Below are 51,953 nucleotides of genomic sequence, written 5' to 3'. Positions count from 1 at the left end.
GCCTTTTCATTGCCTTTTGGGCAAGGGCGCAGCGCTTGCGTGATTATAACTATGACAAAATCGATTACTTTTAAACAAATCGCACAATATGAAGAAGATTTAGCCAATACGCCAGCTTCCAAGGCTCTGTCTAAAATCGTGCAAAACGTGGGCCCGAATGCGGCCAGTCACGGTCAATTGGAAGATAAAACCGTCAAGCCAGCATTTTCCATCGAACTGGATACTGATGCAGTGACCAATCAACTGCACTCTGGCCGCTGCTGGTTATTTGCCCAACTCAACACCATGCGCCACTTCGCTGCCAAGCAGGCGAACTTGCCTGATTTGGAATTCTCCCAAAGCTATCTCGCGTTTTTTGATCGGTTGGAAAAAAGCAATCATTTCTTGAATCAAATGATCGACACTGCGGATAAGCCGTTGACTGATCGCGAAGTCAGCTTCTTATTGGCCGCACCGAATGGGGATGGTGGGCAATATGACAATGCAGCCGCCTTGGTTGAAAAATATGGCTTAGTGCCAAAGTCAGCGATGCCTGAAACCTTTACCTCTAGCAACACGGCAGATTTCAATAAGTTGTTGAACAAGAAACTGCGCCAAACTGCCCACGCCTTGCGCAACGCCGAAGCTTCCAAGCGCGAAGCTTTGAAGCAAGCCGCATTATCTGACATTTACCGCATGTTGAGTTACGCCTATGGCAGCGTGCCGACGACGTTTGATTTTGAATATCGCGACAAAGATAAACAATATCATCGCGATGCAGACCTCACGCCACAAAGCTTCTATCAAAAATATGTCGGCTGGGCGCTGGATGATTACGTGACCATCGCCAGCACCACTGAGAAACCTTATTGGCAAAGTTACGCCTTACCCGCCCAAGACTATGTGGAAAACGGTCGCCCGATCCGCTTCGTCAATGTGCCACAACAAACCATGGAACAACTGGCAGTGGCCCAACTCAAAGCAGGCGAAGCCGTGTGGTTTGGCAATGATGTGTTAGCGGATATGGATCGTGATTCCGGTACGTTGCGCGGTGGGCTTTATGCCTTATCCGATTTGTTTGATATGGATCTGCACATGAGCCAAGCAGATCGTTTTGCGACTGGCGAAGCGGTGGTGTCACATGCGATGACCTTGACTGGCGTTGATTTGGTGGATGATCAGGCGCGCAGTTGGAAAGTCGAGAACTCATGGGGTAAAGACCGCGGGCATGACGGGTACTTCGTTGCCGATGGGGCGTGGTTTAAAGCGTACAGTTATGAATGTGTGATCCGGCGTGACTTATTGCCAGAAAACGTCTTAGCAGCAGAAGCCACCAAGCCAGTGGTATTGCCAGCTTGGGACAGCTTACGTTAAAATTTCAGGCCATCAAAAAGGCGTCACCGAGAATTTTCGGTGACGCTTTTCTTCTATATAAAGAACTTATTTGAGGTAAGCACCTTTGAAGTCATATGGCACGCCTGATGGGTTGAAGTTGATGCCTTTGACGTTAGACTTGACCAATTGCAAGGTGTTGGCTTGATACAACGGGATCGTGCCTTGATCGTTCATTAAGATCTTTTCAGCTTTTTGTAAAGCAGACCAGCGAGCGGCGACGTTATTCCCATCTTTGTTTTCGGATTCGTCGAGTAGTTTGTCAAATTCTGCGTTCTTCCAGCCAGAGTTGTTGTAAGAAGCGTTAGACAACCATACATCTAAGAAGTTGTATGGATCGGCGAATACGGATTGCCAAGCAGTAACGACCATGTCATAGTTGCCGGAGTTTTGCTTTTGCAAACGTTGGGCCTTAGGAATGGCAGTGATCGTGACTTTGACGCCGGAAAGTTTCTCTAAGGCGCCTTGGATATATTCGGCGACAGCTTTGGAGTTGTCGGTGTCATCAGCTAACAAGTTGACGTTTAAACTGGTGATGCCAGCAGCCTTAGCCCCTTTGGCATAAAGCTTTTTGGCTTTGGCTAAGTCGTAGCTGACGGCAGATTTGACTTGGGTGGTTTTGGCAAAGTCTTTGCCGGTGTCGGCGTTCGTGCCAAGGCCCACTGGAATGAAGCCAAGGGCGGCTTTAGAGCCATCTTTTAAGACGTTGTTGACCAACGCTTTGCGGTCGATGGTCAAGGAGAAGTCTTTGCGAATGTCAGCGTTTTTGAAGGCAGCGACTTTGTTTTGGTTCAAGTCGATGCGCGAAATGTTAGAGCTTAAGCGATCGACGCGGTCTTTGTTTTTGGTTTGTTGGGTGGCGATGGTCCCAGATAAGGCCACTTCAGACAACTTGTTGGTGTTGTACAAGTTCAAGCCGGTGCTTGGGTCTTTGATCACCCGTTCTTTAACGGCGGCCAACTTGACGTTTTGCTTATCCCAATACTGGTTGTTCTTCTTCAAGGTCCAAGTATCAGAAGAACCGTTCCAACCCGTCAGCTTGTAAGGACCGGAATAAACAGACTTTTCAGAAGTGGTGGCGTAGGCCTTGCCATATTTTTCCACGACTTTTTGATCCAAGGGGTAAAACAGTGGCCAGGCTAACAGTTGTTTGAAGTAGGCAGTTGGTTGCGCCAAGGTGATCGTAAAGTGATGCTTATCCGTTGCTTTGATGCCTAAAGCAGAAGTCGGTTTCTTGCCAGCGATGATGTCATTGGCGTTGGCCACTGGTGCAAAGTAGAACGCATCTTGAGATTTGGTTTTAGGATCGACCGTGCGCCGCCAAGAGTAAACGAAATCTTGGGCGGTGATGGGATCGCCATTGCTCCACTTGGCATCGCGTAAGGTGACGTTGTAAGTTTTGCCATCTTTAGACACGTCGACTTTCTTAGCCAAGGCGAGTTCCGTTTTCTTACCGGCATCGGCTAAGCGATACACGCCTTCTTGGGTGTTCATTAACGTTTGAAACGAAACGGTGTCAGTGGCTTGGGAAACATCTGAAGTGGTGATGGCTGACGTTTCAGACCAAGTGATAGTTTGTTGTTTTTTGCTTGAAGCGGTGTTGGCTTTGTTATTCCCGCAGCCGGCTGCGATCAAGGCTAAGGCAGTGAGTGAGACGACGCCTGTAATTGCATGTGCTTTTTTCATTGTCAGTTTCCTCCAAAATTTCCAAAAAAAATACCCGTCCCCAGCTGTTTCCAGCCAAGGGCGAGCACTCGCGTTACCACCTTGGGTTCATCATTGCCTCACAGCAATGATCTTTGCAGGTACGAGGCGAAGCCTGATACCCAAACTCGTTAACGGGAGTGCCCGTCATCGATTCGCGAACTCATCGATGAAGACTAAACAAAGACCATATTCGCAACGTTCACCAGTTCTCCTTGCACCAAACGGAGACTCTCTGAGCAGGTGTCGGCTGTTACTCATCTTTGCGATGTCAGCTATTGGTTATCAGATTAAAACCAACTCAGACAATTGTCAACATTTTTTCATCGATTTGACAAAAATAGCATCGGCGTCCACACTAAGCCACAAGCAAAATCCTCGGAGGTGCCTTATGTCAAAATCCATTGATGCCGCATTGTTGCAGCAAGATTTCATCACTTATTGTCAAATCAACACCCGCTCAGATGCGGCCAGCACCACATATCCTTCCACGCCTGGCCAAACCGTGCTCGCAAAAAAATTAGTCACCCAACTCACAGCATTAGGCTTAAGCGAGGTCGCCTTACATGATGACGGGTTTGTTTACGCCACCTTGCCAGCGAATGGTTCTGATGCCGATCCTATCGGGTTTATCGCGCATTTGGATACTGCAGACTATGCAGCCAAAAATGTGAAACCCCTGGTCCATCCTAACTATGATGGCAACCCGATCCAATTTGAAAATGGCTTAAAGCTTACAGTTGACGAGTTTCCCAAATTGAAACAATACTTCGGCGAAACGTTGATCACCAGTGATGGCACGACGTTACTTGGTGTCGATGATAAAGCTGGGATCGCTGCAGCAGTGGCTTCAGCACGTTATTTATTGGCTCATCCAGAAATCAAACATGGTGAGATCCGCTTCGGCTTTGGCCCAGATGAAGAAATCGGCCGCGGTGGCAAGCATTTAGACACCAAAGCCTTTGCCACCAAGTTCGCTTATACCTTGGACAATGGCGCGTTAGGCCAAATGGAATTTGAAACCTTCAACGGCGCTGAAGCCAAAATTGAAATCACTGGGACTTCGGTACATCCTGGCGAAGCCAAGAACTTGATGGTCAATGCGTTATCTTTGGCAGAGAAACTCGACGCTAGTTTGCCACAATTTGAACGGCCCGAATTCACCCAAGATCATGAAGGCTTTTTCGCCCTGTTGCACTTAACGGGAACTGTGGACCACGCCAGCATGTATTACATTATTCGCGATCATGACCACAACTTGTTTGAAGGGCGCAAAGCCACGCTTCAAAAAGCCATCGCTGAAATCAATGCCACGCTTGATCGGCCGCGCATTCAATTAACGCTCAACGATCAGTATTACAATATTTATGACGTCTTGAAGAAGGATTCGACGCCGTATGATTTAGCGACTAAAGCCATCAAAGCAGTCGGCTTGACCCCAGAAGCCGTGCCATTTCGTGGCGGCACTGATGGCACGTTCATCACTTATAATGGCATTCCAACGCCAAATTTGTTCAACGGCGGCATCAACTTCCATGGTCCGTATGAATGTGTGTCCACTGAAGCGATGGTCAAAGTCGCTGAAACCATTGTGAAAGTCATCGAGTTGGCGGTGGAGTAGCTTGCGAATTGATGATTGAGACGAGATATCGTGATGCTATAACCACACGTTGGCAAGGGTGCGAGGAAAGCAAATGTGATTCGGTGGGGACGGAGGCAGTCCTCGTCCTACAAAATTAGCGCGCGGAGGTAAAAAGCGTGGCGGCGGACTGGACGCCGACGAGCGACATTGCGTTCCACGTCCATTCCGCCAGAACGCTTTTTACCGGAGCGGACTAATTTTATGCTTATACTAATCAACGGAGTCCCAATTCCAAATCACTTTTTCACCTAGCGCTAACCTATGCTATACTTAATGGCATCTAGACACTTGTTTGCTGCAGGAGGCACAATATTCATGGCAAAACCAACGTTCTACGTGACCACCCCGATTTATTACCCAAGTGGTAAGTTACATATCGGTAATGCATATTCCACCATCGCCGCTGACGTGATCGCACGTTACAAGCGCTTGATGGGCTACGACGTTTTCTTTTTGACTGGGACTGACGAGCACGGTTTAAAAATCGAGCAAAAAGCCGACGCCTTAGGGATCACACCGCAAGCATACGTGGACGGGATGGTTGCCCAAATCAAATCCCTGTGGAAAATGCTTGAAATCACCAACGACAAGTTCATCCGCACCACCGATGAAGAACACGTTAAAGCCGTGCAAGCGATCGTTGAACGCTTGATCAAACAAGGCGACGTGTATCTTGGTGAATACACTGGTTGGTATTCTGTTGAAGATGAAGAATACTTTACTGAACCTCAACTGGCCGAAGTCTACCGCGACAAAGACGGTAAGGTCATCGGTGGGAAAGCCCCATCAGGCCATGAAGTCCAATTGGTCAAAGAAGAATCTTATTTCTTCAAAATGAGCAAGTATTCAGATCGTTTGTTGAAGTACTATGATGAACATCCTGACTTCATCCAACCTGAATCGCGCAAAAAAGAAATGATCAACAACTTCATCAAGCCTGGCTTGGAAGACTTGGCGATGTCTCGCACCAGCTTTAACTGGGGCGTGCCAGTGCCAGAAAACCCTAAGCACGTGGTTTACGTGTGGGTCGATGCCTTGTTGAACTACATCACTGCCTTAGGTTATGGCTCTGAAAACCATGACTTGTTTGACAAGTACTGGCCAGCCAACATTCAACTGATCGGTAAAGAAATCGTGCGTTTCCACACGATTTACTGGCCAATCATGTTGATGGCATTGGGCTTGCCAATTCCAAAGAAGATCTACGGTCATGGCTGGTTAGTCATGAAAGATGGCAAAATGTCCAAGTCTAAGGGCAATGCCATTTATCCGGAAATGTTGGTCGAACGCTATGGCCTTGATGCTTTGCGTTACTATTTGATGCGTGCCATTCCATTTGGTAACGACGGCATTTTCACCCCTGAAGACTTCATCGACCGCATCAACTTTGATTTGGCCAATGACTTGGGGAACTTGTTGAACCGGACCATCGCCATGATCAACAAGTATTGCGGTGGCGTATTGCCAGAATTACAACACGATGCCACACCATTTGACGCCGATCTTGAAGCCACTGCTGCTGACGTCATCGGCCAATACAATGGCTTGATGGACAACTTACAGTTCAACGACGCTATGGATGCCACTTGGAAGCTGATCGCCCGCGCCAACAAGTACATCGATGAAACGGAACCTTGGAACCTGGCCAAAGATCCTGAAAAGCAAAGCACCTTGGATTCTGTCATGGCCCACTTGGCTGAAAGCTTACGCTTGATCGCCTTGTTGATCCAACCAGTGATGACCCATGCCCCTAAGCAGATCTTCGGCCAACTCGGTTTTGACGATCAAGACGAAGCGCAAGAAACCCTTGAATGGGGGCACTTACCATCTGGTGCGCAAGTCGTCGCCAAAGGCACACCGATCTTCCCACGCTTAGATGCTGAAGCGGAAGTTAACTGGATCAAAGCCCAAATGACCCCACCAAAGACGAAAGCCACGGTTAAAGATGAAGACCGTAAAGATGAAATCGACTTTGACACCTTCGATAAGTCAGAGATCCGCGTGGCTGAAATCTTAGACGTTGAAAAAGTTAAAGGTGCTGACAAGTTACTCAAGTTCACCTTGGATGCTGGCGATGAAGGCACGCGTCAAATCATCAGCGGCATCGCCAAGTATTACCCACACTTTGAAGAACTCAAAGGCAAAAAGGTGATGGCAGTGGTCAACTTGAAGCCACGCAAGTTACGTGGTGAAATGTCTGAAGGCATGCTGTTATCGTCTGAAGATTCTAAAGGTAAGATCGCCTTGGCCATTTTGCCAGACAACACCGAAAATGGCGCCTTGATCGGCTAATTGAAAAAACACGTTTGCGAATTTTCGTAAACGTGTTTTTTATTGCCTAAATTCAAAATTTTTGAGCCATGTCAGATAATCGCTCATCGAGGCGCTGACACACCAAAATTCGTGAGAAAACCTGCCACGATTTTTGTGTTGTGAAAATACGCGTTAGAAAACATCACATAAGCGGTCGTTGTGACAGCATTTCTCACCTATATCACATAATTTTACGAAAGGAATACTGAAAAAATATCGTAATTGTTGGTGATTTCAGCTTAATGTGCCGAATTTTCACTTATGAAAACTTGCATTATAAGAATTCGATGAGTAAACTTAACCGTAAACTCACTGTTTGAAATTTAGTTAGAGGTGAACGGGAATGCGGCACAATCAAGAAACAATGTACGACCCAACGTTTGAACATGCCGCTTGTGGCATGGGCTTTATCACCCAGATCCACGGGCTGGCGACGCATGCGTTAGTGGAACGGGCATTGGTGATGTTAGCACGGATGAATCACCGTGGCGGTACCGGTTCAGAACCTGATACTGGTGACGGCGCTGGGATCTTAATGGCAATGCCAGACAGTTTTTTCCGCAACTATGCGGCGGAACAAGACTTTGATTTACCTAAGTTTGGCAATTACGCAGTCGGGAATTTCTTTTTACCTCAAGATGATGAAGGCAAAAATGCCACGCAACAAGCCGTCACGGAACAAGTCCAACAACATGGCTTCCGAGTTTTAGCCTGGCGTGCTGTTCCTTATGTTTATGAAGCTTGCGGTCCTACTGCCCAACAAGTGATGCCAAGCTTTATGCAATTGATCGTCGCGCGGCCTGATGCAGTGGCGGCAGGGCGTGAATTTGAAGATGCCTTGTTTAAACTCCGTCGCCAACTGGAAGGCTTATTCAACGCTGACGATTTCACCATTGTCAGCTTGTCTTCGCAAACGATTTGCTACAAAGGCATGTTGCATGCTTATCAAGTCGGCCAATTCTACCCAGATCTGCATGATGAAACCATGCAGTCTTCGATTTGCTTGATCCATTCACGTTTCTCCACCAACACCTTCCCAAGCTGGGATCGCGCGCAACCTTTCCGCTATTTAGCCCATAATGGTGAAATCAACACGTTAAAAGGTGCTGAAAACTGGATGGCGTCTAATAATATTCCAGTTTATAACGAAGACGACTCTGACTCTGCCAAGCTGGAAAACTGCATGGAATATCTCTACCATCATGGTCGCGATATTCCGCAAGCCTTACTGATGATGATGCCAGAAGCTTGGGGCGAAGGCACGGGCATTTCCAAACAACAACGCGCCTTTGATGAATACAATGCCAGCTTTATGGCGCCTTGGGATGGACCAGCCGCGATTTGCTTTACGGATGGTGTCCAAGTCGGTGCAGCGCTTGATCGCAACGGCTTGCGCCCAAGTCGCTATTTGGTGACCAAAGATGACATTATGGTGGTCGCTTCTGAATCTGGGGTTTATGATGTGGCGCCAGAAGACCTAGTCGACAAAGGGATCTTAGGCCCAGCCGAAATGGTTTTAGTCGATACTCATGAAGGTAAAATTTATCACACCCAAGCTATCAAAGACAAGTATTCCGCTGCGCATCCTTACCAACAATGGTTGGATGACAACGAATTGACCTTGGATCAAGTTCCTGCCGCAGACATTCAAAGCGACTTAACGGAAGATTCTTTGGAAACCTTGTGGCGTCGGCATGGTTACACCGTGGATATCATTCAAGATGCGATCATCCCAATGGCTAAAAAAGGGGAAGAGCCGATCATTTCCATGGGCTTTGATACGCCTTTAGCCGTTTTGTCCAAAAAGCCGCAAAGCTTGTTCACTTATTTCAAACAACAATTCGCCCAAGTCACTAACCCACCGATCGACGCGATCCGCGAACAGTTGGTGATCGGCACCGAAGTCTTCATCGGCCCAGACGCTAACGTTGCCGCAGATGATCCAAAGAATGCACGCAAAGTGAAACTCAGCTCGCCAATGTTGACAACGCCTGAATTTGAAAAACTGCGCCATTTGGATACAGATGGTTTCCACACGCAAGAATTATCGATTTGCTATGCGAAGTCTGATCGCCAACACCGCTTGCAACAAGCCTTAGACGACTTGTTCCGCGCGGCAGAAACTGCGGTGGATGCAGGCAAGAACTTATTGATTTTAACCGATCGTGACGCCGGTAAAGAACAACTTGTGATGCCGATTTTACTGGCAGTTTCCGGGTTGAACAACTACTTGGTCCGCAAAGGGAAGCGCGGCCGGGCCTCGATTTTAGTCGACACTGGTGAAGCGTGTGAAGTGCACCATTATGCTGCGTTGATGGGTTATGGTGCCAGTGCGATTCATCCTTATGGTGTTTATGCGACGTTGAAAGCTTACGGCATGTCTGATGCCTTAGAAACTTATCGTCATGCCGCAGAAAAAGGCATCATCAAAATCATGTCTCGCATGGGGATCTCCACGATCACCGGTTATCAAGGCGCCCAACTGTTTGAAGCAGTCGGCTTGGCCACTGATGTGGTGGACGAATACTTCACCGGCACGCAAAGTCGGATCGGCGGCATCGGTTTGGATCAAATCGAAGCCGAATACATGGCGCGCTATGACCGTGCCTTTGGGCCAACGGCTAATCGCGATTTACCATCTGGTGGCTCCTTCAAGTATCGCGCAGAAGGCGAACACCATTTGTACAATCCGCGCACGATTTACAAGTTCCAACGGGCAGTGCGTTTAGGCGATTACAAGTTGTACCAAGACTACGCCAAAGAAATGCACGAAGAAGAATTGTCTGATCCGACCACTTTGCGTTCGCAGTGGCATATCCACTCTGATCGTCCAAGTGTGCCGTTATCAGAAGTTGAACCTGTATCGTCGATCGTCAAGCGCTTCAAGTCTGGCGCCATGAGTTATGGCTCCATTTCAGAAGAAGCGCACACCACGATTGCTGAAGCGATGAACCGTTTAGGCGGGAAGTCCAACTGTGGTGAAGGCGGCGAACCACGTTGGCGCTTTAAGACGCGCGGTCAGAAAAAAGACGTCAACTCCAAGATCAAACAAGTCGCCTCTGCTCGTTTTGGGGTGAACACCGAATACTTGATGTCTGCTGAAGAAATTCAAATCAAAGTGGCACAAGGGGCCAAGCCTGGTGAAGGCGGGCAACTGCCTGGGACTAAAAACTTCCCATGGGTCGCTGAAGTCCGCGGTTCCGTGCCTGGTGTGCGGTTGATCTCCCCGCCACCGCATCATGATATTTACTCCATCGAAGATTTAAAGCAATTGATCTTTGATTTGAAGCAAGTCAATCCAGATGCTGCTGTGACAGTGAAATTGGTTTCCTCAACTGGTGTTGGGACCATCGCCACTGGGGTCGTTAAAGCTGGTGCTGACAAAGTCGTGATCTCAGGTTATGACGGCGGGACTGGCGCCGCACCACGCAACTCAGTACGTGATGCCGGTTTGCCTTGGGAAATGGGCTTGTCTGAAGCCCATCAAACCTTGGCGATGAACCGCCTGCGTCAACGGGCCATTTTGGAAACAGATGGGAAATTGATGGATGGCCGCGATGTGGCGGTTGCCATTATGCTCGGCGCGGAAGAATTCTCTTTTGCCTCGCTGGTCTTAGTATCCGTCGGCTGTATCATGATGCGGGTTTGCTCGTTGAACACTTGCCCAACTGGGATCGCCACGCAAAACCCAGCCTTGCGCAAGTTCTTCATCGGCACGCCTGAAAATGTCATCAACTGCATGCAATTTATCGCCGAAGACTTACGCGAACAAATGGCCCAACTTGGCTATCGCACCGTCGATGAAATGGTCGGCCACGTCGAACACTTAGTTCCACGCTTTACCGCCACTGGTAAGGCCAAGACCTTGGACTTTTCACGCATGTTAGGCAAGACTTACGGCATCGAACGCAAAGTTGCCGATCCGTTCAAGCCTGCAGACGAACGGCCTGAACTCAACGCGTTTGCCGAACAAGCGGTGAAATCTGATGAACAAACTGTCATCAAAAAAACCATCAACAACATCGATCGCTCTGCAGGAGCCCGGATTTCTGGCTGGTTAGCCAAGCGCTTCTCAGATGATCATTTACCAGATGATCGTTTGACCTATGAATACACTGGGGTCGCTGGTCAAAGCTTTGGCGCCTTTGCAGCTGAAGGGTTGACCTTGCGCTTGATTGGTGAAGCCAACGACTATGTTGGCAAGAGCTTGTCTGGTGGCCGTTTGATCGTCCAAGCGCCAAAACAAGCCGCTGAACTTTATGCCAATGCGCCAATTGTCGGCAACGTTGCCTGCTTTGGTGCCACTAGTGGCGAAGCCTTCTTCAACGGGCGGGCTGGTGAACGGTTTGCCGTGCGTAACTCTGGGGCCAATGTGGTCGTTGAAGGTATCGGCGATCATGGTTGTGAATACATGACTGGTGGGACTGCAGTGATCTTAGGTTCAACCGGTCGCAACTTTGGTGCTGGGATGTCTGGTGGGGTCGCTTATGTGTACGACCCAGATCACAAACTCAAAGCCAATGCCAACCTGGACATGATCGAATTCTTCAAAGTCGGTGAAACGGCTGGCGACGAAATTTTGCATGACTTGATCGTCAAGCATGCGCGCTACACCAACTCTGCCAAAGCCTTAGAGATTTTGGCTAGTTGGGATCAAGCACAAAAAGATTTCGTGAAGGTTTATCCTAAAGAATTCCATCGTATGAATGATTTAATGGCAGACTTAAAGAAACAAGGCGTTGCCGCCAAGGATCTTGAACAAGCCGCCTTTGATCAAGTGATGGGCCCACAACCCACTGTCAAGTAACCGAAGCGCGTAGGAGGAAAACAACATGTCAGATCCTTTTGGCTTTATGAAATATACGCGCAAGGATAACCCTTGGCGCGATCCCAAGACTCGCATCTTGGATTTTGATGAAATGGAACTGCCGCTGTCTGAAGCAGACCGGCGGCAACAAGCTTTGCGCTGCATGAACTGTGGTGTGCCGCATTGCCATGTCGGTTATGCTTACGCAGGTGGTAAAGCAGTATCAGGTTGTCCAAACGACAACTTGATCCCAGAATGGCAAGATTTTGTCGGGCGCAATGAAGACAAACGAGCCTTTCAACGCTTGACGTTGACCAACCCGTTGCCTGATTTCACCGGACACGTGTGTCCTGCGCCTTGTGAAGTGTCTTGTAACGAAGCCCTGCACAACAAAGGCATCACGATTCGCAACAACGAACGCTTCATTATCGATCAAGCCTTCAAATATGGTTGGGTCGAAGAAGCGGGCCGTCCAGTGTCCCACAATGGCATCAAAGTCGCCATTGTCGGCTCAGGCCCGGCTGGATTGACCGCGGCTTGGCGGTTGAACCAACTAGGCTATGATGTCACGGTGTATGAAGCCGCTGATCGTCCTGGTGGGTTAGTGATGTACGGCATTCCGAACATGAAGTTGCCTAAAGAAGATGTCGCTCGTCGGATCGCTGTGATGGAAAAAGTTGGCGTTAAGTTCATTTGCAACACACGTGTCGGCGTCGACATTTCCGGTGACGAACTGCAAAAGCAATACGCTCGTGTGTTGTTGGCCATCGGGGCGCGGATGCCGCGTGAACTCAATGCGCCAGGTCGTCAGCTCAAAGGCGTCAAGCAAGCCTTGGACTTCTTATCTGATGCGACCCATGCCGTGTTAAAAGAAGGCACCAAAGCCAACACGAAACTTGCTGGCAAGAAAATTGTCGTCGTCGGCGGCGGGGATACTGGCAATGACTGCATCGCAACGGCTTTGCGCTTAGGCGCGCGCGACATTTTACAATTGGAAATCGTACCAGCGGCTCCCAAACAGCGTCCTGATAACAATCCTTGGCCTGAATGGCCGCGGACCCAACGCACCGGTTACGGTCAAAGCGAATATGCAGAACTCTCTGACAAGCCATTGACTCGTTTTGCGCATACCATCACTGCCTTTCATGGCGATAACGGTCAGCTGCAAAGCATTACCATCAATGAAGCTGATCACTTCCAACCCGTTGCTGGGACTGAAGTGACTGAAGACGCTGATCTGGTGCTGTTGGCCATGGGCTTTACCGGCGCAGATTCCACTGTGTTTGATAACTGCGGTGTGCACAAAGTTTATGACGATTACAAAACTGACAACGAACAAGTTTACGTTGCCGGGGATGCTAAGCGTGGCCCATCGTTGGTGATTTGGGGCATTCGTGAAGGGCGCATGGCGGCTGAAGCAATCCACAAGTCTTTGCAATCGGCTAGCGAATTAGTGCCAGCAGGGGCTAAGCGCGCGTAATTGAAAACTCTCTGTCGAAAATTTTCGGCAGAGAGTTTTTATTTATTGCGTGACGAAATCGGTTGTGATGCTTGATGTCAATTCGCAATCATGTCGCGCAACTGATCAGTTGCGCGAACTGTCGGGTCATGGTATGATGTGATTGTCAGAAAATCTTTTAACAAAACAACACAAATCCCCACTTCCTTGTCCGAAGTGGGGATTTTTTTCACCTTATTTCAGGCGTGTGGGTCTGGTCGGCAACTGGCTAATCATCGTCTAGAGCGTCCAGCCAACGCTCAATCAAATGAATGATGAGGGCCTACGATAATCGTCAAGAAATCCTTAAACAAAACAACACCCCCTTTGGAGGCAGCTGCCTAGAGATGATTGTCGCATGATGCTTGACAAGACACAAATTAAGATTAAAAGATGAAAGTTTTTATTGGGAAGTTATTTCAGGCACAGTCCTTGTTGATGGAGCGCCTCGAGTAATTCACTGCGCTTTTGTGGTGTATGGGCGGCACCGTTAGCTAACAAGTGAGAGAAGGTTTCCTCGCGTTGATTGGTGTCGCGGGTCGCATAGTAATGTTGGATTACCTGATCGTAATTTGTTAGTTGTGTCTGCCAGTCGTCAGGTAAGTGATAAGTATTGTCGAAGCTCATTAAGCTTTGTGGCATACGCGGTTTGAAGTTTGGTTTTTGATCAGGATAGCCGACGATCACGCCACAAATCGGGAAGGTGAGGTTCGGCAGGTGAAGCAGTGAGATCAATTGTTTCGGGTCATTGAGGACACTGCCTAAAATCACTGTGCCGAGGCCTTGATTTTCAGCGGCATCGACGAGGTTTTCTGCAGCCAACAACGTATCCGATGCGGCTTGGATAAATTTATCCGTTGAGCCGAGTTGGTTCGGGTGGTCAGCACATAGATCTGCGCGGTGTTGATCCGCCACAAAAATCAATAATTCTCCGTTGCCATCGACATAAGTTTGATGGCTGATGGCGGCGATTTGTGAGCGCAGTGCAGGATCGGTGATATGAATGATGCTAAAAGACTGCAAGAAATGTGAGGTTGCAGTATGTTGCGCCACGGTGATCAAGCGCGTTAAGCACTGGGGGTCAACTGGTTGCGGGGAAAATTTGCGAATTGTTCGATGATCTAAAAACATGTAATCGCCTCCAATCTGATTATAGTCGAAGTTTTAGCCAATGTAAGGAAAAGAATTGGCGGTCTTGCAATGCAGTCGTCAGCAAGGTAAGCTCAAGGCAAATTCAAGGAGGCCCAATGCCATGTCGATCACGATCACTCGCGTCACCAAAGCCAATGCCGAAGACTTACGATTACCTAACCAGCCGTTTGAGCGTTTCGGCCATATGCAGGTGACCCGAGATGAAACCGGCTGGCATCATCACGAAACTAAAGATGACGTCATCAGTGCCCAGACTTTTCCCGAAGAGCATTACCAGTTGGTAGACATCGACCGCTTAGGCTTTGCGCTGTCTGCGTATCGCGACGGCCAATGTGTCGGCTTGGCGACTTTTGAATATCAATTCAACAAGTTGGTGTATCTGGCAGACCTTAAAGTTAATGCAGACGCTAGACACCAAGGCATTGCTAGCGCGTTGCTAGATGCGGCCAAGCTCATCGCGCAACAACACGGCTGTGCTGGCATGTGCACGATCGCGCAAGGCAGCAACTTGGCAGCGAATCGTTTTTACTTGCATTATGGGTTTCAAATCGGGGGTTTGGAAACTTTTCGGTATCAATTCACGCAAGCGGCAGGCGAATGCGATATCCATTATTGGTTGAGCTTTTAGAAGTCGTCAATAAGTGTGTATAATAGTAGAGATTATGCCCTTGACGACAAAAGGAGTTCACAATGCAGATTTTTGATTCTCATACTCACTTAAATGACACGCCGTACGCAGGCCATGAAGCGGAATTTGTGCAACAAGCTGCCGATCTCGATGTGAAAAAAATGGCCATCGTCGGTTCAGATACCAACTTAAATGCTGGTGCGATGCGCTTAGCGGCAGAGTTTCCCAATCTTTATGCGATCGTCGGCTGGCATCCAGAATCTTCTAAAGATTACACACCTGCAGCCGAAAAGCTGTTGATCGAACAACTCGCCGATCCTAAAACCGTGGCGTTAGGTGAAATCGGATTGGATTATCACTGGGACACCAGCCCACGTGAGATTCAACGCCGAGTCTTTAAGCGCCAACTTGAAATCGCACGGGATTTACATATTCCGGTATCAATCCATTCGCGCGATGCCTTTGAAGATAGCTATGATATCCTCAAAGCTGCACACTTAGAAGACTTCGGTGGGATTATGCACAGCTTCACTGGCGACGCTGAGTGGGCTAAGAAGTTCTTAGATCTGGGAATGTATGTGTCTTATTCTGGTATCGTGTCCTTCAAGAATGCGCCAGAAGAACATGAATCCGTTCAAGTGATCCCAGAAAACCGCTTGTTAGTGGAAACCGATGCCCCATACTTGACGCCAACGCCACATCGCGGGGAACAAAATCAACCAGGCTTCACGCATTTTGTCGTTGATGCTGTGGCGAAGTATCGTGAAGACACGCCAGAACACATCGCGGCGGTCACATGGCAAAACGCCCATCGCATTTTTAATATTGGAGAGTAAATGAGTAAGTTTAAACAAATTATAGTCGTGGAAGGCCGCGACGACACCAAGCGCCTGCATGAAGCCTTCGGGGATGTGGACACTATCGAAACCCGCGGCTCTGCGATTTCTGAGAAAACCTTAGCCCTCATCAAAAAGGCCCAAGCAACCCGCGGCGTCATCGTGTTGACCGATCCCGATTTTCCCGGCGAAAAGATCCGCAAGACAATTTCTGCGGCAGTGCCTGGCGTGACGCATGCCTTTTTACCGCGCGAAGATGCCAAACCAGATCATGCGCATCAATCGCTTGGCGTTGAACATGCCACGCCTGCCGCATTGCGCGAAGCATTAGGCCATTTGACCACAGAAGTCCCAGACGCCCCAGAACAAATTTCACAGGAAGATTTGTATACCGCGGAACTCATTGGCTCGCCACGTGCGGCTAAGCGGCGCGCAGCCTTAGGCGATATCTTGCACATCAGCTATACCAACGGCAAACAATTACAAAAACGCCTGCGTCAATTTGAAATCACGCCCCAACAATTTGCCGACGCCTTGACCCAACTGAATCAGGAGGAAGACCATGCCTGAACATATCGCCAATCCTAGTCGTACTGCGGCAGTTTTAAAGCGCCACGGCTTTACCTTTAAGAAGTCTCTCGGCCAAAATTTTTTGACCAACCCCACGATTTTGCAAAACATTGTCGACGCTGCCAGCCTCACCCAAGCTGATGACGTGATCGAAGTTGGCCCTGGTATCGGGGCATTGACGCAATTCATCGCTGAAAATGCCAATCACGTGTTGGCGTTAGAAGTCGATGGGCGTTTATTGCCAGTGCTAGCGGAAACTCTTGACGGCTATCTCAATGTCGAAGTCGTGTTAGAAGACGTGCTCAAAGCCGATTTACCGAAGTTGGTGGCAGAACATTTTGACGGTAAACACAACTTGAAAGTGGTCGCCAACTTACCTTATTACATCACCACGCCGATTTTGACCCATTTGATGAATTCGCAACTGCCATTCACCAGCTTGACGGTCATGATGCAAAAAGAAGTCGCAGATCGCTTAACGGCAAAGCCGAATTCCAAAGATTACGGCAGCTTGACCATCGCCATTCAACAACAAATGGATGTGCAAGTCGCATTTGAAGTCAAACGCACCAACTTTGTCCCAGCGCCAAATGTGGACTCTGCCATCGTGACCTTGACTCGCCGTGCAGAACCATTGATCACCGTTAACAATCAAGCTAGTTTTGATAAATTGACCCGTGGCGCGTTTGCGGCTCGCCGAAAAACGTTATGGAACAACTTGGTGAACTTGTACGGCAAAGCCAATCGCGATGCATTGAAACAAGCACTTGAAACGGCTGACATCGACGCCAAAGTCCGGGCAGAAGATTTAAGTATTGCTGAATTTGGGCGCTTGAGCGATGCATTGGATGCGGCTGGTTTTTAAGCGCGACATAGAACCTAAAAATTTGGTGAAAACGTTGGTATGATGCGCATTTAATGGTTGTCAGATTCGAAATGTAATGGTATAATTGCAAACTTATTGACTTTGTGGTATGATGTTAACCAAGAGGTGAAATGCATGCCAATGACATTAGCTAGCATCAAGCAACAACTCGACGGCAAGATCGGCGAGAATCTCACAGTCGTCGCCCAAGCGGGCCGCAAAAAGGTCACCCGGCGCAAAGGGACGTTGAAAGAAACCTACCCAGCGATTTTCGTGGTGGATCTCGATCAAGATACCAATTCCTTTGAACGCGTATCCTACAGTTACGCAGACCTCCTCACCAAATCGATCCAAATCACGTTTGATGACGAAGAAAAAGTTTCCTAAAATCAACCATGTTGCTCAGTTGCACATGGTTTTTTTGTTGCCCAGAGTTTTGAAAAGCGTACTTAGCGGACCGGGTAGCCTAGCATACGGCTTTGGCGCGTTCTTTGCGCCGAAGTCGTATGCGTAGCTAGACGTGTCCGCGTTGCTTTTCAAGACTCGACGAGAAGGATACGCTTCGGCACTTGGAAATCGGGACTCCAGCAGATCGTCGCGGCGAAGTGAGGGTCCTCGCAAAAGCTAACTTGAATCACTCGCCTTGCGAGTGATCCAAGTGGATCTTTTACTGCGGTTTTCTGTAGGCGGTAAACCGCCAACAGAAATCTCACCACGCCGCACCGATCTACTTCCGTCCCGATTTCCAAGTGCTTCCGCGTGATGTCACGCATTGATAAAATGGTATTTGCGCTGAGCAAAGGCTTGACCGAATATATTTAATATACTTGATATAGTCAATATATTTGACGATGCCGTTGAACCAGCCACCACCGCTTTTAATTCATGTGTAATTGTGCCATGATGCAACTAGCAAATACCTCGATTTACGAAAGGAAAATTCCATGTTCACATTCGATCCAATCACCACGTCTGCCACTCGCCTCGAAGCGCTGAAAGTTTATCAAGCCAATCATGACTACTATGAAGTCATCGGCGACGACCAGCCGACGTTAGTCACGGTGCTCAATGATGCCAAGGAAGTACCGCTAGGCAAAACCAAAACCTCCAAGCATTTTCGCTTGATCAAACAAGATTCAAAAGTGATCGGTGTGTGTGATTGGATCACTGGCTATCCTGATGAACACGATGTTTATTTAGGCTTATTGATGATTGCCGATCAACATCAGGGTTTAGGCCACCAAGTGATGACACAACTCTTTGAGCAATGGCGGCAAGAGCGCTACATTACCGTCGAACTTGGCGTGGTGACGACTAACACCAAGGCGATGGCATTTTGGCCACAATTGGGTTTCAAAGAGATTCGCAAATCCCCATTCCAATTTCAAAATGGGCATGTCGCAGAAGTCATCGTGATGCAACGTTCACTATAAGTTTCGTGCTTTTGCCTGTGGTATACTAGAAAACAAAAGCTAACGAGACTGGTGGTCAAGATGGAACTCATCGAAAAAGCCCCGGCCAAGATCAACCTGAGTCTAGATGCGCTGTATCGCCATCACGACGGCGAACATGAGTGGCGGATGGTGATGACTTCCGTCGACCTCGCCGATTATGTGCACATTCAGCCATCTGAGGCGATCCGCGTGACGACGGACAGTGGGTTTCTGCCGGAGGATCCGCGCAACCTTGCCTACAAAGCGGCAACGTTATTGCAACAAGTATCTGGCGTCAAAAATGGGGCCAGCATTCACATCGAAAAACATATCCCGGTATCTGCCGGCTTAGGTGGCGGCTCTAGCGATGCTGCAGCAGTATTGCGCGGCCTCAACAAGCTGTGGCAGCTGGGTTATTCGCGTGCGCAATTGGCCCAATTAGGCTTAAAAGTCGATTCCGATGTGCCGTATTGTGTGTATTCACAAACCGCTAAAGTCACCGGCCGCGGGGAAATCGTCGAACCGCTTGGCGCCTTGCCGAATTTTTGGGTGGTATTGGCCAAGCCGCGCGCTTCAGTGTCCACGCCAAGCATTTTAAATGCAGTGGATTATTCCAAACCTTTACCGCGCCCGGATACGGATCAAGTGCTCGCAGGCATTCAAGCCCATGACTTTGCGCAAATGACCAGTGGCATGGCCAACTCGTTGGAACAATTGACGGCGAGTCGCTATCCGGAAATCACGGCCTTGCGCGAACGCTTTGTCCGCTACGGCGCGCAAATCGCCCAAATGTCAGGTTCTGGGCCGACGGTATTTGCTTTGTGTGAAAAACGCAGTCGTGCCATGCGCGTGTACAATTCAATGAAAGGCTTTTGCCCAGAAGTTTATCTGGTGCGGCCACTTGCATAACCGATTTAGCCGGCGAATCAGCCGGCTTTTTTAATTGAAGGAGTTTTTAATGCCATTAAGTGATACGACTTTTTTATTAAGCGAACAAGCGCAACTCACGCCGACGCAACAAGCCTTGACCAAGTGCATCGCGACGTTCATCAAAGCCCATCAAGCTGATGATCAGGCGGCAGTGTTTGTGTTGCATGGCGATGCTGGTTCTGGCAAAAGCGTGGTACTGAACGCCGTGTTCACTGCAGTGCGGGAACCTGGCATGCACTTGTTGGTCAATCACAATGAAATGCTGAAAGTCTATAAAGAAGTTGCCGGCATGACGCCAGGCGTTTTGAAGAAAGATTACGAAAAGCCTACGCCGTTCATCAACCGTATGCAAAAATCCGGCGAGAAAGCCAAAGCGGTGTTTGTCGACGAAGCGCATTTGTTGTTGAGCCAGTCTGATCCCTTCAACGCGTATCATGGTCACAATCAACTCGCCGACTTATTACAATTGGCCCATGTGGTGGTGATCGTGGAAGATTTCGATCAAGTGGTGAAACTCAAATCACATTGGGATCGCCAATTGTTAGATCAAACCTTGGCGGGGCATGTGGTCGAATCTGCCGAATTATCCCAACAATTTCGCATGCAAGCTGCCAGCGTGTCAAACTGGATCAATGCTTTTGTCCAAAAGCGCGAATTGTTACCTCTGCCTAAGCCGCATGACTTCAATTTTAAAGTCTTCGCTGATGGGCAACCTTTATACGATTGGATCCAAGCCCAAGATGCGCAAAAGAGCCTCGCTCGCATGATCGCCACCACAGATTTTCCTTTTCGCGTGTTCGGCGATAAAACTTGGTGGGTGGATGCCGGGAGTTTGCATCTGCCTTGGGATAAAATCAATTTCACCGACCGCCCTTGGGCTAGTCGACCAGAAACCTTGCATGAAGTCGGGTCGATTTATACGATTCAAGGCTTTGATTTGAATGTTGCTGGGGTGATTTTAGGACCGAGTTTGGATTATGATCCTGAATCTGATCGTATCGTGATCGATACCAGCAAGTTTGAAGATCAAGAAGCGTTTCGCAAGCGTGCCGGATTAGGGGAAGCGGAGAAACAAGCGCTGATTTTGCATGTGGCGAACATTTTAATGAAGCGCGGCCGCTTAGGTCTAGGCCTCTATGCGGTGAATAAAAATTTGCGTGAAAGATTATTAGCCTTGCAATAAGGGGATGACACCAACGCTTTGCGCCTTGTCCGGAATGGTTACGCTAACTTTCTAGCGTTGACTTCCATTGGGATTCTCGCGATGATGAGGGTACTAGTGAGGAGGAGGGTTAAAATGACGAATCCGAAACCAGACAAAGCGTTTTTCTGGGGTATCTTATTAAATGCGATTTACATCGTCGCAGAAGTTGGCTTTGGGGCTGCCATTGGCTCGATTGCCTTAGTCGCCGATGCCTTACATAATCTTTCTGATGTGTTGGGCCTGGCGATCGCATGGTTTGCCGCTTGGTTATCTTGCCGCAAACCGACGGCGATGCGCACATACGGTTATAAAAGTTCATCGATTCTAGCCGCGCTGATTAATGCGGTGTTTTTGTTGGTGGCTATGGGCGCGATCATTGTCGAAGCGGCAGGGCGTTTTGCCCATCCGGAACCGATTCAAGGTGGCATTGTGATGATCGTCGCCGGTGTGGGGATCTTAGTCAACGGCGCGACGGCTTTGTTGTTCCATCACGGCAAAGATCATGATCTCAACATCAAAGGCGCGTTCATGCATATGGCTGCCGACGCTGGCGTCAGCTTAGGCGTGGTGTTAGCTGGGGGCTTGTACTTATTGACCGGCTGGCAATGGCTTGATCCGACAGTGTCGATTTTAGTAGCATTAGTTGTGTTGATCAGCACTTGGGGCTTGTTAAAAGATGCCGTGAACTTGGCGATGGCCGCGGTTCCCAAAGCTGTCGATCCTCAAAAAGTGTCCGCATGCATCACCCAATTTCCAACCGTCGTTTCATGTCACGATTTGCACATTTGGGCGTTAAGTACGACGGATGTGGCGTTAACGGTACACGTCATGCGCGATACCAGTGAAAACAACGATTGGTTTCTCGAAAAACTTGGTCAAAAATTACGCGATCAATATGATATTGCGCATGTGACGATTCAAGTCGAGTATGGGGACTATCAGCCGCTCAGAATGAAAGACAATCCCTATTAATTTCAAGCAAGACTCAGGCAGAATTTTAATGGTCTGAGTCTTTTTATATGAACGGTGGTGATCTGAGTTTTTACTCATCGATATGTAGTTGATCACATGGGTTTTGAATTTGGACCGGAAGCTGGCCGTCGGTGCATAATGAGAATGCTGTTGGCGACTTGTCGCTTACAGCATTCCGCAGGTTGAGATCCACTTGGTTGAGGTGCGAAGCAACTCAACCAAGTTAGCTCAGCCGAGGACCCTCTTTATGCATCGGCGAGCCAGCTGGAGGCCCAGATTCAAACCCTGCTCCCGCACACTTCGCGTCATTTGTCCGATAATCCTTGACAAGTCCGATGATTTCCGGCAAAATATTAAACTGTTTGTGTTTTGATTAAATTAAAAATTGACGAACGTTCGGATGAAATTTTCTAAAAATTCTTGGAATTTCACGGATAATCGCCTATAATTAAGCAGATCGAAACGACATATATCGTGATAATCCAAATATTCGGAATCCGTCCAGGCAACACCAGCAAAATGATGCTGCCGAATCAATTAAGGAGATATACTTATGAAAGTTCGCCGCAGTGATCGGCTGATCGACATGACGCGCTATTTATTAGAGCGGCCACACACTTTGGTGCCATTGACCTTCTTTTCCAAACGCTACGAATCCGCCAAGTCTTCCATTTCTGAAGATTTGGCCATCGTTCGCCGCACGTTTGCCCAACGCCAAACTGGTATTTTGGAAACAGTCCCAGGGGCTGCAGGTGGCGTGCGTTACATTCCGATCATGGGCAAAGCCGAAGCCACGGACTTTATCGGCGCCATGGCCAACCGCCTAAGCGAAACTGATCGCTTATTGCCAGGTGGGTATGTTTACTTATCTGATTTGCTCGGCACGCCTGACGTGTTGCGCCAAATCGGTCGTTTGATCGCCACGCAATACTTAGATCAAAAAGTCGACGCTGTGATGACGGTGGCGACCAAAGGGATCCCGATCGCGCAATCTGTTTCCCAATTTTTGAATGTGCCATTTGTGATCGTGCGGCGTGATTCTAAGATCACTGAAGGCTCCACGGTTTCGGTGAACTATGTCTCCGCAAGCTCTGCCCGCATTGAAAAAATGGAATTATCCAAGCGGTCACTCGCTGCCGGTTCTGGCGTCTTGATCGTCGATGACTTCATGAAAGGCGGCGGTACCGTCAACGGGATGCGTTCTTTGATCGCTGAATTTGACGCCAAGCTCGTCGGCATCTCTGTGTTTGCAGAAGGCAACTTCTCAGGCGATCGCATGGTTTCTGACTATACGAGCTTGATCCGCGTGGATGAAGTCGACACCAAAGCCAACACCTTGCATGCGGTGGCAGGCAATTATATGGATAAAAACATGGCCAAGCTGGAGGAACTTTCTAAGTGAGCGTCTACCTTTATCCGGTAAAAATGGCAGTGTTGACCTTCCCGATTTTGGCGTTGGTGTTGGCACTGCCTTTTTTGATCGGGCAATATCGTAAATATGGCAGCTTTTTGAAATGGCGAGCAGTCGTCATTTACAGTTTTGTCTTTTATCTGTTAGCGGCGTACTTTTTGATCATTTTACCGCTACCGAGTCGCGAAAGTGTCGCGCAGTTGACCACGCAGCGCTACAACTTGATTCCGTTCACTGCGCTACGTGAATTCATCAACACGACGGTTTTCTCACCGCTGCATCCAAGCACATGGCTTACGGCGATGAAACAGCCTGGCTTTATTCAACCGGTGTTTAACATTGTGTTGACGATTCCGTTTGGCGTGTACTTGCGCTATTACTTCAAGCGGCCATGGTGGCAAGCCTGGTTGATGAGCTTAGGCTTGTCATTGTTCTTTGAACTCACGCAGTTGTCTGGGTTGTATGGGTACTATCCACGGCCATATCGCTTGTTTGATGTCGATGATTTGATTTTAAACTCGACTGGTGGCTTGATTGGGGCGTTGATCGCGCCAGTGTTGATGCATGCTTTCCCAACACGAGAAAAAATGGATCAACAAAGCCTGCAAGCCGGCACTCGCGTCAGCTTGATGCGGCGCTTTGTGGCCTTTTTCTTGGATAACGTGGTGGTGGTCGGCATCGCGGCGGCGGTGTTGGGCTTGATCTCAAATTTACTCGGCATGCAAAAGCTACTGCCTGGCGTTTTGTTGACTTGGGTGTTGCCGGTATTTTTTTCCCATGTGTTAGTGCCTTGGGTCAATCATGGTGCCACTTGGGGCAAACAGCTGGTGAAGATCCAAGTGGTGGATGACAATGAGCATCCGGCCAAGTTTGGGACTTTGTTGTGGCGTGCGGTTTTGTTATACGGTGTGGCGCTACAAAGTTTGCGCGGCTTTTTCCTGATGTTTGAAGAGATCTTCTCGAAGTTCCACCGGACGGATTTAAATTTTGCGCTGTTGTTGCTGTTTGGCGTGTTGCTAGCGTTCATTATCGTCAACTTCATTTGGGCGCTATTTCGCAAGCCGATTCGCTTCTTTTATGAAGTGTGGAGTCACACGCATCAAATCAGTACCGTTAAAAACGTATCCAAATAAACGCATCGGCAGAATGTTGTAAAGACATTCTGCTTTTTTATTTGGTGGTTGAAATTGGTCTGAGACATCAGCTTGATTTAGAAGTATGGTCACTAGCAGGTGAACGGTTTGACCATTTGGATTGGTATACCCCAATGCTTTTCTTGTCAGGAAGCCTGGCATTGGCTATGATGGAGCTATACACGAAATTTAAAGGAGTCCATCATGTCTGCTAAATTCACGATTATTCTGGCGGCCGGTAAAGGTACGCGGATGAAGTCTTCATTGTATAAGGTTTTACATCAAGTTTGTGGCAAGCCCATGGTCGATCACGTGTTGACCCAAGTGGAACAAACCCATCAAGATCAAGTGGTCACGGTTGTCGGCCATGGCGCCCAAGACGTTGAAAAAGCGCTTGGCGATCGCACCCAATTTGTTTTACAAGCCGAACAACTCGGCACCGGCCATGCGGTATTACAAGCTGAACCGTTACTTGGCGATAAAGCAGGCATTACCTTGATTGCGAGTGGTGATACCCCATTGTTTACCGCAGACACGTTTGAAAAACTGTTTGCTTATCACGAACAAGCCGGCGTTTTGGCGACGGTTTTGACTGCTAACGCCCCAGATCCCTTCGGCTACGGTCGTGTGATCCGCAACGCTGATGGCAACGTTGAAAAAATCGTGGAACAAAAAGACGCGACCCCTGAAGAAGCTGCCGTTCATGAAATCAACACTGGCGTTTACGTTTTCGATAACCAAACTTTGTTCAAGACTTTACATCAAGTCGGCAACGACAACGCGCAAGGCGAATACTACTTGCCAGATGTGATCGGCATCCTCAAAGCCCAAGGTGAAGCCATCGGTGCGTACACCATGGATGACTTCTCTGAATCCATGGGTGTTAATGATCGCGTGGCCTTGGCTGCGGCCACTAAAGTGATGCAACACCGCATCAACGTCGCCCACATGAAAAACGGCGTCACGATGGTCGATCCTGACACCACTTATATCGACGCTGATGTCACCATTGGCAACGACACGATCATCGAACCTGGCGTTTACTTGAAAGGCCACACCACCATCGGCTCTAACTGTGTAGTGGGTACCCATTCTGAATTGATCAACGCCACCATCGAAGACAATGTCACCATCACCAGCTCCACTATTGAAGATTCAATCATGCGCAAAGGCTCCAACATCGGCCCGAACTCCCACTTGCGCCCACAATCTGATATCGGCGAAGACGTCCATATCGGTAACTTCTGTGAAGTCAAGAAAGCCACGCTTGGTGCGCGCACCAAGCTCGGTCATTTGAGTTATGTTGGGGATGCGACCTTGGGCTCTGACATCAACATCGGCTGTGGCGTGGTCTTCGTCAACTACGACGGTGTGCAAAAGTTCCACTCCAATGTCGGCGACAAGTCGTTTATCGGCTCAAACTCCAACATTGTGGCACCTGTTGATTTAGCGGATCATTCCTTTGTTGCGGCTGGCTCAACCATCACCAAAGACGTGCCATTCCACGCGATGGGCATCGCCCGTAGTCGTCAAACGAACAAAGAAAATTTCTGGGATCGTTTGCCAATTGCCGATGACCCGAACTGGAACTAAAAACAAAATCACGCTCACTGAAAAAACTTTCGGTGAGCGTGATTTTTTATTGGGCGAGTTTCAGTTGTTGTTTCACCGACTGTTTCCAATTGGCGAAAAAGAGGTTGCGGGTATTTTCCCAACCCCAGTGATGCAGCGGATCATCATTGAAAGCTAACCCACTGTTTGCACGCTGGGCTTCTTGCCACAAACCAAAGCGTTGATATTCCAAATGGGCGAACAAGAAGGTTTGCCGACCAGCCGTTGCCAAGAAAGAATGACCATTAGTGGTAGCGGCGATCAGGTCAACTTTTGAACGCATTGCTTCTATTGTAATATCGGTAAAGCGGGCATGCGGAGCGAGAAAATGTTTTGGCAACCCATCCAGTAAAGGTGAGCTTGCCAACTGATGTTGCGGATAAACGCCGAAAAGCTTTTGCGGTAGGTGCTGTTTTTCTAAGCCGAATTCGTGATGCAAGGCGGCCATCGCGCCCCAGCAGAGATAAAGCTGGGGGACTGCTGCGGCTTGCAAGGCATCGATCAATTGGGTAACTTCGCGGTAATACCACACGTCTTCAAAGGCGAGTCGATCCACTGGGGCGCCGGTGACGATGAAGGCATCCATTTGTGTCGCAAGGTTTAAATCTAATGGCTGCATCACGCCAGGGTTTTGCGGCACATGGCTTTTGGGATAGAATGCATGCACCTGAACTTGCGGGCCCAAAGCGTTTTGCCAGTCGTTGATCGCACCAACTTTGTCATGCATCAACACCAATAACCCGACTAACATTATTTCAACGCGGCAAAGCCTGCCGTTAAATCTGCTTTGAGGTCGTCGACGGCTTCAACCCCGACAGACAGGCGGATCAATTCATCTTGAATGCCGTTGGCTAAGCGGATCTCGCGCGGAACCGAACTGTGCGTCATCAAGCTGGGAATTTCGATCAAGGATTCCAAAGCGCCAAGTGATTCCGCTAAGGTGATGACATGCAAGTTTTCGACAAACTTTTGCGGATCTAGGCCTGGTTGTAATTCAAAACTCAACATGGCGCCAAAGCCGTGCATTTGCTTTTTGGCGACGGCGTAATCCGGGTTGTCAGGGTCGCCTGGGTAATAGATCTTGGCGACTTCTGGTTGCGCCTTGAGAAAGTTAAACAAGGCTTGGGTATTGGCGAGATGGGCTTGCATGCGCAAAGCTAAGGTTTTGATCCCGCGTTGTAATAACCAAGATTCTTGTGGGGCTAAAATGGCGCCGATCGCATTTTGCAAAAAGCCGATTTGTTCGGCAAGGGCTGGATCTTTAACCACTACGACTCCGGCGATCACATCAGAATGTCCGCCTAAGTACTTAGAAGCCGAGTGCAACACGATGTCTACGCCTAAGGTCAGCGGTTGTTGAACGATCGGGCTGGCGAAGGTGTTGTCGATGATCGACAAAATGTTGTGCGCATGGGCCAGTTTGGCTAAAGCTTCAATGTCTGAAACGTGCAACAAGGGGTTAGTTGGCGTTTCTAAGTAAATTGCTTTGGTGTCTTTGGTGATGGCTTGTTCAACTGCCTTTAAGTCGCGCGTGTCCACTGCAGTGAAGGTCAAGCCTAAGCGCTTGAAGACTTGGTTGAGTAAGCGGAAAGTTCCACCATACACATCATTGCCGACCACGATATGGTCGCCAGCGTTAAACATGGAAAATACGGTGGTGATTGCCGCAGACCCGGAAGCAAAGGCAAAGCCGGCAGTGCCTTGTTCGATGTCTGCGACTAAGGCTTCAACGGCTTGGCGCGTTGGGTTTGAGGTGCGGGAATATTCATATTTGGCTTGGCCGATATGGGTTTGATGAAACGTCGATGCCATATAAATCGGCATAGATACCGCACCAGTTTGCTTGTCTTCTGAGATGCCGCCGTGGATCAATTGCGTTTGTAATTTCATGTTAGTCTCCTTAGTCGTAAATGTTTTCGCTTAAGTAACGTTCTGCGCTGTCTGGGAAAATGGTGACGATATTTGAGTGAGCTGGCAGGCTTTGCGCCAGTTGTAAACTAGCAGCTAAGGCGGCGCCGCTGGAACTGCCGATGAACAAGCCAGCGTGTTGCGCGATGTTGCGAACTTGTTCAAAAGCTGCATCATCTGAAATCGTCAAGGTTTGATCGATGGGCAGATGTTTGAAAAATGGTGGGATGAATTCAACGCCGATGCCTTCAATGCGGTGAGGATGTGCTGGCCCGCCGTTTAAAATCGAGCCTTCTGGTTCCACTGCGATCACTTGGGTATGGGGATCTTCCGCTTTGAGATAAGCGGCGACGCCTGCAAAAGTCCCACCAGAACCCGCCCCGGCAACGAATGCGGCGATGGGTTCATGCAGATCTTGGGTGATTTCCGGGCCCAAGGTGTGATAGTAAGTGCCAGGATTAGCTGGATTATTAAACTGCATCGGGACAAAACTGTCAGGAATACTTGCGGCCAGCTGTTCCGCTTTTTTGATCGCGCCGACAATCCCTTGGTCGCTTGGTGTATTGACCAACTTTGCGCCAAGGGCTTTCATCAAGGTTTGCTTTTCCGCGGAGAAGTGTTCTGGCACCACAAGGATCACCGGTAAATGGCGCGCTTGGGCGGCGAGGGCCACGCCGATGCCAGTATTACCAGCTGTGGGTTCAATGATCGTGGTGTTGGCAGTGAGCAAGCCACGCCGTTCAGCATCTTGAAGCATGTATTCACCCAGGCGGTCTTTGATACTGCCGCCGGGATTAAACATTTCCAGTTTGGCAAAAATATGAACCTGATTTGGCGTTTGAATCGGCAGTTCGAATAATGGCGTGTGACCGATAGTTTCTTGAATATGTTTGATTAACATGATTTTTTCCTTTCGAAAGGGCCAGAGTTTTGATTTGCGCTTTTAGCACCAAGGCCCGTGGCATAGCTAGACGTAGGTGTGTTGCAAATCAAAACTCGACGTCGAGTTTACCAAGCAACACTGACACAGCTAGCTACGCATAAGCACTCGAGCCAAAGCCCAGGCTCAAGCGTTTATGCTAGGCTACCTGGTCAGCTAAGCTCGCTTGGTAAAACTCTGGACAAAAAAGGCGCCCCAACCAGAATATGGTTAGCGCGCCGAAACCAGTCCCCACCTGGGCACTGGACTCAATTTAAGACAATGAGTCAATGCAAACAGGCCAGACATCGCTTCAAGCGCGCTGTCTGACAGCAACAGTTCATGTTGTAAGTTGGCATTAACATCATCATTGTCCTCCCGAATCAGAATAAGGTCACTTTAACCCATCGCCTGCAAGCTTGTCAACACTATTTTTTAGACGACCCCCTAAACATTAATCGTGCAAAATCAGAAAAGTTGTGTCATAATAGCCGCACAATTGTTATTTTCTGGAGGAGAAGTTCATGAATAAACGCTCCAAAGCATCGCGCATTACTTTGCGTGCCTTGCTGACTGCTTTGATCATTTTACAAACGATGGTGCCGATGCTTGGTTTCATTCCACTCGGGTTCACCAGCTTAACGATCATTCACATCACGGTGATTGTGGCGGCGATTGTGTTAGGCCCATGGGACGGGATGTTTATCGGTTTGATGTGGGGGCTGTTTACCATCGTCCGCGCGTTGACGGCGCCGACGTCACCGCTTGATCCAATTGTCTTCACCAATCCGATCATCTCTGTGGTACCGCGAGTGTTAGTCGGCTTAGTAGCAGGCGTGGTGTTCACGGCGTTATATCATCGTTTTCACAATCAAGCGGTCGCCAGCGTGATCGCAGCAGCGTTAGGCACCTTGACCAACACGATTTTAGTCGTGGCGTTAATGGGTTGGCTCTACACTGGCCCGGTCGCCAAAGCTTACGGTGTGACTTCCAGCGGTTTGTTGAAAGTGTTGATGGGCGTGGTCGGCGCTAATGGGGTCCCGGAAGTACTCGGCGCGATGATTTTGACGCCATTGATCGTCGGCGCGTTATTTTCTGTTAAGCGCTTGGGGCTCAAACGCGCATAGAATTTCTGGGTTTCGTCATGACGACGAGGCCCTTTTTCATTGTCTGCGAAATTTTGTTAGAATGGACAATGGAAATGGGGGCGTCACACGTTGAAAAAAACCGACCAGGCTTTGGCTTTGCATTTGCCTAAAGCCGTATGTGAACAATTGGGGATCACCCCAGAGACACCGATGGAAATGAGTGTGAAAAATGGCCGCTTAGTTTTGCAACCGAAACTCGCGGCCCGCGTTTCAGCTAATCGCTTTATGTGGTTATTGCCACTGGTGGTGTCATTGGTGTTGAGCATCGGGGTTTATTTGTACTGGATCACCCAAAATATTCACAGCCTACCGTTGTCAGGGGATATTTCCCTAGGCAGTTTTGTGATCGGCGTCGGTTTAGTGGCTGGGGTGATCATTTTTGCCGGCTTTTTCATCCAAGCCCAACGTGCTAAAACGGTGCCGCGAATTTATTGGCGCAACTTTCCAGTAATCACTGGGGCTTTGGCGATCATGTTAGGCTTAGCGTTAGTCGGCGGCTTTTGGCTGTTGGATCAGTTATTTCCTGGCGCGAGTTTTGATCGGCTGACGGCGATTTTGATTTTTTGGTTGTTTTTGTTAGTGGTTGCGGCGTTTATGATGCAGGCGGCAGTGACCATCGATACCACGATGTTATCGAATCTGTTGTTAGTCGTGATCGTATCCGGTATGGTGATCGCCATGGCTACCAACAACACACGGCGCTGGTGGCAACATAATTTAAGCTTTTTAGGGACGAACATGGCCAGTCAAGCGTGGCAGTTCAATGTCACCTTGATCATTTCAGCGTTATTATTTGTGGCGTTAGTTGATACCTTGTTTGTCGCGCTTGAAGAACGCTATCCGCGCTCTTGGAAGTTGTGGACCATGCGCATCATGTTGACGCTGATCGGGGCAGATTTGGCATGCATCGGCATTTTTCCCAACAACGCGGCGTCACATTTGTTGCATGATCAAGCGGCGGGGATGTTGGTATTCTTGGTGGCAGGCCTGATCGTAGGCTGTCGTTGGTTGTTGCCAGGTGTCACGCAAGAATTTCTATGGTCATCTTATGCGGTGGCTGTGGCGTTGTTAGCCTTGAACTTTGGCTTTCGGTGGTTTGGCTGGCCGAGTTTGACCAGCTTTGAGATCCAAGCATTCGTGTTGGCCTTCGGTTGGGTATTGGTGTTATTTGGACGTTTAGAAACGTTGATCAATCAAGGCAGTCAAACTTGGGATGTGCAAGTGCTCGACGACTAGCGAATTGAGATTAAAAACTTTAACGCAAAAAATCCGCTCGCAAGACCCCGTAGGAAGGTCAAACGAACGGATTTTATTTTTTTAGTTAGACATTATTTGCCAGGAACATAGTCTTCATCGATGACCAGCACTGGCTTGATGGTCTTCCCAGAACGGGAATCTGCATTAGCTTCGTTGATTTGATCGAACTTGTAGAACTTTTCAGTCTTATCAAAATCAAATTGACCGGCTTGATAGAATTGGATCAAACGTGGCACGTCGATTTGCGGAATGGAATCACCCATGTTGACGCCGACGATCTTCTTGTCATCGACACACAAGTCATTCCAAGTGTCGACATCGATATGGTTAGGGGTAACGGCGATGGTGGCAGTGGTGCCGCCTTGAGCCAAAACCTTGATCGAGTTTTCCATGACCGCAGTGACACCAGTGGTATCAACGGCCCAATCGACACCGTAGCCGCCAGTTAAGTCTTTAACGGCTTTAACGACATCGACGTCTTTGGAGTTGATGGTATCAGTCGCGCCGAGTTCTTTAGCCAAGGCCAAACGAGAATCGACGATATCAATACCGATGACTTTGACACAGCCAGAGATCTTGCCAGCCATCATCGCAGCCAAGCCAACGGCACCAGTCCCAAATACCGCAATGGTGTCACCAGGTTTTGGTTGTAAGGTGTTCAAAACCGTGCCAGAACCGGTCACGTAGCCGCAACCCAGCGGGCCGAGTTTGCGCAAGTCGAGTTCCTTTGGTACTTTCACCGCGTTGCGTTCGCGAACAACAGTAGTGCTAGTGAAACTGGATTGGTCGAACATATCCGCGACATGCTTGCCGTCTTCAGTGAAGTGGCTGGAGCCATCTGGGCGGATCCCAGACAAGTTGTTGTGCGCGTAGTTTTCACATTGGGTTGGAATGCCTTTTAAACAAGACTTACATTGCCCGCAAGCATAAAATGACAAAACGACATGATCGCCTGGTTCAAATTGGGTAACTTCTGGGCCGACTTTTTCAACGATCCCAGAACCTTCATGCCCGAGTACGATCGGGTAGTCGATCACGGCGTCGCCGATCCGCAAGGCTTCGTCTGAGTGGCAGATCCCACTGGCAACCATATGGACTTGGATATCATCTGGGCCCATTGGTGCGAGTTCAATATCGTCTTTGATCACAAACGGATCGTTTTGTTTTTCAACCACAGCTGCTTTAATTTTCATTGGTAGTTCCCTCCATCAATTGATGTTTACGGTGTTCATTATTTCACAATTTTTCGAAAAAGCAAGCGGTTACAACAGAGCTATAACCTTTTGTTCCAGTACGAAAAATGCGAACTACAACAGTTCAAGCGCGCCGTTAAAAGCCCATTAATACAGATTAGCGATGGTAATGTGGTAAAAAATAACAGAGAGTCGGAACATATTTACAGATTAGCTGAAAATTTGCGCCTTTTAAAATGATAAATAATTGATAACTAAAGTGGATCGATGATAGATTTTCCAGAAGCAATCTGTCGATCTTCTTTTGGTGTGTGACCAAATTTATCCGCATATTTGTGATAAAAGAAGCTTTTATTGGAAATTCCAACTTCATGACACACATCACCGATCGGTTTTGTCGTGCTTTGAATCAGCTCGCGTGCACGCAAAAGGCGTTCCTCAGTTAAAGCATCGCTGAAAGTCTTGCCGACTTCTTTGCGGAAAAGATTACTCAAATAGTTTTTGTTATAGGCATATTTTGCCGCTAAGTCATCGAGACTTAGCTTTTGATAGTGCTTGCGAATATCATCCAAAATCTGGATTGTCAGTTTTTGTCCAGGCGAAGTGACCGGTGTGGGCATTTCGTAGTTGCGAACTAAACGGGCAATCAATACCGTCAGTTCCGACTTGATAATGGTATCGGCAAATTCATTTTGCTGATAATATTCGTCAATCAGTGAATCTAGCGTGATACGAATGTCGCGAGTGGCTAGACCGTGATTTTTGAATAACAAATATGATTTTGAAGATTGTTTATTGTTGATGCGATTGAGCAAGAAATCATAGAGCACACTTTTCGTCGCTTGGACTTGATTGATTAAGTCGATCGAGATGTTTCGATCTCGAAACAAGACGTTGATCATTAAATCATCTTCTCCCAAAGCATCAATCGCGTGCTGGCTGCCGATATCTAAAAGCAGGACGTCACCTTCAGATAACGTGACGAGATGGCCGTCCACTTTCTCAACGGCGTGCCCGCGTAACATATAATTGATCTCAAAAAATTGATGCGTATGCAAAGGATAAGGCGCAAAGCGGTTATGTTTGCGAATATTGACACTGCAATTTTTAAAGAAAAAATCGTTTAAGACGGGGATCTGGTTGGTGTGGCTCGCCTGTGAATCGATGGCTGCTGGTGGAATATCGTCGCTGACAAGATGACTTTTTTGCTGTTGTCGCTCAACTGGTGACAACGCCTGCAGTGACTTGAATACTTCAACGTCCATGAATGGGCCTCCTGTGATTCTGTTCCGAATCGAATACGTTTATGACATTGTGCGAATATCGTGTAAGCGATTAAATGATAACCGTAATCAAGGATTTGCGCAAATGAAATAAATTTGTAGGAGGTTCAGCATGGCAGAAGGATCGTTAAAATCTACAGTTCGTGTATCTATTACGAATTTCTTAGACTCTGGCAGTATCGTTGCCGGGTCGGTCGGCTTAACAATGTGGACGAAACATTTTGGCCTCAGCACCCTTGAGGTCGGGGTGTTAGGTGCCTTATCGGCAAATGCTTTCGGGGCAGCGCTTGGAGCTGTCATCGGGGGGCCATTATCTGATAAGTTTGGCCGACGTTTCATTTACGTTTATGACATGTTGGTTTATATGATCGGGACGTTGCTGGTGGCATTTGCCAATAGTTTTGCGATGTTGTTGGCAGGCTTTATTGTCATCGGGATCGCGGTCGGTGCAGGGGTTCCGGCGTCATGGTCTTATATCGGTGAAACCGCTGCGGGAACGGAGCGCGCTAAGAATATTGGGGTTTCGCAATTTGCTTGGTCACTTGGCCCAGCGGTGATCTTTATCGCGGCACTGTTATTAAATCCTTTAGGCTTGTTAGGCAATCGCTTGATTTTTGGCGGTTTGACCATAGTCGCTTTCATCGCCTGGAACTTACAACGGACGTTACCAGAGTCACAAGACTGGTTGGATCAAAAGGCTGAAGAAAAGCGTGTGGGTCATAAATCCGCTATCAACGCCCATCCTTATCGCACCTTGTTCTCCAATAAAACATCGATCAAGTGGTTACTGTTTTTGATCGGGGTCTACGCATTGTGGAATTTAGTTGCCGGCTCTCAAGGTATGTTTCTTCCGTACATTTTCGAAAGCGTTGTCAAACTCGACGCGACCCAATCTAGCCTGTTAAATATCTTGATTTGGGTACTGACTGCTTTAAGCACGTATTTCGGTTTTGCGAAGTTCGGCGACAAAGTGGATCATCGCTTCTTCTTCGGTGTTGGTGCGATCATGTCGCTGCTATCTTGGATCTTGTTGACCTTCTGGGGCATGAGCCAATCTTGGGCATTGTGGGCTTTCGCTGCATTATGGGGCATCTCTGCTGGGATCGGTGCGCAAGCTTGGTACGCATTGTGGGCCACCGAATTATTCCCGACCCAGTTTAGAGCGGGTTCTCAAGGCATCATGTTCTTCATCGTGCGGGCTAGTGCCGGCCTTTACTCGATTTTTGTGCCGACCATTATGGCGCAACTTGGATTTTCCGTCGGCGGTTACATCATGATCGGCATTTTGATCGTGTCATTGATCATCGGCTTGATCTGGACGCCACAAACGCGAGGCAAGAGCCTTGAAGAAATCACCAAGGAACAATATGGTGAAGAATTTTTAAACGAAGATCAAAAAAAGAAATTGCAATAACTCGAGGTGAATACCATGCATTATTACGTCGCAGTTGATATTGGGGCTTCAAGTGGTCGCTTGATCTTAGCTTCAGTTGAAGAAGGCAAGCTCCATTTAGAAGAAGCCCATCGTTTTAAAAATGGCTTTGAGCATGTGGAAGGTCATGATCGCTGGCAAGTGGATCATTTGATCTGTGAAGTTTTAGAAGGACTCAGCAAGATCAAAGCGCGTGGGATCAATCATGTGAACTTAGGCATCGACACTTGGGCTGTCGATTATGTGTTGATCGATGAAGCAGGCAACAAATTACACGATCCGATCGCCTATCGTGATTCACGAACGAACCAAGCAATCGCCAATCTGACTTCAGCCTTACCTAAAGAATATATCTATGAAAAAACTGGCATTCAGTTCCAAGCGTTCAACACGTTGTACCAGTTGTACACCGAAGATAAAAACGACTTGAAGCGTGCCGATAAAATCATGATGATCCCAGATTATCTGGGTTATGTGTTGACCGGCAACGCTGTGACTGAAGTGACGAATGCGTCGACCACTCAAATGCTGAACCTGCGCCAAGGCTTGTTTGATAAAGACTTGATGGCAGAAGTCGATGTGGATGCTGATCAATTTCCACATTTGGTTGAAGCTGGCACCTTATTAGGCAGTGTTCGTCGCAAATGGCATAAGCAATATGACATTCCTGAAACGGATGTTATCACCACTGCGACTCATGATACCGCCAGTGCTGTGGTCGGGACTCCAGGATTTGGTGAAAATTGGGCGTTCTTAAGCTCAGGGACATGGTCATTGTTAGGCGCAGAACTCAACACCCCAGAAAATGGTCTGGCAGCGTTCAAAGAAAACTACACCAATGAGTGGGGTGCTTATGGGACTTACCGGTTCTTAAAAAACATTATGGGCTTGTGGATCATCCAAAAAGTCAAAGCTGAACTTAACGACCAGTATTCATTTGCAGATCTTGCTGACTTAGCGCAACAAGAACCGGCCTTTAGAACGTTTATCGATGTCAATGATCTGCGCTTCCAAAACCCAGACAGCATGATCAAAGAGCTTCAAGCTTACGCCAAAGAAACTGACCAGTTCGTGCCGACGACACCTGGGGCTTTAGCCCGGGTGATTTATGACAATTTGTCCCTGTATTACGCCGATTCTGTGCAAAAGCTTGCCCAAATCGTCGGGCATCCGATCACCACGTTAAATATTGTGGGTGGCGGCTCTAATGTTGCCTTGATGAATCAGATGACCGCTGACCTTGCTGGAATTACCGTTGTGGCTGGTCCTGGTGAAGCCACCGCGATTGGCAATATTATGGTGCAAATGATCGCCACTGGCCAAGTTAAAGACGTTGTGGCTGGCCGGCATTTGATTGAAGATTCATTTGATTTAAAGACCTTCCAACCTGATGCAAAACAAGATCCACATGTGTTAGCAAACTATCAAGCCTTCTTGGCTCGCCAACTTAAAGGAGATGACTGATATGTATCGTATTGCGCAAGTCATGTACATCAATCCGGATGCTTATGATGAATACGCTAAGCGTCATGCTGAAATCTGGCCAGAAATGAAAGCAGCGTTAAAGGCTCATGGAGCCACAAACTATTCGATTTATCTCAATCGGCAAAATGGTCAAACCTTGGCTTATCTGGAAGTGCCAGATGTCGCTGCTTACAACGCGATTGCTGAAACTGAGGTTTGCAAGCGCTGGTGGCACTTCATGGAACCCATCATGAAAACTAATCCAGATGAAAGCCCAGTCGCCGACGACCTTGAAGAAGTCTTCCACTTAGATTAACGCAAAAAGGAGCGTAAATATTATGGTTAAAGCAGAAACTGTTGATAAAGCTTACGAAATTGCTAAAGAACGCTATGCCGAAGTGGGTGTTGATACTGAAGCGGCCATGAAGCGTTTGGAAACTGTCCCATTGTCCTTGCATTGCTGGCAAGGCGATGACATTCACGGGTTCTTAAACCCTGAACAAGAATTAACTGGCGGCATTGCCGTGACTGGGGATTATCCTGGCGTTGCCCGCACCCCTGATGAATTGACCAGTGATCTGCATGAAGCCTTGAGTTTGATCCCTGGGAAACACCGTGTGGCGTTGCACATGATTTACGCCGTTGCCAAAGACGGTAAGAAAAAAGACTTCAACGACATCAAGCCAGAAGACTTCGATTACTGGATCGACTGGGCGAAAAAAGAAGGTATTGGCCTAGATAACAACGGGACGTTTTTCTCCCATCCTAATGTTAAAGACAATATGACGGTGGCCAGTCCTGATAAGAACATCCGCGACTACTGGATTCAACACGGTAAGTTGACGCGTGAAGTTTCCAACTACATCGGTGAACAACTCGGTCAAACTTGCTACAACAACTTCTGGGTCCCAGATGGTTTTAAAGACAACCCAATTGACAAGTTGACCCCACGTGAACGCATGTTGGCATCGCTTGATGAAATCGAAGCTAAAGATTACCCAGAAGCTAATGAGCAAGATTCCTTTGAAGGCAAGCTGTTTGGTGCCCCAGGCATTGAATCCTTCACCGTTGGTTCTCACGAATTTTATCAATACTATGCGATCACCCGTCAAAAACTTTGGACCATCGACGCCGGACACTTCCACCCAACAGAAGATGTTTCTGATAAATTTGCGTCATACTTCCCATTCACCAAAAAGGATCTGTTCATGCACGTTTCTCGTCCAGTGCGTTGGGATTCTGATCATACCGTGATCGTCGACGACGCTTTGCTGCGGATCACGCGGTCATTAGTTCGGGACAACTTGTTGGATCGTACGCATATTGGTTTGGACTTTTTTGATGCGACCATCAACCGGGTTGCAGCTTGGGTCGTAGGCGCTCGCGCAACTCAAAAGAGTTTGTTGCAAGCAATGTTGGCGCCAATCGATCAATTAAAGCAATCTGAATATAACGCTGATTTCACCACTCGTCTGATCGAAACTGAAGAATTGAAGAGTATGCCATTTGGTGCTGTTTGGGATAAGTTCTGCCAAGATCACAATGTTCCAGTTGGCTTTGATTGGATGGACAACATTCATCAGTACGAAAAAGACGTTCAATTCAAGCGTAACTAAACTATATATGAAGGAAGCTATCTAACATGGATACCAAAAAGCAGTTTTTAAACCCAGAATATGCGCCAGCATTCGTTGATTCTCCTTATGTGAAGCAATTAGGCAAAATCACCTATGGGCTCTACAATCATGGTTGGGATGAACGCAATGGGGGTAACGTCTCTTGCCGCTTGTTCCCAGAAGAAGTGGCACCGTATCTGGATTGCCATCAAGTCCTGCGCAACATTCCGATTGATTTTGATGCCAGTGAATTGAAAGGCCAACTGTACTTGGTCACTGGGACTGGTCGTTACTTCAAGAATGTCATTGATTTTCCAGAACGTGATGCCGGCTTAGTGCGCATCGCCGAAGATGGTCACTCTGTTGATCTGCTTTGGGGCTTTAACGATGGGGGGCAGCCGACCTCTGAATTTCCAGCGCACTTGATGACCCACATCGTTCGTCAAAAGCAAGACGCTGATCAACGTGTTGTCATGCACTGTCACCCAACCAACCTCATCGCCATGAGTTTTACCTTGCCATTGGATGCGAAGGTCTTCTCTCGCATTTTGTGGAAGATGCAGGCCGAATCAGTCGTGGTCTTCCCAGAAGGTGTCGGCGTGATTCCATACATGACGCCAGGGACCAATGAAATTGGTGAAGCCACCGCGGAAAAGATGAATGATTTCCGCTTAGTCTTGTGGCCACAACATGGGATCTTTGCGGCAGGCGATTCGATCGATGAAGCCTTTGGTTTGATCGAAACTGTTGAAAAGGCGGCTTTGATCTACACCACGGTCCAATCTCAAGGTGGTAAGTTCGTCAACGAAATCACCGATCAAGATTTGAAGAACTTATGCAAGCGATTCGCCATTACCCCAAATCAAGATTTCATCGATGGGGATTCCTTAATTAAATAAACCTTGATGCAAATGGCGCCTATGGTTGAGGCGCCATTTTTGTACGGAAAATTCTGAATCGGAAGTGAAAATGGATTGCCTCTGTTTATTTTCGCCACTTTCAAGCGTTCCATGGTATGCTTAAGTCAAATCAGCCAAAGGGAGCGATTACATGTTGAGCCTTGCCAAGTATATTGACCATACGTTGTTAGCCCCAGATGCCACGCAAGCGCAAATCGATACCGTGATCTCGCAAGCCAAGCAGTACCATTTTGCCAGTGTGTGTCTCAATCCTTATTGGGTGCCGCGCGCCCATGCCGCGTTGCGCGAGAGTGATGTGAAAGTGTGTACGGTGATCGGCTTTCCACTAGGCGCCAACACCACTTTGGTGAAAGTCGCCGAAGCCAACCATGCGTTAGATGAAGGTGCCCAAGAAATCGACATGGTGATGAACATCGGCGAGTTGAAATTCGGCCATGATGATCACGTTAAGGCAGACATTCAAGCCGTGGCGGCGGCAACTCACGCCAAAGGTGGTTTGTTGAAGGTGATCATTGAAGCCGCATTATTGTCTGATCCTCAAATTGTGCGCGCATGCGAATTGGCTGAACAAGCCGATGCTGATTTTGTCAAAACCTCCACTGGTTTCGCCAAAGGTGGCGCGACGGTCCATGACGTGGTGGTGATGAAACAAGCAGTCGGCACCCGTTTAGGCGTCAAAGCGGCCGGTGGCATTCACACCTATGCGCAGGCCAAAGCATTGATCGAAGCTGGCGCGACGCGCATCGGGGCCAGTGCCGGTGTTGAGATTCTCATGGAGGCAGAAAATGAGCAAATTTAACCGCGTGATCGCAATCGTCACAGATTCTATTGGGATCGGGGAAGCCCCTGATGCCGCCAAATTCCACGATATTGGGGCAGACACTTTAGGCCATATCGGGGATCATTTTGATGGGGACTTGTGCTTGCCGAATTGGCAACATTTAGGCCTCGGCAATATTGAACGCCTGCGCCCGATATTAGGCGTCGGTCCAGTGCCGAACCCGCAAGGTTACTATGGCAAAATGTATGAAATCTCTGTCGGCAAAGATTCGATGGATGGCCATTGGGAAATGATGGGCTTGCCGGTGACGCAACCATTAGGCTTTTTCCCAGCAGGGTTTCCAGATGCCTTGATCAAAAAAATCGAAGCCTTCGCCAAGCGCAAAGTAATCGTCAACCTGCCTTATTCGGGGACAGATGTGATCAAAGAGTACGGTGAACACCAACTTAAAACTGGCGATCTCATTGTGTACACTTCAGGCGATTCAGTTTTGCAAATTGCAGCCAACACAGCAGTGATTCCATTGGACGAGTTGTATCGCATTTGCGAATACGCTCGCAGCATCACCGTTGACGAGTATCATATCGGGCGGGTGATCGCTCGCCCTTATGTCGGCGACTCCGCAGACACATTCACCCGGACCTCTGATCGCCATGACTACACCTTGAAGCCAACTGCACCGACTGATTTGGATCGCCTGCAACAAGCTGGCGTGCCCACTTATGGGATCGGTAAGATCAATGATATCTTCTCTGGCATCGGTTTAGATGACGGCGTGCATACAGTGTCTAATGATGATGGCATGGTGCAAACCATTGAAGCGGTGAAATCTGATCGCCAAGGCTTTATTTTTACCAACTTAGTCGATTTTGATGCGATGTACGGCCATCGTCGCAATGCGCAAGGCGATGGCGAAGCGTTAATGGCATTTGACCAGCGTTTAGGTGAATTGCTCAAGGTGATGAAAGCCGACGACTTGTTGTTGATCACGTCTGATCACGGCAATGACCCAAGTTTCCGCGGCACGGATCATACCCGCGAATATGTGCCATTGATTGCCTACAGTCCAACTTTTAATGCTTCAGGGGATCTTGGGGTGCGCAGTCCGTTTTCTGATCTTGGCGCCACCGTGCTGGATAATTTTGGCGTGACGCCAGGTGAATTCGGAAGCTCCTTCTTGTCACAATTACAATAGGAGGCAAGTGAAATGAGTACGCATATTGATGCCAAAAAATCAGCCATTGCGCCGATCGTGTTGTTGCCAGGGGATCCTTTGCGCGCCAAGTATATTGCGGAAACTTATTTAACGGATGCGGTATGTTACAACACAGTGCGCAACGCCTTTGGCTATACTGGGTATTTTGAAGGCGTGCGCGTGTCAGTGCAAGCCACTGGCATGGGGATTCCGTCCATGAGCATTTATGCCACTGAGTTAATGGTGGATTATGATGTTCAAGTGTTGATTCGCGTGGGCACAGCTGGCGGGTTGAGCCCAGATGTCAAAGTGCGCGACGTTATCCTCGCACAAGGGTCAACCACAGACTCTTCGATTATTCTCAATACCTTTGGCGCCGGGATGTATTTTGCCCCGTTGGCAGATTTCAAGTTGCTCGATCAAGCCTATCACGAAGCCCAAGCACAAGGCTTATCGGTGCAAGTCGGCAATGTCCTTGGTGAAGATCGCTTCTATAATGATGAAATAGATCGCCACAAGTTGATCAAGTATGGGGTGTTGGCCACCGAAATGGAAACGCCAGCGCTATATCTGTTGGCGCGAAAGTATCAGCGCCAAGCTTTAGCTATTTTGACGGTATCGAATCATTTGATCACTGGTGAGGAAACGACGGCGATCGAACGGCAAACCAGTTTTGACGATATGATCGCGCTTGCATTCGCAGTTGTAAAGGGATTGTAATATTACGCCGACAGTCGTGGCCAGCCCCGACTTGTCGGCTTTTTGTATGCCTACTTAAGCGTTTGCGAACGTGCATTCGGGTGTGAAAAGCCTGTGATGGTGCTATTCTGTAACTATCTATTTAAGAAAATTTAAGCTATTAAAAGTGTCCTTAAGTTTTGATTGGAGGAATCTAGATGACAGAGTCAAAAAAGGCCTTTGCGATCGCTGCAGGTTTAGCTGGGGTTGCTGGTGCTGCCACATTAGTCGCTGCACCAAATACTGTTAGTGCATCGACTGGTACCGTCACCTATGCAGAAGGTGCCACCACAGTTTGGCAAACGCCAGCATTTAAAACGGTGCAACGTTACGTAGTCAAAGACCAGTCCATTGCGATTGTCGGTCAAAAAACCGTCAATGGCACGATTTGGTATCAAATTGGGACTAACGAGTGGATCCCTGAAATCTATCTCCAAGTCGGTGGCGCAACGCCAGCAGCGACTAGCACAGCAAATGTGAAAACTGCGACAACCACCACAGCAACTGGGACTTTCCAAGTTGAAGCAACTTATACTGAAGGCGCTGTAACCATTTGGAACAGCACCAACTATTCTGATGCTTCAGGCAAGTACTTAACCAGTGATGCCACCGCTACAGCTGTTTCTACGGTGCAAGCTAATGGTGAAACTTGGTACAAGTTAGCTAATGGTGGCTATGTGCCTGCTCGTTTTGCTGCCAAGGCTGGCACTACGCAAGCTAAGGCTGTCGCACAACCAGCCCAAGCTGCTACCACTGCGACTAAGGCTGCGACCACGACTGCCGCACCTGCAGCGACGACGACACCAGCTGCTGATACCACGAATTCAACGACTGGTACCACTGCTGAAGATACAGCTTCAACAGCTACTACTGCAGCTGCTGCCACCAAGACCACTAGTGCTGCGCCTGCAACTAGCACCACCACAACTGCGCAAGCCACTAAGGCACCTGCCGCGACGACTCAAACCACTGCGACACCAGCTACTAGTGCAACCACTACCACTGCGACCCAATCTTTGAAGGTCACTTACACGGATTCTGTGGTCACTGAATGGAAGTCTGCTAGTTACTCACAAGCTGCTGGTAAGTACTTGGCACCAAACACCACAGTGACTGCCGTTGGAACCACGACTGCAAATGGTGAAACTTGGTATCAATTAAGCGATGGTAACTTTGTTTCCGCTCGCTTCTTTGGTGCTCAAGGCACGGCTAACAGCAACCAAGCTGCAACCACCACGACCGCACCAAAAGCGGCTACAACAACGACTACGACGACTGCACCTAAAGCCGCAACTACGACCACTACGGCGCCAGCCCAAACGACTACCGCTGCTTCTACTACGACATCAACGCAACAAACCACAACACCAGCAGTTAAGAACACGGTTAAACAAACCACTGCTGCTAGTGCCAATGGTTCCCGTTCTGCTCGGATCGCCGCAGTGATCAACGTGGCCAAAGCCCAACTTGGCAAGCCATATGTTTGGGGCGGCAAAGGGCCTAACAGCTTCGATTGCTCTGGCTTGACGCATTATGCTTACCTCAATGGGGCCAACAAAGAAATCGGCGGCTACACTGGTGCGCAAGAATATGCCGGGACTGTGGTTTCCATTTCCAACTTACAAGTTGGGGACTTGGTATTCTGGGGTTCTCGTGGTAACACTTATCACGTGGCGATTTACCTTGGCGGTGGCCAATACATCGCTGCTCCTCAACCAGGCGAAAACGTCAAAATTGCTTCGATTTCCAGTTACTTTATGCCATCCTTCGGGGTTCGCGTGCTGTAATCGAAATCAAAAAGGGTCGAACATTGCGTTCGGCTCTTTTTTTGTCCAGAGTTTTTTGAAACGATTTTAGCCGGCCGGATTGCCTAGCCTTAGGGTTTGACCCGTACTTTGGTCGAATCCTGAGGCGTAGCAAGTCGTGTCGGCGTTGTTTCAAAAAGCTCGACGTTGCTCGTATTATCCCCATATCCGTTTAGGCCAAATACCGTCCCATGATCGTCAGCCAATGCATCAATTCAAGTTTGCGCACTGTGCCTAATCCAAGAAAGTGGTCTAACGCCAAAATCGCATCAGTTGCTTCAGTGCGTGCATCTGGATGCATGGCCAACCAAGGCTTTAGCGTCGCGCGTGCTTCAAAAAACTTGGTTCCGGGGTCTTGATAATCCGTGTTATTGACTGATACGAGGTGATGCACCCAAAGTTGGCTATGTTCTTGGTAAAGCAAGTGCATCGCAATGGCGCGTTGCGGATAGCCGTGTTCATCATAATGATGGGTGCTTAACGGATAATCAGCAAAGCCGACGCCAGGCAATTGTTGCCGCGAATATTGATAAAACTCTTGTTGCACCACATAGTAATCTTCAGTGCGGCCACGCGTCGGATAGTGGTCCTCTAAATAAATCGCGCGAGGCAAGTGCAACGCGCGTACTCGTGCAGTATTTGGGACCACAGCTAATTGATCAGACGCGAGTAAATGAACTTGGCCAAAAGTCGGGGCGATCACCAAATCAGCTGGGAGCACATCAAAATAGCGCGCCGTAGCCATTGGCGCAGGTAACGGATTGGGTAAAGCGTGCTTAGGTTGCGCCAGTAACCCGTATTGGCCAACTTGCGGATTTTGAACGATAAATAACGGATGCTCGGCGTGGGCAAAAGTTTTCACCACGCCGACTAAAGCCGGAATATCTTTGACTGGTTCGATGATCGGAATGATGTGGGGACTCAACGTTTTGGCCATGGTTTTTAACGCGAGTAAGTCATATTGACGCCCACGAATGATCGGGTAATAGTTCATTGATCTGCCGCCATTTTGAATGCCGCTAATTCTTCTGTCAACGCATCGACTTCAGCTTGCAAAGCCTCGATGGTGTCATTGTGCAGTTTCTCAACGAATTGATCATATAAATTCTCATCTGGATCATAAACTTGATAATCTGCAGAGCGTTTCCGCAATTCCCGCAACAATTGCTCGTTGGAAAAGGCGCCAAGTCCACGCTTCAAGCGCTTGGCTTTGTTGACTTCGCGATCAAGGCTGGCGATGAAGCGGTCAGTCAACGCAGCGTTGTCAACTTGCAGTGCTTGATAGCGGGCTGGCTTGGCGATCGTTAAAGCACCAGGCGCTAACGGCGGTTCGACACTGGCAGCGATAGCTTCAGGATCAAACGCGCGATAAGTCATCACACCGATATGGGCAGGAATTTCGGCTTTGAGTTTGGGATAAAGCGTCGCCGGGAAAACAAAATAATTGTAGTTGCCGATAAACGACAGCTTGGCATTGGAGTGAAAGTCGGCTTTGGTAACTTTCAATTCAAAACAGCGCCAAATCCCATCTGGTTGCCGCACTAAAGTATCCACGATGCCGGCGTCATCAGGCATCGTGACTTCTTCAACAGCAGTGGCGCCTTGTTCTTCCCAATAGGCGTATAACGTTTTTTCTAAATCTAAAGTCAAAGACGTTTTCATGAGTCTTCCTTTTCTGTGGCCCAAAAGTCGGTCAATTGGCCAGCCAACTGCTCCAATCCGTAACTCACCGTGGCATGTGCCCAATGTGGGGGAAACAGTTGCGCATAATCCGGCCGACAAAATCTGGCATCAAGCAGTAAAATCACACCGCGATCATGGCTGCCGCGGATCACGCGTCCGCCAGCTTGCAACACATTATTGAAGCCCGGCAGTTGATAGGCATAAGCAAACCCATTGCCATTGACGCGATCAAAGTAAGCTTTCAGTCGATCAGTTTCTGAATTCAATCCTGGCAAGCCGACGGAAATAATGGCGACGCCGATCAACTGCGCCCCTTTTAAATCGATCCCTTCACTAAAAATGCCACCGAGTACCGCAAAGCCGATCAAGGGATCTGGATCTTCGCGAAAATGATCTAAAAACTGCGCGCGAGCTTCGGCGTCCATCGTGCCGACTTGCTTGACCACTTTCATGTCTGGATTTGCCGCTTCAAAGGCTTCGGCGACTTGGGTCAAATAAGCGTAAGACGGCAAAAATACTAAATAATGACCTGGCTGGGCGCCACACATCACCGTTAAGCTGGCGATCACTTCAGGCAGGCTTTGCTGCCGCTGTTTATAAGTGGTTTGAATGTTACCGGTGACGATCACGGCTTGATGCTTAGGGTCAAACGGTGACGCCAAGCGATAAGCTAGTGAGTTTTCAGAGCCGCCGAGCACATCTTGATAATAAGGCAAAGGCGAAAGCGTCGCGGAAAATAACACCGCCCCGCGCCCTTTGTCCAAGCTCGCGCTGATAAATTCTGAAGGATCCAAACACATTTCTTTAATGGTCAACTTTTGGCCATCATCAGTCAACTTGGTTTCAAAACAGTCATTGTAGAAATCATAGATCCGCAAAAACCCTAAGCACACGAAGTACACTGGCAACAATAAGTCGACAACGGCTTGTTGGTCTGTACGCAATTCACCAGATAACCATTCATGAATACTTTGGCTCAAGCGGTCCAACGCTTCAACGAAAGCTTCAACCGGATCGCCGCGAAACATTTCGCGTTGACCATCCATACTCAAGCGCACCACATCAAAAGCGGTGATCAACTTGGTGATATTACCTTTGATCGCCGGTAAGCCTGCGCCTTTGAAAGGGGCCAAGGCGACTTTGAGTTGCGTAAAGGCGGCATCATCAATTTCTGCAGAATACATATCGCGCGCTCGTGACACCAGATTATGGGCTTCGTCGATCAAAAAGAAGTTGGCATCATCAGGCTCGGCAAAAAAGCGTTGTAAAAATACGGCCGGATCAAATAAATAGTTATAGTCGCAAATGATCACATCACAAAATAAACTGGCGTCCAAAGAAAATTCAAAAGGATCCAAGGTGTGTTTGCGGGCATAGATTTCGATCGTTTTTTTGGTGATCGCATTTTCGTTGGCCAACATGTCTTTTAACGCCGGTTTAAGGCGATCATAATAGCCCAGCATATAAGGATTTTTCGTCGGGTCATCAGGCTCGTCGTCAAAGGTGATGGTGTCTTTAGCCGTCAAGATGATGCTTTTGGCCACTAAGCCATGTGTTTCCAACAAGGCCATCGCTGATTCGGCGACATGGCGCGTAGATTGTTTGGCCGTTAAATAAAAGCAGCGCTGGATCAAGCCTTCACCCATGGCTTTAATGGTCGGAAAAATGGTGGAAATGGTTTTCCCGGTACCAGTAGGGGCTTCAACAAACAACCGCGTCGATGCGGCGATGGTTTTATAGGCCGCGGCAGCTAATTCGCGTTGGCCTTTGCGATAAGCGGGGAAGGGAAATGCCAAATCTTGAATGCTGGCGTCGCGAGTTTTGATGATATCACTGCGCAACTTCAGCCAATCGCCAAACTCAGCCAACAAGTCGTCGAACTCATCACTTAATGCCTCGGCAGTTTGTTGTTCTGAAAAGCGGGTGACCGCATCATTGGAGGTTTGATAATATACCAAATCCAAGGTGATATGATCAAGCTCGCGTTCTTGGCATAAAAAATGACCATAAACGCGTGCCTGCGCCCAATAACGGTCTTTGGTGTTTTGGGGCAATTGATCCCATGAGCGCGCAGAGGTTTTGATTTCTTCGACCACCACGTCTTTTGCGGTAGTTTGCACGCCATCAGCCCGGCCATCGATCACATAGACTTGATCATTGACGGTGACCGAATGCTTCATATAAACTTCTTTTTTATAGGTGTCGTCATACGCTGATTGTAGCCGGCGGTGAATCTTGGCCCCGATCAGCGCAGTGTTATTCGAATTGGTGGTGACCGGATTGAGATCTCCGGTGCGTACGGTGAATTCCACGAATTCGCGCACGCCGATACGATTAGTAGCCAAGTTTTCACCTCCTTATCTATGGTGTCCGGCATCGACAATGTTCAGCTACATTCAAGAAAATCAATGATGGCAAAACGTGAGCAGATTTAATCCGTAAGCTTGTGATAGCAACCGAGAAAATTTGTGGGTGGAAGCGGCTTGGCAGAACGGAGGAAAACTGGACAATTGCCCGTGGCAGTGGAATCAAGTATGACGCCGTTTTTTGGCGGCATGCGCAGATTCTACCGGCAGATTTAGAAACAAAGTGGTTTTCTTTGGTTTTAAATCTAGGCAAAAGAACATCGGCCGGGCTTTGGTCGATTTCTGGAGCCGGCCGCACCGGCAACTTGTCCAGTTTTTCGCAGTGGCGCCAAGTCGCTGGAGCCCACAGATTTTCGGACCGCCTGACAATTGGTACGCGAACGTTAAGTTTAATCCCTACTAGTATAGAGGAGTTTGGAAAAAAGTTGAACCTTGCTAGAAAAATCGCTATAGTTGGCCTTGTCATGAATTTCTGAAAAAAGGGGATCCCAAAATGGAAATCAACACCAAAGCCTTCCAAGAAGCCATCATGGACGGCAACTACACCACTTTCAATCAAGATGTTACCCCAGCAGTCGCCGCTAAGGGCCTCGATTCTGCACTGGCCCCAGTGTTTGCCGCAGTTTCGGACGCGATTGCCCAAGGCAAGTTGATTCAAGCGCAGTTGACGATCACCAGTGCTGAGCCAACGATCATCCGCTTAGAAACTGGCATCGTGAATTTGCCTTTTGCCGATGCCAAAAAAATTATCAACTTTTTAGAACCTGAAGAACAAGTGCCATTGAAACTGTATTTGATCGTGATTGCTGAACATGTCAATGCGTCTGGTTTGCGCATCGACGAAGTGGCCACTTTAGATCAATACACTGAAAACGAATCGGCACAACAAGCTGCGATCGTAGCCGCAGGGATGCAAAAACTCGACGAAATTGCTGAAAATCAATTACGCCCAGCGCCAGCGCCAGTGGAAAAGAAACCCGCAACGCGCAAAACGACCACTAAGAAAACCACAACCAAGCGTAAAACGACCACCCGCAAAACCACAGCTAAGAAAACGACCACGCGTAAAACCACGCGTAAGCCTGCTGCTAAAAAGGAGGCCAAAGCATGATCACCCAAGCCTTGATTTTTATCGGTGTCGGGTTGATGGCTGGCATTTTAGGCGCCTTGCTTGGTTTAGGTGGCGGGATCATTGTGACCCCGGTGATCACCTTACTGCTCGGCTTGCCGATTCAATATGCGATCGCGGCTTCGATCATCGCTGTCATTGCCACCAGCTCAGGTGCGACAATCGCTTATCTCAAAGATGAAATGCTGAATTTGCGCGTGGCGATGTTTTTGGAAATTGCCACGACTGTCGGCGCCGTGCTTGGGGCGGTGGTCACTGGTTTAGTTTCCAGTCAAGTGCTGTATTTCTTGTTTGGCGCCTTGTTGATTTTTTCCACTTATAATATGGTACGCAAACTCATCGGCAAAATAGACGCGCAACGCGATCCAGTGCCTGACCCTGCTGCCGAAAAACTGCGCTTAAACGGCGCTTATTATGATAAAGCTAGCGGCAAAGAAATCGAATATAAAGTCACCAATGTCCCTGGCGGCTTTGCGATGATGTTTGGCGCCGGCTTGGCTTCAGGATTGCTTGGCATCGGCTCTGGGGCGTTTAAAGTGTTAGCCATGGATACGATCATGCAAATGCCATTGAAGCCTTCGACTGCCACGTCAAACCTGATGATGGGGGTCACAGCCGCTGCTAGTGCGACAGTGTACTTCTTCAATGGGGCTTTGCAGCCACAAATCGCTGCACCTTTGGCCATCGGCATTTTGATCGGCGCCACGATCGGGACGCGGATCATGCAATTATTGCCAACGAAGATCTTGCGCATGATCTTTATTCCCGTGATCGGCTATATGGGCTTGCAAATGCTCTTGAAAGGATTTGGGGTGACCATCTGATGACGCCAGAAATGAAAAAAGAAATTGACGACATCGAAAAAATCATCGGCAAGATCATGCAAATTGGGGTGCTGATCGCCGCATTTGTGATTGTGGTCGGCATTTTGGATCTGTTGATCACCGGCTCGACGGGTTATCCAATTGGGGTTCATCCGCATGCGCCTGGCACGATTTTGCAAGGTGTGATGCAGTTTAAATCCTATGCGATTATGATGCTGGGGATCTTTTTGCTGATTTTAACGCCAGTGTTGCGAGTCGTGGTTTCGATTTACGCCTTTATCAAAGAAAGGGATCGCCTTTATACCTGGATCACGACGATCGTGTTGATTATTTTGATCATCGCGATGGTAATCGGCTACTTAGGCTAAAACATTGCTTCGTGCTTACTGACTCAAGGCACGGAGCATTTTTTGTTCTTTAATTTCGTGACATTTGTTCATTATAGACGCACACTTTGTTATTAAATTAATGGGATGTATTTGAACTGTTCACGTTTAGTAACGTTCACGTAAAACTCGGCTGGTAGACTCTAGTTATCAAATGTTGAAGCTTCTGTGATTTTATGAAGCTTAAGAGAACTTTTTTCGAGTACCATGCCAGGAGGAAAATCGTGAAAATTAGTAAATTAACTGCATCTTTATTAACTAGTACTGCTGTCTTTGCCGGCGTTTTAGTGGCCCAACAAGGTCAATCTCATACCGTTTCTGCCGACAGCAAATTGCGTGTCGACTATTCATCTAACTTGCGTCAACAAGCAGGCACTGACGCGAACATCATCGGTGGCTTAAAAGTTGGCGAAACATACAGCTATGACAAAACTGCCACTGCTAATGGCTACACTTGGTATGAAATTGGCAACAACAAGTGGGTTGCCTCTGCTGGTGCCAAAGTCACCGGCGGCCAGGTGGTGGTCACTGACGCTTCTAACAAGCGTGTTGGTCCATCGACTAGCCACAAAATCGTGGGCGGTTACTACCCAGGTCAAAAGTTGACCTTCACTGAAACCGCACAAGCAGGCGGCTACACTTGGTACAAAGTGGGCAAAAATGCCTGGGTCGCTTCTGCTGGTGTGACTGAAACTGGCGTCACCCGAGTTGCAAACCAAACGACCACTGCTGCACAACCTACAAGCACAACAACTACTGCTAACACTACTAGTGCGCAAACGACGACACCAGCTGCATCAACGACGACTGCAACCACGCCAGCTGCAAGCACCGCTAACACAACGACTGCAAGTACTACCACTGCAGCGGCTAAAACCACGACGCCTGCAACCAGCACGACAACTACCGCTACCACCACACCAACAGTGACGGCTGCTAGTGGTAAAGTGCAAACCACTGTTGCTTCTAACGTTCGTAGCAGTGCAGATACCTCTGCTTCCATTACTGGGAGTTTACCAGCAGGCACGATCCGCAACTATACTGCCACCAGTGTTGCTGACGGTTACACTTGGTATCAAGTCGGCACGAATCAATGGGTCGCTGGCGCCAAGCCATACTACGGTACTGCTAGTGCGACAACTAGCACGCAAAGTTCAACGACTACTGCTTCAAACACGACGACTCAAAGTCAACGCACAACATCATCAAGCACGACCACTCAATCTTCAAACACCACTTCTTCATACACCAGCGCTGCCACGACAGGTACGCAAACTGCGAAGAACTCTGCAGGTAACACCTATGCTTGGGGTCAATGCACTTGGTATGTGAAGTCTGTCGCACCTTGGGCTGGCAACTACTGGGGCAATGGCGCACAATGGGGCGCTAGTGCTGCCGCTGAAGGCTTCACGGTCAACCATACACCTAGTGTTGGTTCCATCGTTGTCGTTGCCGGTGGTCAAAACTTCGGCGGCTGGACTGCCGCTGCTGGTTATGGTCACGTGGCTTATGTTGTCGGCGTTTCTGGCAACACGATCACGGTTCAACAAGGCGGCATGGGCTTCTCTAACCCAGCTGGTCCTAACACCCAAACGGTCAGTGGTGCAAGCAACTTCACTTACATCCATCGTTAATCAAAATTTGCGAGTCGTGGAAAAACGGCTCGTTTTTTGTTGGCGTTATTTACCAAAGCACCGATTTGTAATAATTGTTATGTTTCTAGCGCCTAAAAATACCAAAAATGTTTAAGGATGTTTTGTGTTTGTTCAGTTCCCGCGTTTTACAATCAAGTTAGCCACTATCGTTAGCACTCAGACAAAATAAAA

Annotated in this window: 42 protein-coding genes; 32 read left to right on the top strand and 10 right to left on the bottom strand. The window is 48.4% G+C overall.

Annotated elements, in window-relative coordinates:
• Nucleotides 1–51: 51 nt before the first annotated feature.
• Nucleotides 52–1,353: a C1 family peptidase gene (locus FD01_RS01730; protein WP_056962394.1), complete on the top strand. Its 1,302-nt coding sequence runs from the start codon at nt 52–54 to the stop codon at nt 1,351–1,353.
• A gap of 66 nt (nt 1,354–1,419) precedes the next feature.
• Here the strand turns inward: FD01_RS01730 and FD01_RS01725 are convergent, their stop codons facing one another.
• A complete protein-coding gene (locus FD01_RS01725) occupies nt 1,420–3,057 on the bottom strand; it encodes a peptide ABC transporter substrate-binding protein (protein WP_056962393.1) in 1,638 nt (545 codons plus the stop codon).
• 409 nt (nt 3,058–3,466) lie between these two features.
• Here FD01_RS01725 and pepT point away from each other — a divergent pair, with 409 nt between their 5' ends.
• The 4 genes from pepT (at nt 3,467) to FD01_RS01705 (ending at nt 13,317) form a co-directional block, all read left to right on the top strand.
• Nucleotides 3,467–4,696 (top strand): peptidase T, encoded by a 1,230-nt coding sequence (gene pepT / locus FD01_RS01720; RefSeq protein ID WP_056962392.1) that lies wholly within the window; start codon nt 3,467–3,469, stop codon nt 4,694–4,696.
• Between the two features lie 336 nt (nt 4,697–5,032).
• Nucleotides 5,033–7,009, top strand: a complete 1,977-nt coding sequence (metG, locus tag FD01_RS01715; RefSeq protein ID WP_056962391.1) for a methionine--tRNA ligase — start codon at nt 5,033–5,035, stop codon at nt 7,007–7,009.
• Between the two features lie 364 nt (nt 7,010–7,373).
• Complete coding sequence (gene gltB / locus FD01_RS01710; protein ID WP_056962390.1) at nt 7,374–11,837, top strand: glutamate synthase large subunit; 4,464 nt, start codon at nt 7,374–7,376, stop codon at nt 11,835–11,837.
• Between the two features lie 25 nt (nt 11,838–11,862).
• The gene (locus FD01_RS01705) at nt 11,863–13,317 is read left to right on the top strand and encodes a glutamate synthase subunit beta (RefSeq protein ID WP_054714335.1); all 1,455 of its coding nucleotides are present in this window, start codon (nt 11,863–11,865) and stop codon (nt 13,315–13,317) included.
• 432 nt (nt 13,318–13,749) lie between these two features.
• Here the strand turns inward: FD01_RS01705 and FD01_RS01700 are convergent, their stop codons facing one another.
• Entirely contained in the window at nt 13,750–14,466 is a 717-nt protein-coding gene (locus FD01_RS01700) for a nitroreductase family protein (RefSeq protein ID WP_056962389.1), read from the bottom strand.
• Nucleotides 14,467–14,587: 121 nt separating this feature from the next.
• On the opposite strand from FD01_RS01700, the gene FD01_RS01695 reads away from it, so the two are divergent.
• The 12 genes from FD01_RS01695 (at nt 14,588) to glmU (ending at nt 26,062) form a co-directional block, all read left to right on the top strand.
• Nucleotides 14,588–15,115, top strand: coding sequence for a GNAT family N-acetyltransferase (locus tag FD01_RS01695; protein ID WP_054714338.1), 528 nt, complete (start codon nt 14,588–14,590; stop codon nt 15,113–15,115).
• Between the two features lie 62 nt (nt 15,116–15,177).
• Entirely contained in the window at nt 15,178–15,951 is a 774-nt protein-coding gene (locus tag FD01_RS01690; protein ID WP_056962388.1) for a TatD family hydrolase, read from the top strand.
• A complete protein-coding gene (gene rnmV / locus FD01_RS01685; protein WP_054714341.1) occupies nt 15,952–16,521 on the top strand; it encodes a ribonuclease M5 in 570 nt (189 codons plus the stop codon).
• Complete coding sequence (gene rsmA, locus FD01_RS01680; RefSeq protein WP_056962387.1) at nt 16,514–17,386, top strand: 16S rRNA (adenine(1518)-N(6)/adenine(1519)-N(6))-dimethyltransferase RsmA; 873 nt, start codon at nt 16,514–16,516, stop codon at nt 17,384–17,386. Before rnmV ends, rsmA begins: the two co-directional genes overlap by 8 nt.
• Before the next feature lie 135 nt (nt 17,387–17,521).
• Complete coding sequence (locus tag FD01_RS01675; protein ID WP_054714344.1) at nt 17,522–17,773, top strand: Veg family protein; 252 nt, start codon at nt 17,522–17,524, stop codon at nt 17,771–17,773.
• A gap of 557 nt (nt 17,774–18,330) precedes the next feature.
• On the top strand, nt 18,331–18,819 hold the full coding sequence (locus tag FD01_RS01670) for a GNAT family N-acetyltransferase (protein WP_054714349.1): 489 nt from the start codon (nt 18,331–18,333) through the stop codon (nt 18,817–18,819).
• Nucleotides 18,820–18,879: 60 nt separating this feature from the next.
• Nucleotides 18,880–19,728, top strand: a complete 849-nt coding sequence (gene ispE / locus FD01_RS01665; protein WP_056962386.1) for a 4-(cytidine 5'-diphospho)-2-C-methyl-D-erythritol kinase — start codon at nt 18,880–18,882, stop codon at nt 19,726–19,728.
• A 49-nt stretch (nt 19,729–19,777) separates the two neighbouring features.
• On the top strand, nt 19,778–20,932 hold the full coding sequence (locus FD01_RS01660) for a DUF2075 domain-containing protein (RefSeq protein ID WP_056962385.1): 1,155 nt from the start codon (nt 19,778–19,780) through the stop codon (nt 20,930–20,932).
• 114 nt (nt 20,933–21,046) lie between these two features.
• Complete coding sequence (locus FD01_RS01655; RefSeq protein ID WP_056962384.1) at nt 21,047–21,925, top strand: cation diffusion facilitator family transporter; 879 nt, start codon at nt 21,047–21,049, stop codon at nt 21,923–21,925.
• Between the two features lie 553 nt (nt 21,926–22,478).
• The gene (purR, locus tag FD01_RS01650) at nt 22,479–23,327 is read left to right on the top strand and encodes a pur operon repressor (RefSeq protein WP_056962383.1); all 849 of its coding nucleotides are present in this window, start codon (nt 22,479–22,481) and stop codon (nt 23,325–23,327) included.
• Nucleotides 23,324–24,469 carry a VanZ family protein gene (locus tag FD01_RS01645; protein WP_056962382.1) on the top strand — a complete coding sequence of 382 codons (1,146 nt, stop codon included), beginning with the start codon at nt 23,324–23,326 and terminating at the stop codon, nt 24,467–24,469. Before purR ends, FD01_RS01645 begins: the two co-directional genes overlap by 4 nt.
• A gap of 204 nt (nt 24,470–24,673) precedes the next feature.
• The gene (glmU, locus tag FD01_RS01640) at nt 24,674–26,062 is read left to right on the top strand and encodes a bifunctional UDP-N-acetylglucosamine diphosphorylase/glucosamine-1-phosphate N-acetyltransferase GlmU (RefSeq protein ID WP_056962381.1); all 1,389 of its coding nucleotides are present in this window, start codon (nt 24,674–24,676) and stop codon (nt 26,060–26,062) included.
• A 46-nt stretch (nt 26,063–26,108) separates the two neighbouring features.
• On the opposite strand, the gene FD01_RS01635 is transcribed toward glmU, so the two are convergent.
• Genes FD01_RS01635 through FD01_RS01625 form a run of 3 tightly spaced genes read right to left on the bottom strand, consistent with a single transcriptional unit; the run spans nt 26,109 to nt 28,889 of the window.
• Nucleotides 26,109–26,831 carry a homoserine O-acetyltransferase/O-succinyltransferase family protein gene (locus FD01_RS01635; protein ID WP_056962380.1) on the bottom strand — a complete coding sequence of 241 codons (723 nt, stop codon included), beginning with the start codon at nt 26,829–26,831 and terminating at the stop codon, nt 26,109–26,111.
• Nucleotides 26,831–27,970 carry a trans-sulfuration enzyme family protein gene (locus FD01_RS01630; RefSeq protein WP_054714359.1) on the bottom strand — a complete coding sequence of 380 codons (1,140 nt, stop codon included), beginning with the start codon at nt 27,968–27,970 and terminating at the stop codon, nt 26,831–26,833. The genes FD01_RS01635 and FD01_RS01630 overlap by 1 nt, the downstream gene beginning before the upstream one ends.
• Nucleotides 27,971–27,980: 10 nt before the next feature.
• Nucleotides 27,981–28,889 carry a PLP-dependent cysteine synthase family protein gene (locus FD01_RS01625; protein WP_056962379.1) on the bottom strand — a complete coding sequence of 303 codons (909 nt, stop codon included), beginning with the start codon at nt 28,887–28,889 and terminating at the stop codon, nt 27,981–27,983.
• Nucleotides 28,890–29,431: 542 nt separating this feature from the next.
• On the opposite strand from FD01_RS01625, the gene FD01_RS01620 reads away from it, so the two are divergent.
• Nucleotides 29,432–30,034 carry an ECF transporter S component gene (locus tag FD01_RS01620; protein WP_054714362.1) on the top strand — a complete coding sequence of 201 codons (603 nt, stop codon included), beginning with the start codon at nt 29,432–29,434 and terminating at the stop codon, nt 30,032–30,034.
• Nucleotides 30,035–30,124: 90 nt separating this feature from the next.
• Nucleotides 30,125–31,291: a DUF998 domain-containing protein gene (locus FD01_RS01615; protein WP_056962378.1), complete on the top strand. Its 1,167-nt coding sequence runs from the start codon at nt 30,125–30,127 to the stop codon at nt 31,289–31,291.
• Nucleotides 31,292–31,383: 92 nt separating this feature from the next.
• On the opposite strand, the gene FD01_RS01610 is transcribed toward FD01_RS01615, so the two are convergent.
• Both FD01_RS01610 and FD01_RS01605 read right to left on the bottom strand, forming a co-directional pair.
• Nucleotides 31,384–32,505: an NAD(P)-dependent alcohol dehydrogenase gene (locus FD01_RS01610; protein ID WP_056962377.1), complete on the bottom strand. Its 1,122-nt coding sequence runs from the start codon at nt 32,503–32,505 to the stop codon at nt 31,384–31,386.
• Between the two features lie 254 nt (nt 32,506–32,759).
• Nucleotides 32,760–33,770: an AraC family transcriptional regulator gene (locus FD01_RS01605; protein ID WP_056962376.1), complete on the bottom strand. Its 1,011-nt coding sequence runs from the start codon at nt 33,768–33,770 to the stop codon at nt 32,760–32,762.
• 130 nt (nt 33,771–33,900) lie between these two features.
• Between FD01_RS01605 and FD01_RS01600 the strand changes: the two genes are divergently transcribed.
• From FD01_RS01600 to FD01_RS01560, 9 genes are all read left to right on the top strand, one after another.
• The gene (locus FD01_RS01600; protein WP_054714368.1) at nt 33,901–35,202 is read left to right on the top strand and encodes an MFS transporter; all 1,302 of its coding nucleotides are present in this window, start codon (nt 33,901–33,903) and stop codon (nt 35,200–35,202) included.
• A gap of 15 nt (nt 35,203–35,217) precedes the next feature.
• Entirely contained in the window at nt 35,218–36,684 is a 1,467-nt protein-coding gene (gene rhaB, locus FD01_RS01595; RefSeq protein ID WP_056962375.1) for a rhamnulokinase, read from the top strand.
• 1 nt (nt 36,685) lies between these two features.
• Nucleotides 36,686–37,000 carry an L-rhamnose mutarotase gene (gene rhaM / locus FD01_RS01590; RefSeq protein WP_054714371.1) on the top strand — a complete coding sequence of 105 codons (315 nt, stop codon included), beginning with the start codon at nt 36,686–36,688 and terminating at the stop codon, nt 36,998–37,000.
• Between the two features lie 22 nt (nt 37,001–37,022).
• Complete coding sequence (locus FD01_RS01585) at nt 37,023–38,300, top strand: L-rhamnose isomerase (protein WP_056962374.1); 1,278 nt, start codon at nt 37,023–37,025, stop codon at nt 38,298–38,300.
• A gap of 26 nt (nt 38,301–38,326) precedes the next feature.
• A complete protein-coding gene (gene rhaD / locus FD01_RS01580; RefSeq protein WP_056962373.1) occupies nt 38,327–39,199 on the top strand; it encodes a rhamnulose-1-phosphate aldolase in 873 nt (290 codons plus the stop codon).
• Between the two features lie 151 nt (nt 39,200–39,350).
• Nucleotides 39,351–40,019, top strand: a complete 669-nt coding sequence (gene deoC / locus FD01_RS01575) for a deoxyribose-phosphate aldolase (protein ID WP_082611647.1) — start codon at nt 39,351–39,353, stop codon at nt 40,017–40,019.
• Nucleotides 40,006–41,196, top strand: coding sequence for a phosphopentomutase (locus FD01_RS01570; RefSeq protein ID WP_056962372.1), 1,191 nt, complete (start codon nt 40,006–40,008; stop codon nt 41,194–41,196). The genes deoC and FD01_RS01570 overlap by 14 nt, the downstream gene beginning before the upstream one ends.
• A gap of 12 nt (nt 41,197–41,208) precedes the next feature.
• The gene (gene deoD, locus FD01_RS01565) at nt 41,209–41,916 is read left to right on the top strand and encodes a purine-nucleoside phosphorylase (RefSeq protein WP_056962371.1); all 708 of its coding nucleotides are present in this window, start codon (nt 41,209–41,211) and stop codon (nt 41,914–41,916) included.
• Between the two features lie 176 nt (nt 41,917–42,092).
• Complete coding sequence (locus FD01_RS01560; protein ID WP_056962370.1) at nt 42,093–43,721, top strand: C40 family peptidase; 1,629 nt, start codon at nt 42,093–42,095, stop codon at nt 43,719–43,721.
• A 190-nt stretch (nt 43,722–43,911) separates the two neighbouring features.
• Here the strand turns inward: FD01_RS01560 and FD01_RS01555 are convergent, their stop codons facing one another.
• From FD01_RS01555 to FD01_RS01545, 3 genes are read right to left on the bottom strand one after another with little or no spacing between them, the layout of a single operon-like run.
• Complete coding sequence (locus FD01_RS01555; RefSeq protein ID WP_056962369.1) at nt 43,912–44,733, bottom strand: sce7725 family protein; 822 nt, start codon at nt 44,731–44,733, stop codon at nt 43,912–43,914.
• Nucleotides 44,730–45,401 carry a hypothetical protein gene (locus FD01_RS01550; protein WP_056962368.1) on the bottom strand — a complete coding sequence of 224 codons (672 nt, stop codon included), beginning with the start codon at nt 45,399–45,401 and terminating at the stop codon, nt 44,730–44,732. The genes FD01_RS01555 and FD01_RS01550 overlap by 4 nt, the downstream gene beginning before the upstream one ends.
• Nucleotides 45,398–47,767 carry an ATP-dependent DNA helicase gene (locus FD01_RS01545; protein WP_056962367.1) on the bottom strand — a complete coding sequence of 790 codons (2,370 nt, stop codon included), beginning with the start codon at nt 47,765–47,767 and terminating at the stop codon, nt 45,398–45,400. Before FD01_RS01545 ends, FD01_RS01550 begins: the two co-directional genes overlap by 4 nt.
• A 514-nt stretch (nt 47,768–48,281) precedes the next feature.
• On the opposite strand from FD01_RS01545, the gene FD01_RS01535 reads away from it, so the two are divergent.
• From FD01_RS01535 to FD01_RS16885, 4 genes are all read left to right on the top strand, one after another.
• Nucleotides 48,282–48,899 (top strand): hypothetical protein, encoded by a 618-nt coding sequence (locus FD01_RS01535; protein ID WP_056962365.1) that lies wholly within the window; start codon nt 48,282–48,284, stop codon nt 48,897–48,899.
• On the top strand, nt 48,896–49,741 hold the full coding sequence (locus FD01_RS01530; protein ID WP_404820787.1) for a sulfite exporter TauE/SafE family protein: 846 nt from the start codon (nt 48,896–48,898) through the stop codon (nt 49,739–49,741). Before FD01_RS01535 ends, FD01_RS01530 begins: the two co-directional genes overlap by 4 nt.
• An 11-nt stretch (nt 49,742–49,752) precedes the next feature.
• Nucleotides 49,753–50,109, top strand: coding sequence for a DUF1634 domain-containing protein (locus tag FD01_RS01525; protein ID WP_404820788.1), 357 nt, complete (start codon nt 49,753–49,755; stop codon nt 50,107–50,109).
• A 242-nt stretch (nt 50,110–50,351) separates the two neighbouring features.
• On the top strand, nt 50,352–51,761 hold the full coding sequence (locus tag FD01_RS16885) for a CHAP domain-containing protein (RefSeq protein ID WP_054714389.1): 1,410 nt from the start codon (nt 50,352–50,354) through the stop codon (nt 51,759–51,761).
• Nucleotides 51,762–51,953 lie beyond the last annotated feature (192 nt).

The organism is Lacticaseibacillus manihotivorans DSM 13343 = JCM 12514 (assembly GCF_001435035.1).
Lineage (GTDB): Bacteria > Bacillota > Bacilli > Lactobacillales > Lactobacillaceae > Lacticaseibacillus > Lacticaseibacillus manihotivorans.
This window is presented reverse-complemented; position numbering and strand designations above follow the sequence as displayed.

Excerpts from the sequence above, each read along its gene's own strand:
- pepT (WP_056962392.1), top strand. The coding sequence starts at position 3,467 with ATGTCAAAATCCATTGATGCCGCATTGTTGCAGCAAGATTTCATCACT.
- FD01_RS01585 (WP_056962374.1), top strand. The coding sequence starts at position 37,023 with ATGGTTAAAGCAGAAACTGTTGATAAAGCTTACGAAATTGCTAAAGAA.
- deoD (WP_056962371.1), top strand. The coding sequence starts at position 41,209 with ATGAGTACGCATATTGATGCCAAAAAATCAGCCATTGCGCCGATCGTG.
- FD01_RS01690 (WP_056962388.1), top strand. The coding sequence starts at position 15,178 with ATGCAGATTTTTGATTCTCATACTCACTTAAATGACACGCCGTACGCA.
- rsmA (WP_056962387.1), top strand. The coding sequence starts at position 16,514 with ATGCCTGAACATATCGCCAATCCTAGTCGTACTGCGGCAGTTTTAAAG.
- FD01_RS01620 (WP_054714362.1), top strand. The coding sequence starts at position 29,432 with ATGAATAAACGCTCCAAAGCATCGCGCATTACTTTGCGTGCCTTGCTG.
- FD01_RS01655 (WP_056962384.1), top strand. The coding sequence starts at position 21,047 with ATGACGAATCCGAAACCAGACAAAGCGTTTTTCTGGGGTATCTTATTA.
- FD01_RS01725 (WP_056962393.1), bottom strand. The coding sequence starts at position 3,057 with ATGAAAAAAGCACATGCAATTACAGGCGTCGTCTCACTCACTGCCTTA.
- metG (WP_056962391.1), top strand. The coding sequence starts at position 5,033 with ATGGCAAAACCAACGTTCTACGTGACCACCCCGATTTATTACCCAAGT.
- FD01_RS01525 (WP_404820788.1), top strand. The coding sequence starts at position 49,753 with ATGAAAAAAGAAATTGACGACATCGAAAAAATCATCGGCAAGATCATG.
- FD01_RS01605 (WP_056962376.1), bottom strand. The coding sequence starts at position 33,770 with ATGGACGTTGAAGTATTCAAGTCACTGCAGGCGTTGTCACCAGTTGAG.
- glmU (WP_056962381.1), top strand. The coding sequence starts at position 24,674 with ATGTCTGCTAAATTCACGATTATTCTGGCGGCCGGTAAAGGTACGCGG.
- ispE (WP_056962386.1), top strand. The coding sequence starts at position 18,880 with ATGGAACTCATCGAAAAAGCCCCGGCCAAGATCAACCTGAGTCTAGAT.
- FD01_RS01660 (WP_056962385.1), top strand. The coding sequence starts at position 19,778 with ATGCCATTAAGTGATACGACTTTTTTATTAAGCGAACAAGCGCAACTC.
- FD01_RS01600 (WP_054714368.1), top strand. The coding sequence starts at position 33,901 with ATGGCAGAAGGATCGTTAAAATCTACAGTTCGTGTATCTATTACGAAT.
- FD01_RS01535 (WP_056962365.1), top strand. The coding sequence starts at position 48,282 with ATGGAAATCAACACCAAAGCCTTCCAAGAAGCCATCATGGACGGCAAC.
- purR (WP_056962383.1), top strand. The coding sequence starts at position 22,479 with ATGAAAGTTCGCCGCAGTGATCGGCTGATCGACATGACGCGCTATTTA.
- rhaB (WP_056962375.1), top strand. The coding sequence starts at position 35,218 with ATGCATTATTACGTCGCAGTTGATATTGGGGCTTCAAGTGGTCGCTTG.
- FD01_RS01560 (WP_056962370.1), top strand. The coding sequence starts at position 42,093 with ATGACAGAGTCAAAAAAGGCCTTTGCGATCGCTGCAGGTTTAGCTGGG.
- FD01_RS01610 (WP_056962377.1), bottom strand. The coding sequence starts at position 32,505 with ATGAAAATTAAAGCAGCTGTGGTTGAAAAACAAAACGATCCGTTTGTG.
- FD01_RS01730 (WP_056962394.1), top strand. The coding sequence starts at position 52 with ATGACAAAATCGATTACTTTTAAACAAATCGCACAATATGAAGAAGAT.
- rnmV (WP_054714341.1), top strand. The coding sequence starts at position 15,952 with ATGAGTAAGTTTAAACAAATTATAGTCGTGGAAGGCCGCGACGACACC.
- FD01_RS01570 (WP_056962372.1), top strand. The coding sequence starts at position 40,006 with ATGAGCAAATTTAACCGCGTGATCGCAATCGTCACAGATTCTATTGGG.
- FD01_RS01700 (WP_056962389.1), bottom strand. The coding sequence starts at position 14,466 with ATGTTTTTAGATCATCGAACAATTCGCAAATTTTCCCCGCAACCAGTT.
- FD01_RS01695 (WP_054714338.1), top strand. The coding sequence starts at position 14,588 with ATGTCGATCACGATCACTCGCGTCACCAAAGCCAATGCCGAAGACTTA.
- rhaM (WP_054714371.1), top strand. The coding sequence starts at position 36,686 with ATGTATCGTATTGCGCAAGTCATGTACATCAATCCGGATGCTTATGAT.
- rhaD (WP_056962373.1), top strand. The coding sequence starts at position 38,327 with ATGGATACCAAAAAGCAGTTTTTAAACCCAGAATATGCGCCAGCATTC.
- FD01_RS01705 (WP_054714335.1), top strand. The coding sequence starts at position 11,863 with ATGTCAGATCCTTTTGGCTTTATGAAATATACGCGCAAGGATAACCCT.
- FD01_RS01670 (WP_054714349.1), top strand. The coding sequence starts at position 18,331 with ATGTTCACATTCGATCCAATCACCACGTCTGCCACTCGCCTCGAAGCG.
- FD01_RS01625 (WP_056962379.1), bottom strand. The coding sequence starts at position 28,889 with ATGTTAATCAAACATATTCAAGAAACTATCGGTCACACGCCATTATTC.
- FD01_RS01635 (WP_056962380.1), bottom strand. The coding sequence starts at position 26,831 with ATGTTAGTCGGGTTATTGGTGTTGATGCATGACAAAGTTGGTGCGATC.
- deoC (WP_082611647.1), top strand. The coding sequence starts at position 39,351 with ATGTTGAGCCTTGCCAAGTATATTGACCATACGTTGTTAGCCCCAGAT.
- FD01_RS01530 (WP_404820787.1), top strand. The coding sequence starts at position 48,896 with ATGATCACCCAAGCCTTGATTTTTATCGGTGTCGGGTTGATGGCTGGC.
- FD01_RS01630 (WP_054714359.1), bottom strand. The coding sequence starts at position 27,970 with ATGAAATTACAAACGCAATTGATCCACGGCGGCATCTCAGAAGACAAG.
- gltB (WP_056962390.1), top strand. The coding sequence starts at position 7,374 with ATGCGGCACAATCAAGAAACAATGTACGACCCAACGTTTGAACATGCC.
- FD01_RS01675 (WP_054714344.1), top strand. The coding sequence starts at position 17,522 with ATGCCAATGACATTAGCTAGCATCAAGCAACAACTCGACGGCAAGATC.
- FD01_RS01550 (WP_056962368.1), bottom strand. The coding sequence starts at position 45,401 with ATGAAAACGTCTTTGACTTTAGATTTAGAAAAAACGTTATACGCCTAT.
- FD01_RS01555 (WP_056962369.1), bottom strand. The coding sequence starts at position 44,733 with ATGAACTATTACCCGATCATTCGTGGGCGTCAATATGACTTACTCGCG.